Below are 57,671 nucleotides of genomic sequence, written 5' to 3'. Positions count from 1 at the left end.
GGGCGAGGCGGCGGTCAAGACCATGCTGGGGATCACGTCGCAGGCATCGCTGCTGACCACCGACCCCATGGCCAATCCCGATATCTATGCCGCCGGTGTGCAATTGGTGGCCACCATCAATGTGCTGAAGAACGGTTTGGGACTGACCCAGCAACAGGTGATGACCGCCATCACCAACACCATGAAGAATGAGACGACGCCCAGTTCCGGCTTTCTGACCGATGTCAGCAAGCTGGGGGCGGTGGTCTCCGCCACCGGGCAAACGCCGTCTTATACCCAAGCCGATTTTCTCAATCACGTCGCCCAGGCCTCCACTTCCGCCCGCAGCAATCCCAGCGATCCGGGAAACATCAATCCGGTGCCGACTTCGGGCGGCATCATCAGCGTCAACACCGCCGATGCCGCCAGCGTCGCCGCCAATATCGGGACATTGAAAAGTGGCGGGCTGACGAGCTTTGCCCTGACTTCGGGCACGGGGGTCGTCAGTGCCGCCGATGCCGATGGTGTCACCTTCACCTATCCCGCCAGCAGCACCGCCAGCATGGGGGTGTCGGACAACGCCGCCGCCATCGGCGCTTATGCCGACGGCTTCACCGGCATCAAATCCATCGCCGTCACCGGCAGCGGCATTGTTTATTATAGCAACGAAAAGTTCATCGCCCTCGAGGCCATCACCACCGGCGCCGACGATATGGGCGTGTACCTGGAAAACGGCGATTCGCTGGCCGGTTGGAGCTCCGCCGATTTCGCCAAGGTGTCGCAGGTCAAGATCGCCGCCGGCGCCACCGTCACCATGACCGCCGATCAGGTTAATCTGTTCGAACAAAATTCCATGTTCGGCTGGAGTATCACCAAGGAAGGTGGAGCCAAGCTTCATATTGCCATATCGGGCAACGTCTCCGGCATGTTGCTGGGCTCTGCCGATGAGTTCGTGCTGACCGGCGACGCCACCATCGCCCGCAACTTCTTTATCAGCAAGCCCATCAATAAGGGCGCCTTCAGCCTGACCGTCGATACTGGGAGCTATTCCCTGGCCGGTGTCGACCTCACCAATGCCGATGCGGTCAAGATCAACAACGTGGTCATCGATTTCCGCGACGGCGACGAGGTTCAGGCCAATTGGGCGGCCCTGACCGGGGCCGAGATTTCCACCTTCGCCTTGACCAGCGGTCGGCTGGAACTGACCGCCGCTCAGGCGTCCGACGTGGCGGTGAGCGTCAGCGGCGATGCCACTTTCTGGTTGGTCGATACGGGTGCCAATCTATCCGGCAAGCTGGGCTTGTATTCCGGCGTCACCGATTACCGGGTGATCTCGGGCGATCTGTCCATCGACGCCGCCGAAGCCTCGCTTCACGGCGCCCACATCACCCGCGCGGCGGGGGCCAATGTGGTGCTGGCGCTGGTGTCCGGGGATAACGCCACCGGGCTGACCGGCTTCAACCAGATCAGTCTGACCAGCGGCTATGCCTTTGTTCCCGGTGCGACGATTCTGGCCTTGGGCGCCAGCAACATCGCGCTGTCGGGCGGCGCCTTCCTCAAGGCGGTGGTGTCGGGCAATGTGGTCGGCAACGATTATTCCCCCGCCACCGTTTTGTACCTGTCCGGCGACGTCACCTTGAGCGTGGCCCAGCGTTTGGTCTATGACGACAACCAGATTTACGCCAACGGCTACAAGATGGCCCTGTCCGGGGTGTCCGGCGACGTCTCGACCGTGGATTTCTACAACATCACCGGTGTTTCGCTGTCGGGCGACGCAAGTTGGACCATGTCGCAGGAACTGGACCTGCAGGGGTTCGTCGCCACCATCACCGATAACGGCCATGGGGTCACCCTGACGGCGGTGCATGGCCTTTTCGAACTTGATCCGGCCAAGCTGTCCCATGTGGACAGCATGGTGCTGTCCGGCGAATTGTCCATCGAACTGGCCGATTATGCCGCTTTGCTGGACGACGGCATCGTTTTCGACGCCGGAACCGGCACCATCAGCCTGACCGCTGTTTCCGACGTGGTGGAACTGAATGCGGCGGAGCTGGGACTGGTCCATGCGCTGACCCTTTCCGGCGACACCACGCTGACCTTGGCCCAGTTCGACGCCCTGATGGACAATGAAGCGACCGTCGATGATGGCACCGGCACCTTTGATCTGACGGTTTCCGGCATTTCCGGCAGCTTGACCCTTTCCGACATCGCCCTGGGGGCCGTCGACGGGCTGGCCCTGTCGGGCAATCTGTCGCTGACCTTTACCCAGTTCCAGGATCTGTTGAGCCGGGGCATCACCTTCGACAAGGACACCTACACCCTGACGGTGACCGGGGTGTCGGGCGACCTGACCGGGCTGGACCTGTCGGCGGTGGACGCCATCGTCACCACCGGCACCGTCACCTTGTCGCCCGACCAGGCCAGCGGTCTGGACATCACCGGCAGCGGCTCGGTGGTCACCCAATACGATAACGCCTCGACCGGCGGCGACGAGACATTCCAGGCGGTGGCGGGAGAGCATCTGCAATTCCATGGCGGCATCGGCGATTATCGCTTCGATATGATCGACGGTGCTCTGGTCATCACCGATTTGCGCGATCAGGCCACCGCCGATTACGACGGCACCGACACGATCGAGGGCTGGGATCAGTTGGGTGGTCCCTTCGTCCTGCATTTTTCCGACGATACCGCCACCTTGACCTGCGACGGTGACCTCTATCTGACCTTTGGCAGCAGCGCCAATACGGTGCGTCTCGGCGGTATCTTCGATACGGTGCGGCTCGGTGACGGCAATGACCTGCTGGTGCTGTCCGAAGACCACCCGCTCACCGCTGTCCTTGATGGCGAAGGCGGTACCGATACCATCGTCGCCGATGGTGCCATCGATCTGACTGGGCGTTCGCTCAGCAGCTTCGAGGCCTTGAAGGGGAGCGGCGATCAGTCGTCGATCACCCTGAATGCCGCGCAATTAAGCAGCAAGACCGTCGACGGCGCCGATTCCGACCTCAGCGTGGTGGTGGCGGTCAGCGGCACCGCCACTTTGTCGTCCGATATCACCGTGACCAATTGGGCCGAGGGTGACAGCCTGATCTTCCGTGGACGCCGGGATCAGGCCGATATCATGGGCGGCACCAATGCCGCCGCCTTTTATGAAGTTTCCGGCGACGATCAGGCCAATGGCGGCACGTCCGGCGACACCTATGTGCTGGACGCGGGCGAGAATTCCGACGCCGCCTTTGGCGGCAACATCGTCATCACCGATGCGGGCGGCACCGATACCATCGACGTGCGCGTGCTGTCGGAGAACACCGGTAAGGATTATGCCTTCGACGGCGCCTTGCGGGTGGGCGACGATCTGGTCATCTATCTCGACCCCGCCGCCGGAATCGGCGGCGGCACCATCACCATCAACGATCATTTCAACGGCAAGGGGGTCGAGCGGCTGCAAACCGAAAGCAGCGGCGACGATATGTACGAGTATCTGGCCACCGGCCTGACCGGCACAGCGCTGGACGAAATGATCTTCGGCACCAACAAGAACGCCACGGTCGAGACGCTGACCGGCGGCGGCGGCCATGACCAGTTCTTCGGCGGCGGCGGCCTCGACAGCTTTGTCGGCGATGGCTTCGATACGGTGCATTACGGCGCCCTGGGCGGCTTCAACGCCGGCACCGGCGGTCTGGTGATGAACGCGGCCCTCGATGCCGCCGGCAACGGTGCCGCCACCCTCAATGACGGGTTGGGCGAATCGTGGACCCAGACCTATCAGGGCATCGGCGAAATCGTCGGCACCGATGGCGCCGATCAGCTTTATGGCTGGACCGCACCGGTGGGCGACCGCAAATTCACCCTGAACGGCGGACGCGGCAGCGATCATCTGATCGGCGGTGCCGGCACCATCGCCGATTACAGCGATGAATACAGGGTCGGCAGCAGCGGCATTCGCATCGACGTCAACAACGTCGCCGGAACCTATACGGGCACGGTGGTTACCAGTGCCGGCACCGATCTGACCGAGGGCATCCTGCATTTCGTCGGTTCCGCCTTCAACGACTGGTTCGAGGGCTCGGACGGCAACGAAACCTTCCAGGGCAATGGCGGTCGGGACACCATCCACGGCAATGACGGCTGGGATACCATCACCTTCTTCGAGACGGAAAACCACGGGGTGACCGTCAACCTGAACAACACCGGCGGCAATGACGGTTTCGGCGATTCCGACGATATCAGCGACATCGAACACGTTATCGGCAGCAAATACGGCGATGAGCTGAACGGTTCCAGCGGCGACGAGCGGTTGGACGGGCGCGACGGCGACGACACCCTCGATGGCGGCACAGGCGCCGACACCATCGTCGGCGGTGCCGGCCTTGACAGTCTGACCGGCGGATCGGGCAACGACATCTTCATCCTGGAAAATGCGTCGCAATCCACCGCGGCGGCCACCGACACCGTCACCGATTTCGGCACCGGTCAGGATCAGGTGTGGTTCACCGGGGCGGCGGGCTATGCCTACAGCACTGCGGTCAACGCCTCGGGCGCGGACAATCTGGCCGCCGCCATCGCCCTGGTCACTGCCGGTGTGGCCAACAACACCATCGCCTTCTTCACCTGGGGCGGCGACGGCTATCTGTACGTCAAGGGCGCGGGGAGCGGGACCAGCTTCGACCAGACCCTGATCCGGCTGCAAGGGGTGAGCGCTGCCCCTGCCCGCGACGGTGACGAGGTTTTCATCTCGACCGCCACCGCCACCATGGGCAACGACGAGATGTATGGCACCGCCGGGGCCGATTCCATTTCCAGCCTCGGCGGCAACGACACCATCTATGGTCTGGGCGGCGACGACACCTTGCATGGCGGGGCCGGCGACGACCTTTTGCATGGCGGTGACGGCAGCGACGTCATCTACTACACCGATTCCTCCCTGTCGGTGGCGGTCAATCTGGGCATGGGCACCGCGTCGGGCGACGAAAGCGGTTTCGACACCTTGACCAGCATCGAGGCGGTGGTCGGCTCGCAAGGCGCCGACACCATCATCGGCAGCAGCGCCAACGAAACCCTGGACGGCTATCACGGTGCCGATGAACTGACGGGCGGCGGCGGTGCCGATCTGTTCGTCATCAGCCACCCGGTGCAATCCAATCTGGCCAGCGGTTACGACCACATCATGGATTTCGGCACCGGCAACGACACTATCCTGTTGAAGGGGGCCGCCGGCTACACCTTGGAAACGGTGGCGGCCACGGGGGTAACCCTGGAACAGGCCGTCGCCAGTGTCGAGGCCCTGATGACGCCCGACAGCATCGCCTATTTCGAGTGGGAGGGCGGCGGCTATCTCTACGTCAGCGGCACCGGCAGCGGTTCGGTTGATTTCGGCGGCACCCTGGTCCAGATTCCGGTGCAGGCGGGGGCGGTCACCCTGAGCGGCGGCAACACCATCCTGGCCGCTACCGGGGCCAGTGTCGTCGCCGACATTCTGGTCGGGTCCGATGGCGTGGATGTCATCGACGCCCTGGCCGGTGACGACGACATCACCGGCGGGGCCGGTGCCGACATCCTGACCGGCGGCGCCGGTGACGACACTTTCCTTTATACGTCGGCCTCCGATGGCGGCGACGTCATCACCGATTTCACCGCCGGCGGCAGCGAGGATGCTCTTTCGCTGCAAAATCTGGTGTTGAACACGGTGTTCCAGCATGTGTCCACCAATGGCGTGGTTCATCCGCAAGCCGGCGTGGTGGTTCTTGACGATGTGGTTGCCAGCAACACCCACCTGCAAGCCGCCACGGTGGCGGCGAAGCTGAACGGTCTGTCCGGCGTGGGTCACGAGGAAACCGCCTTGTTGTTCGCCCTCTCCGATGGCAGTTCCACTGCCATCTGGAAATGGGCCGACAGCAATAGCTCGGCCCAGGCCGACAATGGCGAGCTGACCCTGATCGCCACCCTGACCGGGGTGCAGGCGTCGCAATTGACCTCTCAGGACTTCCTGGGCGCGGACACCTATTCGGATACGCCGACCAGCTCGGCGGATTTCCTGGTCGGCACCAGCGCCAAGGATGTGTTCGACGCCGGTGACGGCGACGACATCATCATCACCAATGGCGGTGAAGACACCGTCTCTTGCGGTGCCGGCAACGACATGGTTTATGCCCCGGCCACCGACCTGCCCGGCATGTCGATCAGCGGCGGCGGCGGTCTGGATACTTTGGTGGTGAGCGGATCGGGCACCGTGGACCTGACCGGACTGAGCTTCACCGGCATCGACGGCATATGGTTCCAGGGCTCGCAGCCCGGAACCAACCATATCAGCGCGGTCATCTTCGACGCGGCGTCCTTCGCCGCCAACATCCAGTCCATCGACCAGAACGGTCGGTCGTTCTTCCAACTGACCACCGGGGACGGCAACGGCGAAAACGAGATCGACGTGACCATCGACGCCACCGTCGGCGGTGACCTGAGCGCCATGTCGCTGGGCTTCATGCCGTGGATGGTTTCCAATCTGGTCATCGACGGCCAATCGGCCACCGAATCGCTGACCGCCTGGGTTCCGGGCGAGGGAATGTGCGCAGCCACGCTCTATGGCGGCAGTGCCGACGACGTGCTGAAAATCGGCGGGATGATCAGTGATTTCAAGGCGGTGGTGCGTGGCGGCGAGGGCGCCGACACCGTTGTCGTGACCGACGCCTATGTCAACCACAACGGCACCATTGATGGCGGCGACGGCATCGATGTTCTGACGCTGCAAGGCGCCAGCACTCTCGGTGGCGCTTTGGTCGAGAATATCGAGCTGATCGACCTGAGCGAGGCCGAGGTTGCCAACGGCGTCATCGATGCCTTGCAGGGCACGCACATCGACGGCGGCGGCGGTGCCAGCGATCTGACCATCCGCATGGCCACCTGCGCTTTCGACCTGTCCGCCATCGAGTTCGTGGATTGGGGCAATGACGACACGCTGACCGTGATCGGATCGGTCGGCAGCGACACCATCACCGGCACCTCCCATGACGAAACCATCAGCGGCGGCGTCGGCGTCGACAGCATCGATATCAGCGGCGGCGGTGCCGACACCATATTGTTCACCTCTTCCTCCCTCAGTGTGGGGGAATTGGGGCGCGACACCGTCACCGGCTTCGCTGCCGACGACAGCTTCATCCTGGATCACCGTATTTTCGCCCTGGGCAGCAGCGGTACGCTGGACCCGACCCGCTTCGCCATCAGCACGGCCTTGACCGGCAATCTGGGCGATGACATCGCCGGCATCGTGGTGGTGGGCGCGGCCAGCGGTTCCGACGGGGTGGACATCTGGTTCACCACCAAGTTGTCCGATGTCTCGGAAGGCAATTCCACCCGCATCGGCACCCTGGCCGGAGTGAACACGTCGCTGATCACCGCGGCCCATTTCGCCCTGGCCGATCTGACCTCCAACACTCCTTCCGTCGGTGCCGACGTGATCAATGGCAGCGCCGGCACCGATATCATCGACGCCCTGGCCGGCGACGACGTGATCAATGGCAATGGCGGCCAGGACACCTTGCGCGGCGGCGGCGGTAACGACAGCATCACCCTGACCGGCTTGGTGACCGGAACCACCGTCGCCGGCGGTCTGGGCACCGACATGCTGACCATCGTCGCTTCGGGGGCGGTGAATTTGCAGGACGTCGGCATCAGCGGCATCGAGACCTTCGATTTCGCCCATGCCGGTGTCGGCGAGGAAATCACCTCGGTGAGTATCGGCGCCAATATCCTGGCCAACAATTTCAGTGCGGTGTGGAGCGAAGGCAACAGCTATGTGGGGCTGTCGAACACGTCCGGAACCGGTCTTGACCTGACCATTGACGCTGGCGTGTACTCGGATTTGGCCGACATGTTGGATTATCTGAGTCTGGACGGCTTTGACCGTTTGGTCATCGACGGATCGGCCAATGCCTCGCCGTTGACGGCCAAGGTCATGAGCGGGCTTGACCAGCAAACCATCCTGGGCGGTACCGGGGCGGACGAAATCGATGCGCTGTCCGTGATCACCTCCAGTCAATCCCTGGAGATCAGCACCGGCGACGGTGCCGACACCATCACGGTGGGGGGCGAAGCCAGCCTCAGCAACACCGTCATCGATGGCGGCGACGGCATCGACACCTTGGCCTTCACCGGATTGTCATCCATGGGGGCACCGGGCTATCTGGGCACCATCAGCAATATCGAAGTGATCGACCTGACCGTGGCCAACGCCACCAATGCCATCGCTTACGCCCGCATCGACGGCAGCGCCGCCAACACCGCCGTCACCATCCGTTATGGTCACCGGTCATCGGATCTGGCGTTCCAGGATTGGGGCGCCGATGACAGCCTGACCCTGGTGGGCAGCGGCGACGACAACACCCTGACCGGCGGTGTCGGTGTCGATACCTTGATCGGCGACGAGGGTAACGACGAGTTGACCGGCGGCGCGGGGGCGGATCTGTTCCTGTTCACCCGCAGCCAAGGCACGTCGTCTTTCGGCACCGACACCATCACCGACTTTTCCAGCGGCGACGGGGACAAGATCGGCCTGGATGTGGGCTACTTCTTTGACCTGGATTTCCTTGCCGGTCAGTTGGACGCGGGCTCCTTCCATTTCGGCACTGATTGGAGCGAAATCTCCGGGAGTGGGGCCGGCATCGTCGTGTTGGGCCAAAATAGCGGAAGCGATGGCGTGGGCGTGTACTACACCAGCGATGTGAATGCCGATGGTGGCCCCGAGGCCTATCAGATCGCCACCATCAGCGGCGCCAACACCTCGACCATCAGCAATGCCAATTTCACCAGTTACCTGGCCCCAGGGTCGGAGTGATCGGGGAATGTGCGCATTTGCCCTTGCTTTCGCAGGTATTCCATAAAATTTCCAGGGGCGGCTGATTTTCCCTTCTCAGGGGCGTGGAATATTGTGACTATCCGGCAACGCTCGCATTTGCAGGAGGGATTGCCGTGCCGGACCAGGGTGTTGACGCCGCCGCTTTCGAGGCGATGATCGATCGCTTGATGGATGGTGCCTATCTGTCCTTGCCGGAAGGCGGCTCGCCGCTGGCGGATAAGTTGCGGGCCTTGGCCGACCGGCTGGAAAGCCGCTCCAAGATGCTGCTGGTCAAGTCGGTGGATATGTCCATCTTCCTGAACGGCACGGTGACCCAGGCGGTGCAGACGTTGCGCTCGATCCGCGAGATGAGCCGGCGCATGGCCTCGATCTCGTCGGCGACCGAGGAAATGGTGTCCACCGTCCAGGCCATCAGCCGCACCTCGGAACTGGCCGCCGCCAACGCCGATTCTGTGCGCGAATTGTCTATCGACGGTGCCCGCAGCACCGAGGCGGTGGTCAGCACCATGCGCACCATCGTCGATACGGTGGAGCAGACCGCCGACCATGTGGGCCATTTGTCCGAGGCGTCGTCCAGCATCGGCGCCATCGTCAAGCAGATCGAACAGATCGCCCGGCAGACCAATATCCTGGCGCTTAACGCCACCATCGAGGCGGCGCGCGCCGGCAATGCCGGCAAGGGCTTCGCCGTGGTCGCCAACGAGGTCAAGAACCTGGCCAACCAGACCGCTCAGGCGACCCACGACATCCGCGCCCGCATCGACACCCTGACCCAGGAAACCGGCAATATCCTGCACGGTATGACCCGCGGGGCCGAGGTGGTGCGCCAGGGCGAGACGGTGGTTCTGGCCTCGGTCGACAAGATGCGCACGGTCAGCACCGAAATTCAGGACGTCACCACCTTGATGCAGGAAATCGCCGAGCATCTGGGCCAGCAGCGCGTCGCCGCCCAGGAGATCGCCAACAACCTGGAAGCCGCCGCCGCCCGTTCGGTCGACGACACCAACGCCATCGACAAGGTCATCGATATTTCGTCCCAGGCCAGCAACACCCTGACCGAGATGCTGACCGAAGTGAATAAGGTGGAGATGCGCAATGCCGTCATCTTGCTGGCCAAGTCCGACCACATGGTCTGGCGTCGCCGGCTGGCGGAAATGCTGGCCGGGCGCGCCAGCCTGAATCCGGACGAGTTGGCCAATCACCATACCTGCCGTCTGGGCAAGTGGTACGACGCCATCACCGATCAGGCCATTCGCCGCCATCCGGCCTTCATCGCCTTGGAAAAGCCGCACGAAAAGGTGCACCACCTGGGGATTCATGCGGCCAAGCTGTTCCGCGACGGCGATTTCGACGCGGCGGTGGCGGCGGTGGCGGCCATCGAGGAACCATCGCAGGAAGTGCAGAACCTGCTGGATCAGTTGGCTGCCGCGTTCTCCTGATCGTCGAATGGTCGGCGGATGTGCAAGAGCGTCAGATCGTCGGGCGGTTCGCCGGGGATATGGGCGCGGAAGCGGTTGAGGATGGTGCCGACCATGCAGGCATCCGGCGCTGTCTCGGTTGCCCAACGCAACAAAGTGGCGTCGTCGCAGACCAGTTTGCCGCCGCTTTCGCTTTCGACCAGGGCGTCGCTATAGACCAGTAGCGAGGTTCCGGGCGGAAAGGGCACACACCATTCGTCGTAATCCGGATCGGTGAAGGCGCCCAAGGGCGGCCCGGCGATGTCGAGGAAGCTGGCCCGGCCCAGCGTATCGATCAGGACCGGCGGCGGGGTGGCGGCGCCGGCATAGGTCAGGGTGCCCTCGTTCAGGTCGATCAAGCCGATGAAAACGGCGGCGAATTCCCCCAGCTTCAGCAGCGTCTTCAACTCGCGATTCAACTGCGCCATCATTAATGCCGGCGGCGGTGGGCGACGCGGCAGGCGGCTGAGCAACACATGCAGGCGGAAGACGTTGAAGGCGGCGGGCAGGCCATGGCCGGAAAAATCGGCGGCCAGCACGCCTAAATGGCGGGGGCCGGCTTCGAACAGGGTCCAGAAGTCTCCGCCCAGTTCCGACGAACTTTCCACCACGCCCTGAATGGACAGGCCGGTGCGCCGACGGATGGCATTGAGGTGTTCATCGGTGGGCACCAGGCTGGCCTGGGTGGCGCGGGCGGCTTCCATCTCGTCGCGGACGCGATTGCGGTAGGCGTTGAGCTTGGCCATCAACAGGGCGTTTTGCAGGTGGACGCGCACCCGCGCTAATACTTCGTCGGTGTCGATGGGTTTGCTGATGACGTCGTTGCCGCCGGCGGCGAAGCAGGCGGTGCGGCTTTTGGCATCTTCCAGGGCGGTGATGAACAGGACCGGCAGATCGGACAGCGCGTGGTCGGTGCGCAGGCGGCGACACATTTCCAGCCCATCCATCCTGGGCATCATCACATCCAGCAGGACCAGATCGGGGCAATGCTCGGTGATGGCCTCCAATCCTTGGATGCCGTCATTGGCCACACGGATGTGCCCGACCCCCAGGGTCTGGATCAGCGCTTCCAGCATGCGGCAATTGAACGGGTTGTCGTCGACGATCAGGATGGACACCTGGGCGAAGGCCTGGCGCGGCAATTGCCGCTGTTCCAGCGTCACGTCCAGCAGCAAGGTACGACCATCGTTTTCGCGCCGCAGGGCGTGGACCGAACCGGCGATCAGGTCCAACCCATGGGGGCGGATATCGGCGTTCCGACCGGCTCGCGGCTGGAATCCGGCGCCTTGATCCTCGACGGCGATTTGCAGATGGCTGCCGATTATGGCCGCCGACAGCCAGACCATGCGTCCGGCGCGGGCGGGGTCGGCCAGCGCGTCCTCGACCAGTTCGCAAAAGCGCAGCATGTCCTCGACCGAGCCACTGGTGGTGGCGTTGACCGCCAGATTGCCGTGGATCAGGGCGTTGGCCAGGGCTTCATGCACCACCAATTGCAGGTCGGTGGACGGGCAGACGAAGCCCGCGTCACGCAAATAATGGGACAGCGCCTGGGCAAAGGGCAGGGCGGCATCCTCGGCATAGGCGCTGGCGGTGGTCAGCGCCAGCCCCAGTCCGCCGCGCTCGAGATGCAGCAAGAAACGCTGTCCGCCCTGATGCCAGGGGGCTGCCCCCTCGATCACGCCCTGGTGTGGCGGTTGCAGGCCCAGGCGCAGGGTCGCCTGATCGGCGCGGGCAATTACGTGAACGGCCCGCCCAGGCTGTTCGGTATTGGTGTTGGTTGTTAAACCCAAAGTTTGGGCCAAGGCGAGGCCGGCTGGAAAATCGGCGGAAATTACCGCGTTTGTCGTCATTGGTGTTTGCTCCGCGCCGGCTTTTTAGCAATTCTACCGAGACGCCACGTGTTTTCCGATACAACCATTGGCCCTAATGTGGAAGAGGCGATTATGGAATATGCATGCGAGTCCAAAGGCAACGAGTTTCATATCCGTGTCAGCGGGCGCATGACCCATGCCGATCACCGTGGTTTTCGCGGCATTCTGGGCAGTATCAACGAAGCCGGTTCCGACCGCATCGTCTTTGATCTGGATCAGGCGGATTTCCTGGATTCATCCGCTTTGGGCATGTTGCTGATCGTGCGTGACGCCGCCGTCCAGCAGCAGCGCGTGGTGGTGCTGAAGGGGGCTTCCGGCCAAGTGGAAAAGCTGATCGCCATCGGCAAGCTGCACAAGTATTTCGAGATCGCCTGATCCTTCCCGCCGGTTGTGCAGTGCGAACCGGCCCTCTTTTCTTTGGTGTCCGCCTGGGGGTAAGCTGGTGTCCTTCGCACCAGATCCGGGGGGAGCGTGACCCCACGTCAGCAGAACAGGGTGACCTTGGCGGTAGCCTCGCTGTCGGCGGTGGTGCTCGTCCTCGCCTGTCTGGCCTTGCTGCCCCATTTCTATCCGCAAGCCCAGGTGCCGGCTTGGGTGATTGGTGCGATGGCGGTGGTGGCCTGGCTGTTCCTGATCATCGTCCATGAGGCGGTGCGCAATCATTTCGCCGATCTGCGGCTATTGCGCGCCGGCCTGGAGGCTGCGGCCTTCGGGCAATTGCCGCCGCAGGCGCTGACCCAGCGCTTTGGCGAGGAAAGCGTCGGATTGGGCCAGATGGCCCGGCTGATCGGCCAATGGTCGGTCGAGCGCCAGCAACAGGCCAACCGTCCCGACCAACGTTTGGCGGCGGTGCTGCGGGCCTTGCACGACGGCGTGGTGGTGGTGACCGAAAGCGGCCTGATCAGCCTGATCAACGGCCCGGCCAAGGCTATGCTGGGGCCGCACAATGCGGTGGTGGGGCGGTCCATCTTCGCCTCGGTCGAGCGCGACAGCCTGCTGGCGGCCATGCAGCGGGCGGCGCGCTCGGGCGGCAAGCCGGTGGAAGCCTGTCTGGTCATGCTGGACGGCAGCGGCCATTCGGTGCGGGTTCTGGATTTCGGCGAACATCGCGGCGCCGTCATCACCATTCCCTCGGTCGAACTGGATGGGATCGGCGAGGTGGAACTGGGGCTGGATTTGCACGATCTGCCGCCCTCGGTGCCGCCGCCCACCGACGACACCTTGTTGTCCCAATTGCCGGTGGTGGTGCTGGATACCGAAACCACCGGCCTGGACGCCGCCCGTGACGCCATCGTTTCCGTCGGTGCCGTGCGCTGTCATGGTTCGCGTATCTATCGCGCCGCCATGCTGGACCTGCTGGTCAATCCGGGGCGGCGCATTCCGGCCCGCGCCACCGCCATCCACGGCATCGACGAGTCCATGGTGGCGGGCAAGCCCGATCTGGCCGCCAGTTTGCCCGAGATCGCCGCGATCATGGACAAGGCGGTGGTGGTCGGCCATCAGATCGGCTTCGATCTGGCCCTGTTGCGGCACGGCACCGAACGGCTGGGCCTGGATTGGACGCCACCGCCGCGCCTGGACATCTTGTTGTTGTCGGCGGCGTTGGCTCCCGACGAAAGCGGGCACGAAATCGACGATCAGGCGGCGCGGATGGGCGTCAACATCAGCGGGCGGCACACCGCCTTGGGTGACGCCTTGGTCACGGCCGAATTATGGGTGCGGCTGATCCCGCAATTGGAACGGGCCGGGGTGTTGACCTTGGGGCAGGCGCGGGCCTTCTCGCGCCGGGCCAAGGGGCCGTTGGGCCGGCAAAAGGAAATGGGCTGGGACGAAGACAGTCAAATGAAATAAGGGGGAAGCCATGACCGACCATTCCTCATTGCGGCGTATCGACGGCTTTGCCTATCGCCATCGGGTCAGCGAGGTGATGGGGGCGCCGCTGGCCACCGCCCGCCAGGGCATCACCATGGCCGAGGCGGCCCGGCGCATGAGCCGAGACGGCATTTCCTCGCTGGTGGTGGTGGATGAAGTCGGGCGCCCGGTCGGCATCATCACCGAGCGCGACATGGTCAAGGCCCTGGGCCATCACGGCAGTGGCGCCGCCGACATCCCCCTGGGGGTGGTGATGTCGCGACCGGTGGCCACCATCCGCGCCGACGCCTTCACCTATCTGGCCATGGGACGCATGGACCGGCTGAAGCTGCGCCATCTGGTGGCGGTGGACGAAACCGGCAAGGGGGTGGGGGTGGTGACCGCGCGCGGCCTGATGCGCATGCGCACGTCTCAGGCCTTGCTGGTGGGCGACGAGATCGAGGCCGCCGATACCGGCGAGGCCATGGCCGCCGCCCGCGCCAGATTACCGCGACTGGCCATGGACCTGTTGGCGGAACGGGTCGAGGCGCTGGGGGTGGCGGCGGTGTTGAGCTCGGTGCTGCGCGATCTCACCGCGCGGGCCGCCCATCTGGCCGAGCGTGAGATGGCGGCGCGGGGGTGGGGCGAAGCGCCGGCGCGTTGGACCCTGCTGCTGTTGGGCTCGGGCGGGCGGCGGGAAAGCCTGTTCGGCGCCGATCAGGACAATGCCATCATTCATGCGGGCTCCGCTGGCGATGATGCCTGGTTCGCCGAGATGGGCAAACGGATATGCGATACCCTGAACGCCGCCGGGGTGCCGTTCTGCCAAGGCGGGGTGATGGCCTGTAATGCAGAATGGCGTCATAACCTGAGCGGCTGGGAACAGCGCATCCAACATTGGATCCGTGAAGCCGACGGCAAGGAACTGCTGAACGTCCATATCTTTGTCGATTTCCGCCCCGTCCATGGCGACCGTGAACTGGCCCTGCAATTGCGCACCTTCCTGCGCGAGCAGGCGGCCAAATCGCCCCGCTTCCTGCACGCCATGGCCCAGGCGGCCGGCGGCAATCGCACGCCGCTGGGGGTGTTGGGGCAGTTCATCACCAAGGATGGCCGGCTGGACCTGAAGATGACTGGCCTGTTGCCGCTGACCGGGGCGGTGCGGCTGCTGGCGTTGAAACATCGCATTGACGCCACCGGCACCGGTGAGCGGTTGGATCGTCTGGCTGAGGGCGGCTGGATGCCGGCAGCAGAGGCGGCGGCCTTCCGCGACAGTCACGAACTGATGGTACGGGTGTTGCTGGAGCAACAGCAATCCGATCTGGAGGCGGGCATCCCGCTTTCCAACAAGATCGACCCCAAGCGGCTGAAGCCGCTGGACCGTGATCGTCTGAAACAGGCGTTCAAATCCATCAATGCCTTGAATTCCGTTCTGGAATCGGCGCTGTCCTCGGTTTGAGGCACTATCCTTTAGCATGGTTATTCTGGAATATTAATACCAATGGAATGGCGTTAAGTCAGCCATCCTTACATTTATGTAAGCACTAAAAAATTTATGCCTATTTGGCCGACCATTGCAAACAATGGTCGGATGGATACTTATGCCTGTTGTGCAGTCTTGCGAATCGCATACATGTCGTATACGCTTTGCTGAATTCCGTAGTGTTTATTGAAAATACAAAAAACAATCCTGTTCTTTTGCGCTGCAATATTCGTGTTGGCACATAGAGTGCCGATGGTGAATGGACGGTTCGGGAAAAGGAGGATGTTGGCGGATGCAATTTACCTTGATGCTTGTCCATGAGCTGGTGAAGTTCGCCGGCCTGCTATTGATGGGCCAATTACTGGTCTATGTGCTTAGCTTCGGTCGGCATGAAAGCAATGCCGTGTACCGGGCTTTTCGTTTCATGACGTCGCCGGTGGTCGGGTTTGTGCGCCGCATCACCCCGGCCAAGGTGGCTGACCGGCATGTGCCGGTGGTGTCGTTTCTACTGCTGTTCTGGGTATGGGCGGCGCTGATCTTCATTCGTCTTGATCTTGGACAGGGGGCCGCATGAAAAGCCTTGAACTATGGTTTCTACGCACCACCGCCATTGTCTGTCTGTTGCTGAAACGCGACGCCCAGGCCATTTCCCACTGGTACCGCATGTTGGCGCTCAATCCCGGCGACACGCCGGAAAATGCCAAGATCGTCGCCTCGATCGCTCATTCCCAGGCTGCCTTGGGCCGGCCAAGCGAGGCCATCGCCTTGTTGTACCGGTCGCTCGAGATGGATTCTGACCAGCCCGCCAACTGGTTCAATCTGGGCTATCTGTTGCAGCAGGACGGTGCCGACGAGGACGCGGCCATGGCTCTGTTGCGGGCGACCCGCCTGGATCCCAAGCTGGATCGCGCCTGGTATGGCCTCGCCTTGTCCCTGATCAAGCTGGGGCGGGTGGAAGATGCCGTGGATGCGCTCAAGCGCAACACCGAATTGCAGCCGCTCAGTCCCTATGGCTGGTACCAACTGGCCCACGCCCATCTGCGGCTGGGCCAGCGGGACGAGGCCGAAACGGTCATTCGCCGGATCGCCAAATTTGAACCCAAGGTCGCACAGCAATTGGAGCGCGAGACCGGGATCGCATCTGGCGTAAATCTGCCCTTCTGAATGGGGCCAAAAATAATAAATCCCTACAACAAAACAGGAAAATATCGGCATGGGGAGGTATCATGCAGCTTACACAGAAACACCAGGAGTACTGGAATAAAAACCTGAAGATTACGGCGATATTGCTGAGTCTTTGGTTTGTCGTCACTTTCGTGGTCGCTTGGTTCGCCCGCGAACTCAGCTTCAGCTTCTTCGGCTGGCCTTTCAGCTTCTATATGGGGGCGCAAGGTGCTTTGATCGTCTATGTCTGGATTATCTGGTATTACGCCAGGTACATGAACAATCTGGACAATGAATACGGCGTCGAGGAGGGCGAAGAATAATGTTCGGCCAAGACAAATCCATCAAATCCTTCACCTCGCAACTGGCAAAGGTCTATGGTTTTTATACCGGTGGCTTTCTTACTGTGGTCATCTTGCTGGCTATCGCCGAGCAGATGGGGCTGTCGCGGGCCTGGATCGGCTATATCTTCCTGATCCTGACCGTGGCGCTTTATGCCGGTATCGGCATCATGAGCCGCACCAACGACGCTGATGAATATTATGTTGCCGGTCGTCGCGTGCCGGCAGTGTTCAACGGCATGGCGACCGGTGCCGACTGGATGAGCGCCGCCTCGTTCATCGGTATGGCCGGGACGCTGTACCTGACCGGGTATTCCGGCCTAGCCTTCATCATGGGTTGGACCGGCGGTTATTGCTTGGTGGCGCTGTTCCTGGCGCCTTACCTGCGCAAGTTCGGCGCCTTCACCATTCCCGACTTCCTCGGCGCCCGCTATGGCGGTCATGCGCCCCGCTTCGTCGGCATCGTCATCGCCATTCTGTGTTCCTTCACTTACGTGGTGGCGCAGATTTACGGTGTCGGTCTGATCACCACCCGGTTGTCGGGTGTCGATTTCACCTTGGGCATCTTCGTCGGTCTGGGCGGTATCCTGGTCTGCTCGTTCCTGGGCGGCATGCGTGCCGTCACCTGGACCCAGGTGGCTCAGTACATCATCCTGATCATCGCCTACATGACCCCGGTGGTGTGGTTGTCGGTCAAGCAGACCGGTATCCCGCTGCCGCAGATCGTCTATGGTTTCCAGTTGCAGAAGGTGTCCGAGCTTGAGGTCAAGCTGAACGCCGATCCCAAGGAACTGGAAGTGCGCGGCATCTTCAAGCAGCGCGCTGACGACGCCAAGGCCAAGCTGGCCGACCTGCCCAAGGCGATGACCGAAGGCAAGGCCAAGCTGGAGGCCGATCTGGCCGCTGCCCGTGCCGCCAATGATGCCGCCGCCACCAAGAAGGCGGAAGACGGTCTGGCCAAGTTCCCCAAGGACGAAACCGCCGCCAAGGCCGCCTGGGCCAAGGAAGCCGCTCTGGCTGCCCGTGCGGCGCCCATCGCCGCCCACGGCGAGGCGTTTGCCGCCAAGGACGAGGCGGCCCGCAACATCGCCAAGAAGAATTTCCTGGCGTTGATCCTGTGCCTGATGGTCGGTACGGCGGCGTTGCCGCACATCCTGATGCGCTATTATACCACGCCCTCGGTTCGGGCGGCGCGTGCCTCGGTGACGTGGTCTTTGTTCTTCATCTTCCTGCTTTACTTCACCGCCCCGGCCCTGGCCGTGCTGGTGAAATACGTGGTCTATCATGACGTGGTGGGGACGGCCTTCTCGGCCTTGCCTGCCTGGGTTGCCAATTGGCAGGCGGTGGATCCGTCATTGCTATCGCTTTCCGACATCAATGGTGACGGTATCGTCCAGCGGGCGGAAATCGCCATCGGTGGTGATATCGTCGTGCTGGCGACGCCGGAAATCGCCGGTCTGCCCTATGTGATCTCCGGTCTGGTCGCCGCTGGCGGTCTGGCGGCGGCGCTATCCACCGCCGATGGTCTGTTGCTGACCATCGCCAACGCCTTGTCGCACGACCTGTATTACAAAATGATCGACCCCAATGCCCCGGTGGGCCGTCGCGTCATGCTGTCCAAGACCCTGCTGTTGGTGGTCGCCGTGCTGGCAGCGCTGGTGGCGGCGCAGAAACCCGCCGACATCCTGTTTCTGGTGTCGGCGGCGTTCTCGTTGGCGGCGGCTGGGTTCTTCCCGGCGCTGACCTTGGGCATTTTCTGGAAGCGTGCCACCGGCATCGCCGCCACCTTGGGTATGGCGGCGGGTGTGGCGATCACCTTCTATTACATGGCCACCACCCAGCCGTGGCTGCGCGAGATGTTCTTCGGCATCCCTCGCGCCGTTCCGGCTGATCTGTGGTGGGACATCAACCCGATCTCGGCGGGTATCTTCGGTATTCCGCTGGGCTTTATCGTGATCATCGCGGTCAGCATGGTGACCAGGGCTCCGTCCGTGGAAATCCAGCATCTGGTCGAGGATGTGCGTTACCCGAATCTGAAGCGGGCCTGACTTCAGGGAAGAAGCCCCGGCGCCCAGTTGGCGTCGGGATTTTCCGGTTGACCGGCGCGCGGCCGCCGGGGCATGGCGTTGATAGGCCGTGCCAAGCGCCGCTTTGACCCCGCATGTTTACTTCAGCCCCGGCTTCGGCCGGGGTTTTTGTGTGACGGGGTGTCATATCGGTGACGGAAAATGGTGCCGGCGGAGGGACTCGAACCCCCGACCTTGGCTTTACGAAAGCCCTGCTCTACCAACTGAGCTACGCCGGCACGGTCTCGCCTGAAGGCAAGGGCGCGAAATTAGCTTCAGGCGCCGACTTTTGCAAGTACCTCAATGTGTTTCCAGCGGGCGGACGAAGCGGGCGATGGCGCCGCGTTCAATGGCTGCCGCGATCAGGCGGTCGATATCCAGGCGATGGCGCAGCATTTCCATCAGCCGCCTTGTCTCGGGATGGCCTTCGCCATCCGACGCGGCGACGTCGCAGGCCAGGGCATAGGCGGTCTCTCGCAGGCTGAGCGGCAGTGACGCCTTGATGAAATCCAAAGCCCGGTTCATACCGTCGTCGGCATCCAGCAATTCGGCACAGGCGGCGGTGCTTTTCAGCAGCAAGCTTGGGTCGTAATCACTGAAAATGGGCAGAAATTCGACGATCTCGCCGATGGTTTTCAACTCGGCGTCGGTCATGTCGCCATCAGCGGCGGAAACCAGCACCATGACATAGACCAAGCCGGCATGATGACTGAGCATGTTTTCGCTCTTCCCGAGTGTTGGCGTTCCTGGACTTTAGGCTTGCGGCAAGGCCATGCGTCAAGCATAGATTTCCCATGGACTTTTTCGGGACGGGTAAGGAGCGGGCGGTGGCGGTGAAGAAAACGGTTCTACTGGTCGATGACAGCCGGGTGGCGCGCATGATGACGCGCAAGATGATCGAAACCGACCGCCCCGGCTGGCAGGTGGTCGAGGCCGCCACCGGAGAAGAGGCGCTGGAAGTGTATTCCCGCGTGTTGCCGGATTTCGTCATCATGGACGTCAACATGCCGGGCATGGGCGGCCTGGAGGCGACCAAGCGGCTGAAATCCGTCTATCCGCAGGCGGTGGTCACGCTGTTGACCGCCAACATCCAAGACCCGGTGCGCGAGCAAGCCGAGGAAATGGGGGTGGGCTTCATGTCCAAGCCGGTGCGCGGCGACGTCTTGATGGCCTTTCTCAGCGTGGATGAAGCATGACCGATTTCCTTAACGAGGTTCAACGCGACGCGGTCACCGAAATCATCAACATCGCCATCGGTCAGGCGGCCAGCGCCCTGTCGCAACTGGTCGAGGACGAGGTGCGCCTGTCGGTGCCCCTGGTGCATTTCCTCACCCCCGATCAGGCCGCCATCCGCTTGGACGAGGAAACCGGCGGCGGTGAATCGGTGGCGGTGCGGCAAACCTTCCAGGGCCGCTTCAACGGCGACATCATGCTGATCTTCCCCGAACGGCGCAGCCTGCATCTGGTCCGTCAGATGCTGGGGGACGATTTGCCGCTCGACCAGTTGACCGAACTGGAGCAGGAAGCCCTGATGGAGGTGGGCAACATCATCCTCAATGCCTGCCTAGGGTCTTTGGCCAATCAGTTGGGCATGGGGGTGGAAAGTTCGTTGCCGTGCTATATTCGCGGTCGCGGCGGGCGTATTCTCGACACTGGTGACCGCTCCGGCACGGGTGGTGATTCCGAGATGGTGATGTTCCTGCACGTGGATTTCGCGGTCAAATCCAAGGATGTGCACGGTTATCTGGCATTTGTCATGGACATCACTTCGGCCCATCATTTCGTCGATGCCGTGCACGCCTATGTCATGGCTCAGATCGGGGAATAAGACCAGCCCATGACCGGTATCGTTCCCGACCATATCCTGCGGACTTTGACCGATGCCGGCGAGATCGGCATCATCCTGATTGGTCAGGACGGGCTGGTGAAATTGTGGAACGCCTGGATGACCAAGGCGTCCGGAATCACCGCCGAGGCCGCCTTGGGCACTCGCTTGCAGGATCTGTATCCGCAATTGCAAGGCGCCCGAGTGGTCGGCGCCGTGGATGAGGCGTTGCACGGCGGCTTATCGGCCATCTTGTCGTCGTCCATCAACAAGCGCCTGTTTCCGCTCAATCATGAAGGACGGACGCCGGGCAAGCCCGAGCCCATGCAGCAGATCGTCGCCGTCAAGCCGGTGGTGGTGGCCGAAGATCAGCGCGACTGCCTGATCCAGGTCTTCGACGTCACCACCATGAGCCACCGCGAGGCGTTGCTGCGTCAGCAGGCCCGCACCATGCAGGCCTTGGCCGAGAACTATCGGTTGTCGGAATTGCACAACCGCGCCATCGTCGACAATACCGCCGACGCCATCGTCACCTTCGGCGAGGATGGTGCCATCGGCACCTACAACCCGGCGGCCATCCGGATTTTCGGCTATGACCCTTACGAGATCGTCGGCAAGTCGGTGGGGCTGCTGATCCCTGGGGTGCTGAGCAAAAGCGGCCAGTTGGAAACCGAGCGGTTTTTGGATATCCGGGCCGAAGTGGTCGGGCGGCGCAAGATCGGCGCCAGTTTCCCACTGGAATTATCGCTCAACGCCATGGAGTTGGGCGGCCAGCGCCTGTTCGTCGCCATCGCCCACGACATCACCGAGCGCAAGGCGGCGGAAGAGGAACTGCGCAAGCAGAAGGAATGGCTGTCCACCCTGATCAACGCCATGCCCGATCTGGTCTGTTTCAAGGACGGCAAGGGCAAGTGGCTGGTGGCCAACAAGTTCTATCTGGATATCGCCGGCCTTGACCACGTGGATTATCACGGGCGCACCTCGGCCGATCTGGCCCATATGTCGCGCGGCTTCGGCGAGTTCATGCTGACCGGGTCGCTGTCGGACGAGCGGGCCTGGCAGGAAAAGAAACCGGTCGCCTATGAAAAGGAACTGCCCACCCCCGATGGCGGCGCCAAGGTGTTCGACGTCATCAAGATCCCGCTTTACGAGGAAGACGGCGCCCGCCGCGGTCTGGTCATGGTCGGGCGCGACGTCACCGAGCGCAAGCTGGCGGCGGCCCGCATCCATCATCTGGCCCATCACGATTCGCTGACCGGCCTGCCCAACCGGGTATTGTTCCAGGAACGCCTGCGCACCGCTCTGGCCCAGGCCAAGCGTCTGGGCCACAAGGTGGCGCTGATGTTCCTGGACCTGGACAAGTTCAAGGACATCAACGACACCCTGGGCCATCACCTGGGCGATCTGTTGTTGAAGGCGGTGGCCAAGCGGCTGTTGCGCTGCGTGCGTGAAACCGACACGGTGGCGCGGCTGGGCGGCGATGAGTTCGCCGTGGTGCTGACCAATCTGGACGACCCCGAAGGTGCCAGCAACGTGGCCGAAAGCATCATCGCCTCGATCAGCGAGCCGTTCGGGCTGGATGAACACGAGGTCAACACCTCGACCTCCATCGGCATCACTATTTTCCCCGATGATGCGGTTGATTCCGAGGTCTTGCTGAAGAATGCCGATCTGGCCATGTTCCGCTCGAAGGCCGAGGGGCGGAACAATTACCATTTCTACGTCGCCGAGATGGACGCCGAAATCCAGGCGCGCAAGGTGGTGGAACACGATCTGCGTGTCGCCTTGGGCACCGATCAGTTGGAAATGCACTACCAGCCGCTGATCGAGATGAAGACCGGCGAGGTGGTCGGCTGCGAGGCCCTGATCCGCTGGAAACACCCGACGCGCGGTTGGGTCAGCCCGGTGGAGTTCATCCCCATCGCTGAACGCACCGATCTGATCGTCCCCTTGGGCCGCTGGATTTTGCACCGCTCGTGCCTGCAAGGGCGCGATTGGGCGCGGGCCGGGTTGCCGCCCCAGAAAATCGCCGTCAACCTGTCGCCGGTGCAGTTCAAGAACCACACCGCGCTGTTGGCCATGATCGCCGACATCCTGGATCAGACCGGCTTCCCCCCCGATCAGTTGCAGTTGGAAATCACCGAAGGCATCGCCATGCAGAATGTCGAGGCGACGGTGGACGTGCTCAGGCAATTGCGCGACATGGGGGTGCTGATTTCCATCGACGATTTCGGCACCGGCTATTCGTCGCTCAATTACCTGAAGCGGTTCCCGGTGGACAAGCTGAAGATCGACCGGTCCTTCGTCGTCGATATCGGCCTGCACCCGGACAACGCGGCGGTGGTCAACGCCATCGTCACCTTGGGCCATTCGCTGGGCACCCGCGTCAACGTCGAGGGCGTGGAAACCATCGAACAGCTGGATTTCCTGAAAGCCCATGGCGTCGACGAGGCGCAGGGGTTCTATTTCGCCAAGGCGCTGCCGCCCGACGAATTCGCCCGCTTCGTCCGGGAAAAAAGCCCCTGGCCGCTGTAGAGTTATCCGGGGAAAAGTCCTTCGCTTCGCTCAGTGTACTTTTCCCCGACGACGAGCCATCAGGCCAGGCTTTCGCCCTTGGCCGCCTTGCCCAGCAAGGTGATGGTGTTGTCGATACCGTAAAGCTTGATGAAGCTGCCCATGCGCGGCCCCTGGTCCTGGCCCAGCAGCACCTCGTAACAGGCCTTGAACCACGCCTTCAACTCGCCGAAGCAATCGCGCTTGCCGATATCGTAGACCGCCGATTGGATCTCCTCGGCGCTGGCATCGGCGGGCAGGGCACGCAAGGCCGCTTCCAGGTCGGCGAAGGCCTGGGCCTCGTCGATGGTGGCGGTGCGATACTGCTTCGCCGGCTTGACGAAATCGCGGTAATAGGCGACCGCGCCATCGACCAGCTTGTCGAGGATGGGGGCGGTCTCGGGGCTGGCGCCGGGGGCGTAGCGCTGGATGAAGCCCCACAGCACGGCCTTGTCTTCGGAATTACAGACGCTGGCCAAATTCAGCAGGATGCTGAAGGTCAGGTGCGAATCCTCGCGCGGCGGCTGGCCGTTGTGGATGTGCCACACCGGGCTATCCAGGCGCTTTTGCGTCTCGTCGGTGTCGAACTTGCCCAAGAAAGTCAGATAATCATCGACCGAACGCGGGATCACGTCGAAATACAGCCGCTTGGCCGCCTTGGGCTTTTGATACATGAACAGCGCCAGCGATTCGGGCGGCGCGTATTTCAGCCAGTCTTCCACCGCCAGACCGTTGCCCTTGGACTTGCTGATCTTCTGGCCCTGGTCGTCCAGGAACAATTCGTAGGTCAGGTTCAAGGGCGGGGTGCCGCCGATATTGCGGCAGATGCGGCCCGACAATTCCACTGACGGAATCAAATCCTTGCCGCTCATTTCATAATCGACGCCCAGCGCGTACCAGCGCATGGCCCAATCGGCCTTCCACTGCATCTTGCAATGGGCGCCGGTCACCGGGGTTTCCACCAGCCTGCCGTCGTCGCGGCGATAGACGATGGTGCCGGCGGCGACGTTGCGTTCCACCACCGGCACCTGCAACACCACGCCCGTCTCCGGGCACACCGGCAGGAAGGGGGAATAGGTCTGGCGCCGTTCCTCGCCGAGCGTCGGCAGGATGACGTTGATCACCTGATCATAGCATTCCAGGATGCGCAGCTTGGCGGCGTCGAACTTGCCGGTCTCGTACCATTCGGTCGCCGACTGGAACTCGTATTCAAAGCCGAAGCTGTCCAAAAACGCCCGCAGTCGGGCGTTGTTGTGATGGCCGAAGCTTTCGTGGGTGCCGAACGGGTCAGGGATGCGGGTGAGCGGCTTGCCCAGATGGGGGGCGACGATGTCCTTGTTGGGGATGTTGTCGGGCACCTTGCGCAGGCCGTCCATGTCGTCGGAAAAGGCGAACAGACGGGTGGGGATTTCGGGGGCCAGAATCTTGAAGGCGTTCCTGACCATGGTGGTGCGCACCACCTCGCCGAAGGTGCCGATATGGGGCAGGCCGGACGGGCCGTAGCCGGTCTCGAACAGCACATAGCCCTTGTCCGGACATTTGCCGCCCAGTCGCTCGTCCAGCAGGGTCTTGGCCTCTTGGAAGGGCCAGGCCGAGGAGGTGCGGGCGAGAGCGGCAAGATCGGACATGGTTTTCGGTCCCAACTGATAAAGTGAAGAGCGGAAACCTAAGCCCGCCGGCTGGCGGCGTCAATCAATTGCCGGTTTCCGCCGCTGTGGTTATGGTGTTGCCGCTGTTTCGTAAGGACTGAATCATGAGCAAGTGCGCCTGCGGCTCCGGCCTGGATTTCGATCAATGCTGTGCCCCCATCATCGGCGGCAGCCCAGCCCCCTCGGCCGAGGCGTTGTTGCGCGCCCGCTATGTGGCTTTTTGCGACGGCGACATGGATTTCCTTGCCGCCACCTTGGCGCCGGAAAAGATGGACGAGTTCGAGCGCGCCGAGGTGGAGGCCTCGGCCAAGCAGGCCAAGGCTCAATTCGTCGAGGTGCGCCGGGTCAACGACCAAGGCGACGTGGCGGAAATCGAATACGTCGCCTATTTCCGCATCAACAATCAGCCGCATGCCCATCATGAAGTGGGGCACTTCCGCCGCGACGACGGCAAATGGCTGTACGTGGACGGTCAGGTAAATCCCAAGACCGCGCCCCGGCAGGTGGAAAAGGTTGGGCGCAACGATCCGTGCCCGTGCGGGTCGGGCAACAAGTACAAGAAGTGCTGCGGCGCCTGACGCATGGCTGCCCACTTCGCCTGTACCGCCTGCGGCAAGTGCTGTCACGGCGTGTTGCCCTTGACCGTGGATGAAGCCTTGGCCCAGGCCGGGCGTTTTCCGCTGGCGGTGGCCTTCACTCCGGTGCGGGCGAAAAGCAAATCCTTCGACGTTGCCGCCCGGTTGGGGGTGATGCTGGACAAGAAGCTGGCCCTGCGGGTGATGCCGGTGGCCTATCTGCCGCGTGACGCCGCCTGTCCGGCCCTGGACGGTGAAGGCCTGTGTTCCATCCATGACCACAAGCCGCTGCGTTGCCGAGCCATGCCGTTCTTCGGCTGGCGGGCCGAGGCGGATCAGGCCGATTTGCTGCGGCCGCGGCCCGGTTGGGCTTGCGACGTCTCGGAGCGGGCGCCGGCGGTGTATGAAAACGGCAAAATCCTGGATCGGCAGGATTATCTGTGTGAGCGGCAAGCGCTCGAGGATCAGGCCCCGCTATTACGCGCCTATGCCGAGCGCCTGCTGCCCATGGCCGCCGGTCTGACGCAAAGCCTGACGGCCTTGGCCGCCAAGCCCATGGGCGGCGATGTCTATGTGGGGTTTTCCACCTTGCTGCGGCGGCTGGGGGACGTGGATAAAGCCGCCATCGCCCGGGCCCAAATCCCGGTGCTGAGGGATTGGGGCAGTCGCGGTGATGGCGGTTATCAACGCAATCTGGTCGGTTTTCTGGCCGAGATGGAGCGGTTGGCGCAAGCCTGATTAAAGGATGCTTTGCCCGGTCTTGGCCCAATCGGCGCAGAACGCCGCCAGACCCTTGTCGGTCAGCACATGGCCGTACATCTGCTTCAGGATGGACGGCGGCATGGTCACCACGTGGGCGCCCAGGCGGGCGGCGTCGGTGACATGCATGGGATTGCGCACGCTGGCCACCAGCACGTCGGTGGTGAAATCGGGGTATTGGCCATAGATTTCGACGATGTCGGAAATCAGCTGCATGCCGTCCTGGCCGATATCGTCCAGCCGCCCGACGAAGGGCGAGACGAAGGCGGCGCCGGCCTTGGCCGCCAGGATGGCCTGATTGGCCGAGAAGCACAGGGTGACGTTGACCAGGGTGCCTTCATCCGACAGCACCTTGCATACCTTGAGGCCGTCCACGGTCAGGGGCACCTTGACGGTGACGTTGGGGCGCAGGTCGCGCAGCTTGCGGCCTTCGGCCAGCATGGTGGCGAAATCGGTGGCGCCCACTTCGGCGGAAACCGGGCCGGGGATGATGTCGCAAATCTCGCAGATGACATCCAGGATGTTGCGGCCCGACTTGGCGATCAGCGACGGGTTGGTGGTGACGCCGTCCACCAGACCGGTATCGGCCAGGGCTTCGATTTCGGCGACCTCGGCGGTGTCGATGAAGAATTTCATGGTGTTTGGATTTCCTGGGAGTGAACGGAAACTCAGTCGGCGGCGCGCTTCAACACCTCGGTGACGGTGACGGCGAGATGGTCTTCCACCACCACCACTTCCGCCCGGGCGATGTGCTTGCGGTTGACGTACAAATCGACGGGGTCGTTGACCTTGCGGTCAAGTTCGACGACCGCGCCGCGGCCCAGCTTCAGCAACTGGGCGATGGGCAGATTGGCGGTCCCCAGCACGGCGATACACTCGACGTTGACGCCGTAAACCGCTTCCTGGTGCTTGGCACCGACCATGGTGTCGTCATTGGCCATTTGTTGCCGCCTTACTGCCTGTTGGAGTGACTCCAACAGGCAGTAGAACACGGCAATGGTTAATGTTTCCTATCAGGGCATCAAGACGTAAAGGCCGGGGGCGTCGGCGATGGGCGGATAGCCGGCCTCGGGTGCGCCCATCTTGGGCGGGGTGATCTGGCCGGACGAGTTGGCGACCAGCCATTGCTGCCACGGCTCCCACCACGATCCCTGCTGCTTGGGGGTGACCATGGCCCAGGTGTCAGGATCGACGTATTTGTCGGCGTCGGCGCGGGTGGCGATCTGGTACGAGCGGCCCTTGTGGCCGGGCTCCGAGACGATGCCGGCATTGTGGCCGCCGCTGGCCAGGATGAAGGTGACGTCGGTGTCGGACAGGATGCCGATCTTGTAGACCGACTTCCACGGCGCCACGTGGTCCTTGGTGGTGCCCACCGCGCAGATGGGGGCGCGGATGTCGGTCAGGGCGATCGGCCGGCCCTCGACCGTGTAGCGCCCCTTGGACAGCATGTTGTTGAGGAACAGGCGGCGCAGATATTCGGTGTGCATCTTGTAAGGCAGGCGGGTGGCGTCGGAATTCCAGGCCATCAGGTCGTTGGCGGTGTCGGTTTCACCCAAAAGGTATTGGCGGATCATGCGCGACCACACCAGATCGTTGGACCGCAGCATCTGGAAGGCGCCGGCCATCTGCTTGGTGTCCAGATAGCCCTGATCCCACATGACGTCTTCCAGGTAGGTGACCTGGCTTTCGTCGATGAACAGCATGATCTCGCCGGCATCCTCGAAATCGGTCTGCGCCGCCAGCAGGGTGACCGACGCCAACCGCTCATCACCTTCACGCGCCATGGCGGCGGCGGCGATGGACAACAGCGTGCCGCCCAGGCAATAGCCGGCGCCGTGGACCTTTTGTCCCGGCACGACGGCGTTGATGGCGTCCAGCGCCGCCATCACCCCCAGACGGCGGTAATCGGCCATGCCCATGTCGCGATCCTCGGCGCCCGGGTTCTTCCACGAGATGACGAACACCGTGTGACCCTGGGACACCAGCCACTTGACCATGGAATTGGCCGGCGACAGGTCGAGGATGTAATATTTCATGATCCAGGCCGGGACGATCAGGATGGGCTCGGCGTGGACACTGTCGGTGGTGGGGGTGTACTGGATCAGTTCGATCAGCTTGTTGCGGAAGACAACCTTGCCCGGCGTGCAGGCGACGCCCTTGCCCACCTGGAACTTCTCGTCCTTGACGTAATCACGCCCGGTCAGGTTGCGCATGATGTCGTCGGACAGGTTTTGCAGGCCGCGCACCAGATTTTGGCCGTTCTGCTCGGTGGTCACCTTGATGACGTCGGGATTGGTCAGGAAGAAATTGGCCGGCGACACCATGTCGAGCAATTGCCGGGCAGTGAATTCCACCACGTTCTGGCGGTGCTTGCCGACGCCACGCACATTGGTGGTGGCGTAGTGCCACCATTGCTCGGTGTACAGAAAAGCTTGGCTCATGACGTTGTAGGGGAATTTCTGCCAGCCCTCGCTGGCGAAGCGCGAATCCTGGGCCAAGGGCGCGAAGGGGTCGGGATCGGTGCGGCCCATCAACGAATCGACGGTGAAGCGGGCCAGGGGCAGTGCCTTGGACATGGCGTTTTGCGCCATTTCCCCCACCTTGCCGGGCGAGTTGGCCAGATGCACCAGCCAGTCCAGATACGCCAGCAGCAACGAGGCCGGCGACAAGGCGTTGGTGTAGCGTCCCTGCACCGCATGCATCAGTCGGTCGGTGCTTTCGGTGAAGATGGGGAACGGGGTGCGGAACTGCTCGGCGCCCATGGGCAGGGCCAGCATCTGATGGACCGGGTTGACGTGGATGGGCGCAGCCACCGGGGGGGCGACGGGCACCGGGTGGGTGATGCCGTCCGGCTGCGGCTCGGCGGCGGACTGGCGGCGCGAAGTGCGGATCTCGTTCATGGTCCCTGGCCCCTTTGGCGACGAAAACTGACCCCGTCACTATACGTCCGCCCGTCCAGGCCCATGTATGAAGATTCTGCAACTGCGAAATGGGGTGGGAACAGGGCAGGGATCCCCTTGCCGTGCACGAATCCATTGGATTTCGTCCCCACCTTAAAGGTATATTCAGGATTGGATTATTTTAGGCTTCGTCCACGTATATTCAGTGGGACGAAACGGGAACAAAAGTTATGGCACTCGGTACCAACAAAGTCTCGGCGTTAGCGGCGCCCGGCATGGCGGCGGCGGCAACAGCCCGCCCCGCGTCGGGTGGTCGCAATGTCGCGTCGGTATCGGGCGGCCCGGCGGAAGCAGCCGGATTTTCCACCCAGATCGGCGTCAGCGACAATCGTTTGCTGCGTTACGACGAGGAACTGGATTTCGGTTTTTCCGAGCATCGCGACCCGGATCGTCAGGGCACGCCGTTCATGGCCAAGGCGGCGTCGAGTTTCCGCGCCGAATTGGCGGACGAGGCCACCGGCGGTGAATCCGCCAATATGTTCATGGATTACGTCATGCGTGGCGTCGGCACCTATGAACACAATATGCGGGTCACCACGCCCGGTTCGGTGCGACCCGGCAGCGTGCTTAACTATCTGTACTGAGACACGGTCACCGCGGGCATGAAAAAGCCGCCGATCCAAGGGATGGCGGCTTTGTTTTTGGCTGGTGCCGATGCGGTCACGACCAGCGCGGCTCGGTCTGCCGGCGCAGCACTTCCAGCGCCCGCTCGGCCCGCCAGAAGCTGCCGTCCTCGCCACTTTGGTAGCGGCGGATGAAGTCCACGTGGCTTTCCATCGCCGCCAGCATGTCGCGCGGGCGGTCGGGGTCGGCCCGTTCCCCGGTCAGGGCGCCGATGGTGGTGTCGTAATCGGGGTGTAATTCGCTGGGGAAGCCGATCCACTGGTATTCTTCCCAGCGCAGCGACCCTTCCAAATACAGTTCGTGCGCGATTTCCGCGTATTGGCGCGGACTGACGTTGCGCAGGTCATAGCGGGCGCGCACCTGGGCGCGCGGCGCCGGCAGAGCCAGGATGGGGGCGGTGTCGTGACGGGCGGTCTGCATCATGGGGGCCATGGCGAAATCTCTGTCGGTGGGGGCGGGGGCGCGTCTGAACAGGCTGCTGATCAGGCTCATCGCCGCAAGCCGGCAATGCGGCGGATGGTGGGAACGCCGGCGATGGCCGGTTCCAGCATGGGCTTCAACTCGGCGACGCGGGACAGCGATTGCAACTGGTCCCAGGTCAGGGTGCCCTCGGTGAACAGTTCGTGCACCAATTCGGCCAGTTCGCTGTTGCTGGGATGGGGTGGGGCCTTGGGCTTGGCCGGGGCGGACAGGGGGCGCAACGAAACCATGGCGCCTTCGTCGGTGCTTTGGGTGGCAAGGCTGTCCTGCCAGTCGGGGGTAAAGTCGAAGGTCATTCCCATCCTCCGTGTCGTGTTCGCAACACTTCGACAGAGTGCTTTGCATGCTTCGTGCCAAGGCCAAGGCGGACAAAGCCGCCAAAACGGCGGGGATAACGGGCATTTTTTGCCGGTCTCTGGGCAGAAAGTGCCGGATGGGCGGCAGAAATAAACCGGCACATACTTTGCTGGTGGTTGTTGCAGTGCCATGTATAATGCGGCCAGTTTGTCTTGGAGGTTCCTGATGGTGCGTGGCGTGCGGATGGCTGTGGCCGCGATGGTCGTGACGGCGGCGGGGCAAGCCCTGGCCGGTCCGGCCGATCTGGCGCCACATCGGGCCGTCTATTCCATGGGGCTGTCGACCACCAAGCCCGGTTCCGGCATCGCCGCCGCCAGCGGCACCATGAGCTATCAGTTCGAGGATACCTGTGACGGCTGGGTGGTGGAAAACCGCATCGCCATCACCTATGCCTATACCGAGGGCGGACAGGCGCTGTCGGCCACCGATTTCATCACCTGGGAATCGAAGGACGGGCTGCACTACCGTTTCCGCATGCGCAATACCCGCGATGGTCAGGTGACCGAGGACGTCGAGGGCCATGCCGACCTCAAGGGCAAGGGCCAGGGCGGCACCGCCCGTTTCTCCCGTCCCGAGCCCATGACCCTGGCCTTGCCCAAGGGCACTTTGTTCCCGACCGAGCACACCTTGCGGCTGATCGATCATGCACAAAGCGGCGGACGGTCGTTCTGGCGGGTGGTGTTCGACGGCTCCGGTCTGGATGGCCCCTACGAGGTCAACGCCCTGATCGGCAAGCAAAGTCAGGCGTTGCCGGCCAAGCCGGTGTCGGCCTTGCTGGGCACGCCCCATTGGCCCATGCATCTGGCCTTCTTCCCGGTGTCCAGCCCCGAGGAAGTCCCCAATTTCGAGATGTCGCTGGCCTATCACCCCAACGGGGTGGCTCAGGAAATCGTCCAGACCTTCAAAAGCTTCAGCCTGAAGGGCCGGCTTGATTCGGTCGAGGCATTGCCCAAGCGCGGCTGCTGACCTTCCCTTTTGATATCGTCGCTCCTGATGGCCGTGGTCGTGGGGATGTGAACACCTGTGACAGGAGTGCCCAGATGACCGATTTCACCAGCATGGACGTGGCCGAGTTGCGCGACGTCATCGCCAGCCACCGCGCCGAGGTCGAGGCCGATCCGCCGGCCCTGGTTCCCGCCTTCGCCGAGGCGCAACTGGCCCTGGCCGCCAAATTGTCGGAAGCCGGCGAGATGGAACGCGCCCTGGCCGCCTCCATCGAGGGCGTCGATCATCTGCGGCTGCTGACCGACAGCGATGTCGGCACCTTTGCCGTCCATCTGGCCTCGGCGCTCAACAACATGTCCAATCGCCTGTCCGATTTGGGCCGCGACGATGAAGCCCGGCTGGCCGGCGACGAGGCCTTGGCCCTGGGCAAGCGGGCGATCGACACCGCCCCGGCCGAGGCTCGTTTCGTCCTGGTCTCGACCCTGATGAATCAGTCGGGACGGTCGTGGCGGGCGGGGCAAAGCTTGCGCGCCATCGACGAATTAGGTCAGGCGGTGGAAATCTTCCGCGACGGCGGCGAGGCGCTTTATTCCTTCCTCGGCATCATGGTCGACGCCCTGCACCGCAACGCCATGGCCCTGGCCGAAGGCGGATTGTGGGAAGAAGCCATTGCCGTGCGCCGCATGACCGCCGAAGTCTTCCCTGAAGATCAGGTGCCCATGGCGGTGCATCACCTGTTGGCTCTGACCCTGCAACAGGGCGCTTTCGCCAAAAGCCGCGACGGTTTCTATGGCGAATCGTTGCCGCTGGTGGAGGAAGCCGCCGAACTGGCCCGAGCCCTGGCCGAAGCCGCGCCCGACCAGTATCGTCTGTTCCTGGCCCAGTCCCTGGCCAATCTGGCCAGTCGCCAGCACGAGGCCCATGCCGATGCCGAGGCCTTGGACGCGGCGGTGGAAGCGGTGGGCGTGTTCCAGGAACAGGCCAAGATCGATCCGGCCAGCGCCCTTGGGCCGCTGGTGCCGACCCTGGAAACCTTCGCCTCGATCCTCAACACCTTGGGTCACACCGAGCAGGCGCAGAACATCCTGGGCCAGCGCGATCACCTGCTTGGGGTGTTGGAGCAGGCCAAGGGCCAGGCGTAAGACCTTGCCGGGTGGTCAGGCGTGCTGCCCGGCCACCCAGCCCGACGACCATGCCCATTGGAAGTTATAGCCGCCCAGCCAGCCGGTGACGTCCACCGCCTCGCCGACGAAGAACAGGCCGGGATGGGCCTTGGCCTCCATGGTCTTGGACGATAGCGCCTCGGTGTCGACGCCGCCCAAGGTGACTTCCGCCGTGCGCCAGCCCTCGGTGCCGGCGGGCAGCAATTTCCAGGCATTGACCATTTGTCCCAACTGGGTTAGCGCCTTGTTGGACAATTCGGCCATGGGCTTCTTGCCGATGCCGGCGCGCTCGCACATGCCGTCGGCCAGCCGTGACGGCAGCATTTCCGCCAGGATGGTCTTGGCCTCGGCCTTGGGCCTTTGGTCCTTGCGCTCGATCAGCTTGGCCGCCACGTCCAGGTCGGGGGCGAGGTTGACGGTGATGTCCTGGCCCTCGCGCCAATAGGACGATATTTGCAAAATGGCCGGCCCCGACAGGCCGCGATGGGTGAACAGCACCGCCTCGCGGAAGCTGGTCTTGCCGCAACTGACCACGCCATCCACGGCGATGCCGGTCAGCACCCGGACGAAATCCAGATCGGCATCGGTGAAGGTCAAGGGCACCAGGGCCGGGCGGATCGCCGTCACCCCCAGGCCGTAATCGCGGGCGGCGAAATGGGCATAGCTGGTGGCGCCCAGCTTGGGAATGGACAAGCCGCCGGTGGCGACGATGACCGAACCGGCGGTGATCGGCCCGTCCTCGGTATTGATCGTATAGGGGCCGGAGCCGGTGATGCCGCCGACTTTGGCGCCCAGGCGCAGTTCGACCGAGCCGGCGCCGGCTTCGTCCAGCAGCATATTGAGGATCAGGGCCGAGGACTGGTCGCAGAACAATTGCCCGAGATCGCGTTCGTGATAGGCGATGCGGTATTTGCCGACCAAGGCGATGAAGTCGTTCTGGCTATAGCGCTTCAACGCCGATTTGGCGAAATGCGGATTGGCCGACAGATAGCGTTCCGGCGCGATGTTGCGATTGGTGAAATTGCACCGCCCGCCGCCGGAAATCAGAATCTTGGCCCCGGGCTTTTCGCCGTGATCGAGGACCACGACCTTGCGGCCGCGCTGGCCGGCACTGGCGGCGGCCATCAGGCCGGCGGCGCCGGCGCCGATGATGATGATGTCGTATTGCATGGGCGGCTTATAGCCGATTATCCCTGTCCTGTCGTCGGCCAAACCGGGTGGATATATCCGCTGGAATGAAGCTGGAAATTCAGCCCGCGTTTGCCTCTGGCGGCTGGTTGGGCAGTTCGAAGGTGAAAGTGGCGCCCTGGCCCTCGATGCTGTCGACCCAGATGCGCCCGCCCAGATGCTCGACGATGGTCCTTGAAATGGCCAGTCCCAGGCCGGTGCCCTTGGGCTTGTTGGTCAGGGTGTCGCCGACCTGATGGAACTTGTCGAATACCGCCTCCAGGGCATTGGCGGGCAGGCCGGGGCCGTTATCGGCCACCTCGACGCGGATGCCGAGGGCGGTCGCGGCCAGGGTCAGCCGCACCCGGCCCTGGCCGGCTTCGACGAATTTGACGGCGTTGGACAGCAGGTTGATCACCACCTGCATGAACTTGTCGGCATCGGTGCGCAAGGGCGGCAAGTCGTCGGCCAAGCGGGTTTCCAGCGTAACCCTGCGATCCTCGAACAGGGCGCCGGTGGCGGCGATGCTGTCCTGGATCAACTGGCGCGGCTCGACCATGACGAAGTGCCAGGTCATCCGCCCCGATTCCATCTTGGCCATGTCGAGGACTTGGTTGATCAACCGGGTCAGCCGTTCGCTTTCCTTGATGATGATGGCCAGGAATTCCAGCCGTTGCGCCTCGTCGATGCCAGGGTTGTCGAACAGGATTTCCGAAAACGAGCGGATCGAAGTCAATGGCGTACGTAATTCATGGGTCACCGTCGAGATGAAGTCGTCCTTCATCCGGTCCAGTTCCGTCAGCCGTTCGTTGGCGGCTTTCAACTCGGCGGTGGCCGCTTCCAGGCGTTGCGAATAGGCGATGACCTGACTGGCTTCGTCCAGGATTTCCATCACCTCGTCCAGGCCGACCACCTCGCCTTTCGACACCGATGCCACCATGACCCGGGCGGAGGCGGCGCCGATGGCCCCGGCCAGCAGGGTTTCAGCCATGTCCACCAGTTCGGAATCGGCCTCGGTCAGCTTATCCAGGTCGATACCGCGATGCTCGGCCCATTGGGTGAAGGCGCGCTCGGCGTTGTCGGGGCCGACGAAGCGCACGCACAACGCCTTCAATTCGCTGATGGCGGCGGTGCCGCGCCAAAAGCGCGAGCGCCCGCGATGGGGGGCGCTGGGGCGCAGCGCATCGACGAACAGTGACGCCTGAATGCGCTCCATGGCGGTGTGGCCGGTCAGCAGCGACACCGACACATAGGCGCCCACATTGGCCAGCATGCTCCACACCAGGGCATGGGTCACCGGCTCCAGCCCGCTCAGGCCGAACAGGGCATAGGGCTTCAGCAATTCGATGCCGGCCAGCCCTTGTTCAGCGAAGGCCACCGGCAGCCAGCCGGAGCGGGCGAAGCTGGGCAGCAGCAGGGTATAGGTCCACACGGCGAAACCGGACAAGAGCCCGGCCAGGGCGCCTTTCTCGGTGGCGCCTTTCCACAGGATGCCGCCGATCAAGGCGGGGGCGAACTGGGCGGCGGCGCAGAAACTGACCAGACCGATGGTCACCAGGGCGTAAGAATCACCGATCAGCCGCACATAGGCATAGCCCAGCAGGACGACGGCGGCGATGGTGCCGCGGCGGATGGTCAGCAGCAGCCCCGACAGGTCGGACCGCTGGGCCAGCCCCAGCCAGCGCAGGCGCAGCAACAGCGGCATGACCAGATCGTTGCAGACCATAGTGGACAGGGCGATGGTCTCGACGATGACCATGCTGGCCGCCGCCGACAGCCCGCCCAGGAACACCAGCACCGCCAGCCCGGTGGCGCCGTGGGTCAGGGGCAGGGCAAGGACGTAGAGATCGGGGATGATGTCCTGGCCGGCAAAGGTCATGCGTCCGGCCAGGGCCACCGGCAGGACGAAGATGTTGATGGCCAGCAGGTAAAGCGGGAACAGCCACACCGCCTTGTCCACGTGACGGCGGTCGACGTTTTCCACCACGGTGACCTGAAACTGGCGCGGCAGGCAGGTGAAGGCCAGCATGGACAGGATGACCAGGGCGACCCAATCGCCATAACCGCCGCCGCTGATGGTGAACAAGGCGCGCAGGTCAGGGTTGTCGGCGGCCTTCAGGAAGATGTCGGCGAAGCCGTCATAGAGGCCATAGGTGACGAATATCCCCACCGCCAGAAAAGCCACCAGCTTGACCACCGATTCGAAGGCGATGGCCAGCACCATGCCTTCGTGGTGCTCGGCGGCGTCGATGTGGCGGGTGCCGAACAAGATGGCGAAGGCGGCGAGGAAGATGGCTACCAGCAAGACGGTGTCGCCCAGGACCGGGATATTGGACATGGGCAGATTGGTGTGCGGCCATTCCAGCAGCGCCGTCAGGGTGGTGGACACCGCCTTAAGCTGCAACGAGATATAAGGCATGATGCCGAGCACGGCGATGATGGTGACGACGCCGCCCAGCACCGGACTTTTACCGTAGCGGGCGGAAATGAAATCGGCGATGGAGGTGATGCGGTGGGTGCGGCCGATATGGACCATCTTGCCGATGATGACGCCCGACAACGCCACCACCAGGGTCGGCCCCAGATAGATGGGCAGGAAGGCCAACCCGCCCGAGGCGGCGCGCCCGACACTGCCGTAAAAGGTCCAAGAGGTGCAGAACACGGCGATGGACAGGGCATAGGTGGTGGGGTTGGCGATCAGCGAGCGGCCTTGCGCGGCGCGGCGGTCGCCGTACCAGGCGATGGCGAACAGCACCAGCAGATAGGCGATGGAGATGGCGACGACGACGGGGCCGGAAACCATGTCAGTCCCCGTCGCCGGAACGTTCCACCACTAGGGCCATGATGACGATCAGCGCCAGCCAGCCGCCGAACAGCCACAGCACCAGGAACGGGATGCCGGCGACCATGTAATCGCGCGACGCCACGTTCAGGAGCGGCGGCGAGAACAGCGCCAGCCCCAGCAGGAAGGCGGCGATCAGCCGCTCGCGCTTGCCCGCCGGGCGGGTCAGGCGCAGGCGCGGCGACGGGCCCGGCCTCACGACCGGTGCCCCTGGGTCAGCCAATCCAGGCTGGCCTGACAGGCTTGGCCCAGGGTGCGGATGCCGCGGGCTTCCAAAGGCGCGATCAATCGGGCCAGGATTTCCGCCGTCACCAGGGCGTCGGACAGGGCCGAGCGATGGGGCAGGGGCGGCACCCCCAACCGTCCGGCCACCGCTTCCAGCGACAGGTCATAGCCGGGGTCCAACAGCGCCGCCAGGATCATGGTGTCGAGCACCGGCTGGCGCAGGGCGATGCCGGTTTCGCCTTGGGCGGCATGCAGGAACTTGAGATCGAAGGCGACGTTGTGGCCGGCCAGGGCGGAGGTGCCGGCGAAGGCGGCGAATTGCGGCAGCACCACCGCCAGGGGTGGTTTGCCCTTGACCATGTCGTTGCTGATGCCGTGATAGGCCATGGATTGCGCCGGAATGGGGATGCCGGGATCGATCAGACGCTCGAAACTTTCCCCCGACAATACCCGGCCCTGGCCGATGCGGACGGCGCCCACCTGGATCAGCCGGTCACCCTGGTCGGGGCGCAGGCCGGTGGTTTCGCAATCGAAGGCGACGAAGGTCAGGTCGCTCAATTTTTCATTGGTCAGGCCGCCCGCGTGCAGGTGGCGCTGCATCAAATCCAGGTCGTGCACCTCGGGGCGCGGCGGGCGCGGTCGGTCGCTAGGGGAAAATTGCGGACGATGCGGTGGCGGCAACGGGATGCGCAACACCGACAAGGGGCCGCCGCCGCTTTGGCTCCACGGTTCGGATTGGTGACGGTCGAGCAACTCGCGGACGCTGTCGCCGCCATCGCCGGCGGGCAGGTCCAGCCACACTTCCACCATGGCCGCCGGCACGGCGGTGCCGTTCCAGGCCAAATCCACATAGACGCGGCGATCGGCCAGCAAGGCCTCGAAATCGAATTCGCTGTGGCCGGTGGCCTGGGCCAGGTGCCGGGCCAGGACGGTCAGCGCATCCAGCAAGCCACGGCTGTCGCCGTGCAGCCACAGGGGGATGCCCACCATGTTGAGGCGGATGCGATGGGCGGTCAGCCGTCGGGCCAGACAGTTGAACAGATCCTGCGAATAAAGATCGGTGCTGGCGGCGCTGGGGATCTGGGTGGCGATGTCGGCTTCCAGCCGTTCGACGGCGCGGGAGAGGGCGGCGCTTTCCTCGGTGATCACCTCGTCGAAGGCGGTTCGTTCCCGCGGGGTCATGTCGGGATAAAGGGCGATGGTTTCCGCCGCCGCCCGCAAATTGGCCAAAGGTCGACGCAGATCACGCACCGAGGCGCGGCGCAGGCTCAGTTCTCGCAGGGCTCGTGTCGGTTCGGCGTCCTCGGGCGTCAGGGTCAGCAGGTAGAAACCGTCGTGAAGGCGCAGTCTGGCCCGCAAAAGTGCCGCGCCGTCGGCACTGGCGCAGGTGAAGGCGGTGTGGCCGCCGGCTTCAAGACCTTCCAAGGCCCGCAACAGCGGTTCCATGGGCAGGATCATGGCGATGTCGCCGCCCATGGGCAGGGCCGAGCGCCCGAACAGAGCGGCGGCGGCAGTGTTGGCGCAGGCGATGCGGTGGCTGGGCCATTCACACAAGATGGCGGCGTCGGGCAGTTCGGCCAGCGCGCCGGCGACCCAGGCCCGAGCCGGTTCGCGCCGCGTGGGCGGGGGCGGTGCCTCGGCGTGAGGCGGCGGGGCGACCTGCGGTTGCGGGGCGCAGCGGCGCCACAGCATCAACAGCAGGGCCAGGGGGATCACTCCGATCCCGGCCACCAGCGGTGCCGGTGCCGGCATGCGCGAGGCCAGGCCGACCAGCAGCACCGAAAGCGCGGTGGCGCCGATCAGGAGGGTGACCCGCTTGCGCTCGGTCATGGTGCCCTCCTTCGTCGGATCAGGGATTACCCAGGAACGACCGCACCTTTTCCACCACGTCGCGGGTGGAAAACGGTTTGGTCACGTATTCGTCGGCGCCGAGCGCCATGCCCTTTTCGCGCTCGACCTCGCGGCCCTTGGCGGTCAGCATGATGATGCGGATATCGGCCCAGTCGGGATTGGCGCGCACCGTCTGGCACACGTCATAGCCGTCGCGCTTGGGCATCATCACGTCGAGGAGCACCAGACCGGGCTTGTGCTCGGCGATGGCGGCCAGGGCGGCGTCACCGTCGCGGGCCACGTGCACGTCATAGCCCACCTGTTTCAACAGGAACTCCAGCGACAGGACGATATTGGGTTCGTCGTCGACCACCAGGACCGATCGCGCCATGGCTTGCCTCCTAGCCTCGTTACCTTCTCTACGGGAAGGTTTAAGGACTCACCGTATCATGCCCGCCCAGGTTTGCACATGGGGGCCGTGCCGGGGTTAAAGCAAGCCGACTTCTTCCATTTTTTCCTTGAGGCGGCCTTCTTTTTTGCGCAAGGCCTCTTCCATGCGTTTGATGCGGCGGTCCAGATCCTCGATATTGGCGAGACGTTCCTGTCGCTTGCGCTTGCTCCAGCCGGCGCTGGCCCGTTTGATGCCCCAATCGGCGGCGATGAAGAACAGGCAGGCGCCGGCCAGCACCGACACCAGGGCGGCCCAGCCGCCGAAGGTGCGGTCCACCGCCACTACCGCCCCCCAAAAGCCGATGCTGACCAGGGATGCGGCACCGATCAGCATGACCCGGTTGACGGTGCGGTCGTGTTGGGTGTGGCGGCGTTCGGCGGCGCGCAGGGTGTTGACGATCTCCTCGCGGGCGATGGCCTGCCAGGTGCGGAACGACATGCCCTTAACCGTACGGTTGTCGCGGATGGTTTGTTCCAACTTACGGACCAGATAATCCGCCTGCTGTTCTGGACTTGGCCCGTCGGCCATGTTCGCCTGCTCCCCGATCACCACATGGGTGGCGATCCTATCACCGCTCTACGTCGGTGCAAACTCACCCTCCTCCGCCGTGCCGGGGGAGATGACGGCAGATCCCGGCACGGACGGAGGAAGGCGATACCCGGCGGGCTCGGTCAGACCCGCGGGGCATCGCGGCGTTCAAGCGGCTGGAAACCACGGTGGCCCTGGCGGCGTTCGGGGCCGTCCCACACGGCGCCTATGGGGTCGCGGCGGTCGGCGCTGCGCCAGTTTTCGTGGCGGCGGCGGTCGTGGTCCTGGAAATCCAGTCGGCGGCGCCTGCGATCGGGGCCAAAAAAACCGCCGCCTTGGATGTAAAGACGCGGATGTTCGACGATGGAGCGCAGGCGGCTGGCGAGAACCTGTTGCGACCACGGGCGCAGCATGAACTCGTTACTGCCGGCGTCGCGGGCGGCGGCGATGTGGTTGAGGCCGGCATAAGCGGTCATCACCACCACCGGCAAGAACCGATGCTGGTTGGCGGGTGCGCGCAGGCGATGCAGGAAGTCGATGGCATCCACCTGCTCGGACCAGTCCAGAAACAGGACATTGGGTTGTTCGGTCTCGATGGTCAGGATGGTGTCGCGCAGGCGACCGCAATCCATCACCCGTTCACAGCCCATGCCGGACAGCATGTCGCGCAACAGGCGCCGGTTGGTCAGATAAGGGTCGAAGACCAGTGGCCGGCAGCGGCTGAAATCGGCCCCGAAGGTGGTTTGCGGTGCGATGACATAGGCCATGGCGAGCACTCCCGTACTCCGTGTCCCTCTTGGCGTCACAGCCCTGGGGGAGACGACTTTTCCACTTGGTCATTGTCTCTCTCGCCGACAAGGGGTTCAAGTGGATTGTTTGTAGGGACCAAGCTCCGCCTGTTCGGTCATGTCCTCGGCTAAAAGCGCGCGTTCATGAGCGACGAATTTCTCGACGGCGCGGCGTAAACCCTCGTCCTTGATCCAATGGGCGGAATGGGTGGCATTGGGCAGATAGCCGCGCGCCACCTTATGTTCGCCTTGGGCCCCGGCCTCGACCCGCTTGATCTTGTGGGCGATGGCGAAATCGATGGCGCGGTAGTAACAGGCCTCGAAATGCAGGAAGGGCGCCTGAAGCCCGGGGGCGCAGCCCCAGTTGCGCCCGAACAAGGTGTCGTCGCCCAGCATGTTGAAGGCGGCGGCCACCGGCTGGCCGTCTTGTTCCACCCACACCAGCACCACCTTGTCGGCCACTTCCGATCCCGACAGATGGTCGAAGAAGGCGCGGGTGAGATAGGCCGATCCCCATTTCCGGTCGATGACGTTTTCGTAGAAGCGATGGAAGGCATCCCAGTGCCGGGCTTTGATGTCGGCCCCGACCAAGGTGGTGATATGGAACCCCTGGGCCGCCACCGCCTGGCGTTCCTTGCGCACCTGCTTGCGCTTGCGCGACGACAAGTGCCCAAGGAAATCATCGAAACAGCCGTAATCGGCGTTCTCCCAATGATATTGGCAGCCCAGGCGGCGGATGAAGCCGGCGCTTTCCAGCAGATCCGCCTCGGCCTCGGTGGGAAAGGTGATGTGCAGCGACGACATCCCCGCCTGCGATGCCAGCCGCACCATGGTTTCGGCCAGGGCCAGCCGGTGGGCCGGGTCGTCGTGGCGCGACAGCAGGCGTGGCCCGGTGGCCGGGGTGAAGGGCACGGCGCATTGCAGTTTGGGATAGTATCGACCGCCCGCCCTGGCATAGGTTTCCGCCCAGCCCCAATCGAACACGTATTCGCCATAGGAGTGGCTTTTGACGTACATGGGCGCCACCGCCACGATTTCGCCATGCCCGTCGCGTATCAGTACATGACGGGGCAGCCAGCCGGTTTCGCCGGCGACCGCACGCGACTGTTCCAAGGCCGCCAGGAAGCCATGGCGGATAAAGGGATTGCCGGCCCCGGCGCAGGCGTTCCAGTCGGAGGCGGGGATGGCATGGATGGACCCGACGATTTCGGCTTGCAAGGTGTCGGTCATCTTCGCCCAATTCTCGCTTCATGGTTTCCCTCCAGCATGACATGGCGGCAATGATGGGAAAATCCAAGCTTATCCCGCCGCATTTGCTGGCCGGCGGCTTGTTGCTGGTCATGGCGGTGCTGTTCGGCGTGGCCTGGTATTTCCACATTCCGGCGCTGAAAGCCTTTGCCGAGGCGGCCCTGGCCGGCGGCATCGCCGATTGGTTCGCCGTCACCGCCTTGTTCCGGCGCCCGCTCGGCCTGCCCATTCCCCATACCGGCCTGATCCCGGCCAATCAAAAGCGGCTGGGGCGGGCCTTGGGTGATTTCGTCCGCGACAATTTCCTCGCCCCCGATCTGGTGGCGGCGCGGCTGCGTCAGGGTTCGCCCGCCGCGTGGCTGGCCGACCGGCTGGCGCAGCCGGAAGTCGCCCGCGTCCTCGCCCGCCGCCTGTTGCGTCTGGCCGATGATGCCGACAGCCGTACCGCCTTGTTGGCGTTGGTCCAGCCGGGGCCGTCGCTGGCGCGGGCCTTGCGTATGATCATGCGCCAACACGGCCATCAGCGTGCCTTCGACCGGCTGCTCGATGGCGTGGCCGGGGCCCTGGCCGCCGATAATTCCTTCATCGTCGCCAAGGTCGCCGATGGTTCGGGCCGCTGGGTACCCGCCTGGGTCGACCGCAAACTGGCGGAAAAGCTGAGTGCCGCCCTGGCCGCCGGTCTCGATGATCTGCGCCGCGCCGACCATCCGTGGCGGCAAGGGTTTGAACACTGGCTGCACACTCTGACCCAGCGTCTGGGCGAGGATCGCGACCTGGATGCGCGCCTGACTGCGGCGGGCGAAAAAGCCCTGGCCGATTGGCTGGCGGAGGACCGCCTGTTGCCGGGGCTGAGTGCGGCCATTGCCGGCTGGGGCCGCGCCCTGGCCGCCGACCAGGCCGCCCGCGCCCGGTTGGACCGCCGGCTGATCCGGGTGGTCGAGCGCGCCTTGGTGCCCAGCCGCCATCAGATCGGTGATTTCATCGCCCAGGTGGTGGAACGCTGGGACGGCGCCACCTTGGTGGCCAAGCTGGAGGCCCAGGTGGGCGGCGATCTGCAGTACATCCGGGTCAACGGCACCCTTGTCGGCGGTTTGGCCGGACTGGCCCTTTACGGGCTATCCCACCTGTTGGGGTAGTGATGTGCGGTCCCGGCATGGCCGCCTCCGTTAAACTGGACATAGAATGGCTTCTTCCAGGGCAATGTTGATGCTATTGTCCGCGCCTCCGCTGCCGGAAAGCCGCTTGTATCCTGCGATCATGACCATGGAATCCGCCGCCATCGATTTCGCCAGCCTCAGCCGCGCCCAGCTTGTGGATGACGGCGGCAAGAAGCTGGAAGCCCTGTTGCTGGTCACCGGCGACGTGGCCGATGCTGTCACCCAGGCGGTGGGGCAGGGCTATGCCGTCATGCCCACCGGCGGCCTGACCAGCGCCATCGGCTCGTACGATTACCAGGCCGACGGCATCAGCGGTTTCACCGGCGTCATCGCCATCCGGCCTAAGGGCGCGCTTACCCCCGAACTGGTCGATGCCCATACTGCACCCGTGGATTTGAAGACCCATCAGCTGTGCATCCGCCGTGAGCAAGGTACCATTATCGTCGGTGCCGGCTTGACCTTCACCCAGGTCAACGCCGCCCTGGCCGAACATGTGGGCGGCAATGCCCGGGTGCTGGTGGATCTGACCAGCGTCGGCTCGGCCTATGTGGGCGGTGTCGTCGCCACCGGGGCCATGGGGCCGTTGCGTATGCGTCCCAGCTCCACCTTGGAAGCGGTGGTGGTGGCCGATGGTTGCGGGGCGCGGCTGCTGGCCGGTGACGATCTGGATCTGGTCGAGGGGATGCAGGGCTGGACCGGCATGGTGGTGGCGGCGGTGTTCCGCTTCTACGAGGTGCCGCCGGCGGAATTCGGTCTGGTACTGCCGGTGCAGGGCACCGATATCGACGCGGTGGCCGGTCTGCTGGCCTATCTGGAGCCGTGGACGCGGGTTAATTTGCCGGGGGCCGGCGGTCGGCTGGGCAATGGTGACACCGTCTTGAACGGCGTCGAACTGGTCAGCCGCGATTCACTGGAATCCTTTATCGAGCACGCCCAGGATCCGGCCCGCAGCAAGGCGCAAGGGCTTCTGCAATCGTGCGAATACGCCAATGCCGACATGCTGGCCTGCATCACCGGCTGGTCGGAACAATCGGTGGACGACGTTCTGTTCAGCCTGATGGACCCGGAGACGGAGACCATCGGCGGCGTGATGATCGAATTCGGCGTCGGCTTTTCGTCCGGGGCCGAGATGGAAACCTTTCGCGCCATCCGTGAAGGCGCCCCCGATATGGCCCGCACCAAGGCCCGGGTCATCCCCGACGGGCGGATGAAACCGTGGAGCACGTCCACCGACGTCAATGTCTCGGTTCCTGCCGATGCCGGCACCATCGCCGCCATCCTGACCGCCTATGCCGATTACCGCGCTTTGGTGCGTGACTTGGCCGGGCAGGTGGCCCAGGGCGTCGACGTGGAATTGTCGGCCTATGGCCATCTGTCGCCGCACGGCATCGACCCCCACCACCGGGTGACGGTGTTCGCCGATCTGGGCCGCGACGACGATCTGGAAGGCGTGCGCAAGGCGGTGCTGGATGGCAAACGCACCCTGATCCGCGATCTGGTGCGCGCCACCATTGCCGGCGGCGGCAAGGTGACCGGCGGTGAGAAGGGCATGCCGTCGCTGGTGGAGATCGCCCGCGCCATCGGCGGCGAGGAGCATCTGCCCGACGATCTGCGCGCCCGTCTGGACCGCGCCCGTCAGGCCATCGCCGCCGCGCCGGCTAATTTCAGCTTCCGCGCCCCGGCGGAATTGCGGGCCTAGCCCGTGCTCCACGCCCGCGGGCGCTTCATGCCGGCGATCTTGCAGGCCTGCTGCACATAGCCATAGGGAAACAGCTCGAACAAACGGTTGCGTCCGGCCCCGGTGGCTTGCGTCAGGTGCTTCATCACGTGGCGGGCGTCGGGGGCGACCTGATGCTCGTCCAGCCATTGGCGCATGAAGCGGATGACCCGCCAATGGTCATCGGTCAAGCTGATGCCCTCGGCCAGCGCCGCCTGTTGGGCGAAATCCTCGTCCCAGGCGCTGGGATCGATCAGATAGCCTTCCGTATCCACCTCGGTCATGGTCTGCCGCCCCGCTGATGTTTGCTCCATGGTGCTCTGTTTATTAGCATTATGTGATTGACTGTGGTCAAGTGCCGGATTTGACTGATGTCAATAACGCTGCGATGGGTATTTCGGCTGTCCTGTTGACGGAAGTCAAAGAGCAATAACGCTGAAATGCAGATGATGCTCCATACCCAATGACGCTCATGCCGAACGTGCCGGGTAGACCGGGTCCGAACTCCCCCTCACTTCGGACCCGGTCTTATTTTTTCTTGACCGGGATCAAACCAATTTCGTCGCCGTTCAGGTGCAGTGGTCGAAACTCGCCGATCTGGGGGCCGTGATGACGACGATGATCCAAATGGCCGAAGGGTTGCGGGGCGAGGATGTGGACATCCTGGCCCGGGTGCCCATGTTCGCCGGTATCGACGCCCCCACCTTGACCCGCATGGCCCAAGTGGCGCGAGTGGTCCGGCTGCCCCGGGGGACGGTGCTGTTTTCTCAAGGCGATGAAGCCAAGGCACTTTATGTGTTGCTGGAAGGTCAGATCGGCCTGTCGGGCAAGGTCGAAGATCTGGGCGACGACACGGTGGTGGAAATCCTGGATGCGGGCGAAGCCTTCGTCGCCGCCGCCGTGTTGACCGGCAAGCCTTATCTGATCGCGGCCACCGCGCTTGCTCCGGCACGGGTATTGGAACTGCCGCGTCAGGCGCTGTTGGACGATTTGCGCGCCAGCCCCGATCTGGCCTTGGCCATGTTGGGGTCGCTGGCCCGGCATTTCCGTCTGCTGGTGCGCGAAATCAAGGATTTGAAGCTGAAATCCGCCAGCCAGCGTTTGGCGCTTTACCTGCTGGGGTTGACGGCAAGGCGGCGCGGCGCGGTGATCGTGCGGCTGCCCCACAACAAAGGCCTGATCGCCGCCCGTGTCGGCGTGCGCCCGGAAACCCTGTCGCGGGCTTTCGCCCAGTTGAAAGGGCGTGGCGTAGTGGTGGACGGCCAGAATGTGGCCATCGCCGATCTGGCGGTGCTGGTGGATTATTGCCATGAAGGATGGGAGAACGTTTAAGCGCGGCGGTGCCATTTTTGGTGTTGGACATTTGCAAGTTTACAGAAGGCCTTTATAGTGCTGTTGTTATTGCCCAAACCGGCACCTTGAAGGAGCCTTTGCGTGAGCCTGCGTACCGCCCCCGACACCTTTGACATCCTCCTGGTCGAGGACAATCCCGGTGACGCCCGTCTGGCGCAGGAGGCCTTGAAGGAAGGCCGCATGTCCAGCCGACTCAAGGTCGTGGTCGACGGTGTCGAGGCGATGACCTATCTGCGCCGCGAAGGTCCGTTCGCCGAGGCTCCGGTGCCCAATCTGGTGCTGCTTGACCTCAACCTGCCGCGCAAGGATGGCCGGCAGGTTCTGGCCGAGATGAAGGCCGATCCCAACCTGCGCCGCATTCCGGTGGTGGTGCTGACCACCTCGCAGGCGGAACAGGACATCATGCGCACCTACGATCTGCACGCCAATTGCTACATCACCAAGCCGGTCGATCTGGACCGCTTCATCTCGGTGGTGCGCTCCATTGAGGAGTATTGGTGTTCGGTCGTCACCCTGCCGCCGCGCTGAGCCGTCATGGAGCCGGGAGGCCAACGCTCCGGCTGTACCGTCCTGGTGGTCGAGGATAATCCAGGCGACGCCCGGCTGGTCGAGCTTTATCTGCTTGAAGACATTACCTCGCCCTTTCGCGTCCTGAAGGCGGAATTGCTGTCGGCGGCGCTTGGTCTTCTTGATACCAACATCATCGACGTGGTGCTGCTGGACCTGTCCTTGCCCGACTCCTTCGGCATGGATACCCTGGACCGCCTGCGCGCCGCCCATCCTTTGGTGCCGGTGGTGGTGCTGACCGGCACCAACGATGAGGCTCTGGCGCTTCAGGCCCTGCGCCAAGGCGCCCAGGATTATCTGGTCAAGGGTCAAGGCGACGGCAATCTGGTGCGCCGGGCCATTTTCTATGCCATCGAGCGGTCCCATGCGGCCAGCGCGCTGAAGCGGTCGGAAGGGCGATTCCGCGCGCTTTTCGCCAATGCGGGCCTGGGCGTGGTGCTGGCCGACGCCCATGGCCGTATGGTCGAGGCCAATCCCGCCTTTTTGTCCATGGTCGGCTATGGCGATGCTGAGTTGCGCGGGGAAAAGTTCCGCGCCATCACCTATCCCGACGATATCGGCTTGAATGACACGCTGCGGGCCGAGGTGCTGGACGGCAGCCGCGATGGCTTTCAACTGACCAAGCGCTATGTCGCCAAGGACGGACGCATCATCTGGGCCAAGCTGACCTGCACGGTGATGCGCGAGGCCGATGGCCAGCAGCCCTTTACCGTTACCGTGGTCGAGGACATCACCGAGAGAAAGCGCCTGGAAGACAATATGCGTCTGGCGGCGACGGTGTTCGAGAATTCCGGCGACGGCCTGTTCGTCACCGACGCCGAAAATCGGATCATTCATGTCAATCCGGCCTTCACCCGCATCACCGGTTATGCCGCCGATGAAGTGCTGGGCCGTAATCCCAGCTTGTTGGCCTCGGGACGGCACGACCACGATTTTTTTATCCAGTTGTGGGCCGTCTTGCTGCGCGACGGCAAGTGGCAAGGCGAAATCTGGGATCGCCGCAAGGACGGCGAAATGTTCGCCGGCTGGCAAAATATCGCCGTGGTCCGCGATACCGACGGCAAGGTGCAGAATTTCGTCGCCGTCATCAGCGACATCACCTCGCGCAAGCAGGTGGAGGAACGGCTGTCCTATGCCGCCAACCACGATCCGCTGACCCGGCTGCCCAATCGCACCTTGTTCCAGGAACGTCTGACCCGAGCCATCGCCCGAGCTTCGCGCAATCATAATCTGGTGGCGCTGCTGTTCATCGACCTGGACCGGTTCAAGCAGGTCAACGACACCATGGGCCATCTGGCCGGCGACATGCTGTTGCAGCAGGTGGCCGAGCGGCTGTCGTCGTGCATCCGCCAGGGTGACACGGTGGCGCGGCTGTCGGGCGACGAATTCACCATCATCTTGGAAGACGTCCAAGACCCCCGTGACGCGGCGGTGGTCGGGCACAAGGTGTTGCGCCTGCTGCAAGAGCCGGTCGCCTTGACCGGCGGCGAGGCGCATATCAGTTCCTCCATCGGCGTATCGCTTTACCCGACAGATGCCGGCGATCCGCAGACCTTGCTGAAGCTGGCCGATGCCGCCATGTATCGGGCCAAGCATCTGGGCCGCAATTCCTGCCAGTTCCATTCCGAGGCGGTCAACGCCGAGGCGTTCGAGCGTTTGGCGCTGGAAAACGCCCTGCGCGGTGCCGTCGATCAGGGCCAGTTCCTGTTGCATTACCAGCCTATCTTCGACGTCAAGAGCGGTCGTGCGGTGGCGGTCGAGGCCTTGCTGCGCTGGCGTCATCCGGAAGTGGGGGTGGTTGCCCCCAACCAATTCCTGGCCTTGGCCGAGGAAACCGGCATGATCGTTCCCATCGGACGCTGGGTGTTCGACCAGGCCTGCCGTCAGGCCAAGCTTTGGCGTGATGCCGGCCACGTGGATTTGCGCCTGCACATCAACCTGTCGCCACGCCAGTTGCGCCAGCCCGATCTGATCGAAATGGTCGCCGCCGCCTTGGAGGTGTCGCAATTGCCGCCCCAGGCCCTGGTTCTCGAGGTGATGGAAACCTGTGTCATCGACAAGGCTTTTGACCCCTCGGCGCTGTTCGCCCGCTTCGCCGCCCTGGGGGTGGGGTTGGCCATCGACGAATTCGGCTCGGGCTATTCGTCCTTCGCCTTCCTGCGCCGCTTGCCGGTGACCATCTTGAAGGTGGCGCAAAGCTTCGTCCGCAACCTGTCCAGTTCCGAGGACGAATCCGAGATCGTCACCGCCATCGTCGCCCTGGCCCGTGGCCTGCACATGACCGTGGTGGCTCCGGGGATCGAGAACAAGGCGCAACTGGATTTCCTCACCGGCTTCGGCTGCGACAAGGTCCAGGGCTTCTTGCTGTCCAAACCCTTGCCGGGGACTGAAATGACCGAGTTTCTCGACCTTAAGCGTTCGCCCGCCGCCTTGGGTCCATGGGGCAATCCATGAGACTGGTGCGCTGGGGCGACAAGGGGGCGGAAAAGCCCGGTCTGGTGGATGCGGACGGTGTCGTCCGCGATCTGTCCGGCCACTGTGCCGATATCTGTGCCGACGTGGATTTCGCCGCCCTGGCCGGTGTGGACGCGGCGGCCTTGCCGGTGGTGCCCGGTCGCCCGCGCCTGGGCGTGCCGGTGGCCGGTATCGGCAATATCCTGTGCATCGGTCTCAATTATCACGACCACGCCGCCGAGATCGGTCTGGCCCCGCCGGCGGAACCGGTGGTGTTTTCCAAGCATACCGGGGCGTTGGCCGGTCCGTTCGACGATCTGGCCTTTCCCGCCGGGACGCAAAAGCTGGATTGGGAAGTGGAACTGGCGGTGCTGATCGGGCGCCCGGTCTGGCAGGTGGGGGTGGATCAGGCGCTGTCCCATGTGGCCGGCTACATGACCGCCAACGACGTTTCCGCCCGCGACTGGCAGATGGATCGGGGCGGCCAGTGGATCAAGGGCAAGTCGGGGCCGGGATTCTGCCCGCTGGGGCCGTATCTGGTGCCCGCCGCCCAGGTGCCCGACCCGCAAGCCTTGGGGCTGTGGACCGAAATCAACGGCATCCGTCAGCAAGATGGCCGCACCGCTGACATGGTGTTCGGCGTCGCCGAGATCATCGCCCATCTGTCGCACTTCATGGCGTTGGCGGCGGGCGACGTCATCCTGACCGGCACCCCCGCCGGGGTCGGAATGGGCCGTGGCCTGTTCCTGCAACCGGGCGACGTCATGGCGGCGGGCGTCGACGGATTGGGCAGCCAGCGGGTCGTGGTGAGGTGATCGCCGGCAATGGCCGCCGCGGTCTGGCGGCATTGATCCTGGGGGCGGTGGCCATCGGCTTCGCCCCCATTTTCGTGCGGTTGTCGGACGTGGGGCCGGTGGCTACCGGCTTTCATCGCCTGTTCTGGTCGGTGCCGGTGTTTCTGCTGCTGATGTATCGGGCGCCGGCCTGCCGGCCCAGTCCCGGCCAATGGCGGGTGATGGCGCTGTCGGGATTGTTCTTCGCTGGCGACATGATCGTCTGGCATCTGGGCATCATGCTGACCAGCGTCGCCAATGCCTCTTTGTTCACCAACATGGCGCCCATCTTCGTCGCTTTGGCCCTGTGGCTGATCTGGCGCCAGCGCCCGTCGGCCCGCTTCACCCTGGCCTTGCTGGTCGCCTTCACCGGCGCCCTGGCCCTGGTCGGCGGTGCCCCGGATTTGTCCCTGGACCGGCTGGCTGGTGATGGCTTGTCGCTGTTGTCGGGGCTGTTCTATGCCGGCTATATCCTGGCGGTGGGCCGCGCCCGCGCAGATTTGCCGACCCCCTTGTTGATGGCGGTGGGTGGGGCGGTGGCCGCCCTGGTCATCCTGGCTGCCGCCCTGGCCTTGGGCGAAACCGTGTGGCCGACCACCTTGCGCGGCTGGGCGGTGGTGCTGGGCCTCGCCCTGGTGTCGCAATGCGCCGGCCAGGGGTTGATCGCCTGGGGGCTGGCCCATGTGTCGGCGTCGTTCGGGGCGGTGGTGCTGTTGTTGCAGCCGGTGGTGGCGGTGCTGATGGCCTGGGTACTGTTCGCCGAGACGCTGGGGATGGTGCAGGTGGTCGGGGCCATGGTGGTTTTGGCAGGCATTCATCTTGCCCGCAAGGCGAACCCCACTTGACGATGGCGGGTGGTTATGCTCACCATCCGGCATGACCAATGACACTTCAGATACGGTCCCGGCCGATCCCCGCACCCGCGTTTCCGACCGCGTCGCCGACCGCATTCTTGCCCGTATCGCCAGCGGCGAATGGGCGGTGGGGCAGCGTCTCCCCGGTGAACGTCAACTGGCCGAGGACATGGGCGTGTCACGCGTGTCGGTGCGGGCGGCGCTGCAAACCCTGAAGACCCAAGGCCTGTTGGACGCGGTCCAAGGCGGCGGCACCCGTGTGGTATCCAATGCCGCCTGCATGGATGCGTCCTTGGCCCAACTGGTCAAGGCCAACCATGAGACCCTGGCCGATCTGGCGGAGATCCGCGGACAGATCGAAGTGTGGGCAGCTCGGCGGGCGGCACAAAACGCCACCCCCGCCAATCTGGCCGAGTTGTCCGAGGTGATGGCCGCGACCGAGGCCGACATCAATGCCGGCAAGCACAAGACCGAAAACGACATCCGCTTTCATCTGGCGGTGGCCAAAGCGTCGGGTTCCACCGTCTACATGCATGTGATGGGGGTGTTTCGCGGCATCTTGCAGCAGATGCTGGATTATCACCGCTATGAAATGTTCCCGACGCCCGAGGATGATCAGACCATCCTGGGCCATCATCGGGCCATCGCCGATGCCATCGCCGCCGGCGATGCCGATGCCGCCGCCGTCGCCATGCAGGCCCATCTGGGCTGGGTGGTGGCGCGCTATCGCGTGGTGCAAAGCCAGCGCGGCAGCTGACCCCACACCTTCGGGCAGTGGAAAACCGTCATCCAGGCGCGGTAGGCGGCGGCGCGCCCGTCTGCTATGGTGCGCACCACAAAATATCCCGCCTTCGGTTGCTAAGGACCCAAGATGCGTAGAACAAGAAAAGCCAAGATCATCGCCACCCTGGGCCCGGCGTCGTCGACGCCGCAGGCCATTGAAAGCCTGTTCCGGGCCGGGGCTGACGTTTTCCGCCTGAATTTCAGCCACGGCAGCCATGCCGACCATCAGGCCCGCTACGACACCATCCGCGCGCTGGAACAAAAGATCGGACGTCCCATCGGCGTGCTGGCCGATCTGCAAGGCCCCAAGCTGCGGGTCGGCAAGTTCGCCGATGGCAAGATCAAGCTGGAGACCGGCGCCACCTTCCGCCTGGATCTGTCACCGGAACTGGGCACTAGCGTGCGCGCGCCGCTCTTGCACCCGGAAGTGTTCGCCGCCATGAACGTGGGCACCGAGTTGCTGCTGGATGACGGCAAGCTGCGGCTGCGGGTCGAGCAGCACGGCGGTGATTTCGCCGAGACGCGGGTGATCGTCGGCGGTGAATTGTCCAACCACAAGGGCGTCAACGTCCCCAACGTGGTGCTGCCCATCTCGCCCTTGACCGACAAGGACAAGGCCGATCTGGATTTCGCCGTCGACATGGGGGCGGACTGGATCGCGCTGTCCTTCGTCCAGCGTCCCGGCGACGTCCTGGAAGCGCGCAAGCTGATCGCCCGCAAGGTGGGCAGCCGCGTGCGCCTGTTGTCCAAGCTGGAAAAGCCCTCGGCCATCGATTACCTGGAAGAAATCGTCGAATTGTCCGACGCGGTGATGGTGGCACGCGGCGATCTGGGGGTGGAATGCCCGCCGGAATCGGTGCCGATCCTACAAAAACGCATCATCAAGTGCTGCCGCTCCGCCGGCAAGCCGGTGGTGGTGGCGACCCAGATGCTGGATTCCATGGTCCATTCGCCATCGCCGACCCGAGCCGAGGCCTCGGACGTGGCCACCGCCATCTATGACGGCGCCGACGCGGTGATGCTGTCGGCGGAAACCGCCTCGGGCGATTATCCGGTGGACGCGGTGACCATGATGGACCGCATCATCAATCGGGTGGAAGAAGACGACCAGTATACGGTGATCACCGACGCCTCGCGCTCGCAGCCGGAAAACACCACCCGCGACGCCATTTCCGCCGCCGCCCGGCAGGTCGCCCATACGCTGAAGGCCGCCGCCGTGGTCACCTTCACCTCGTCGGGCTCGACCACCTTGCGCGCCGCCCGCGAACGACCGCAGCAGCCGATCATCTCGCTCACTTCGGGCATCGAGGTGGCGCGCCAGCTGGCCCTGGTGTGGGGGGCGCATTGCGTGCCGACCCAGGAAGTGCGCAGCTTCGCCGAAATGGTGCAGACGGCGGCCAAGGCGGCGCAGGATGAATCCTTCGCCCATCCCGGCGACCGCATCGTCATCACCGCCGGCGTGCCGTTTGGCTGTTCCGGCACCACCAACATCCTGCGGGTGGCGGAAATCGAGGAAAGCGGCGAAGTCCTGTAATCCATGAAAGTCAACGCCCGGACCTTGCCCAAGATTCTGGGCGCTGGCCTGATCGTCGCCGCCCTGGTGGCGCTGATCATGCAGCCGGCAGGCGGCGGCGCGGCGGGCTGGGGCTTGCCCATTTTGCTGGTGACCATCGGTCTGTGGTCGGGTGGTTTTCTGCCCGACCACGTCACCGCGCTGGGCTTTTTCGCCGTCCTGCTGTTGTTCAAGCTGGCCCCGCCGGAAGTGGTGCTGTCCGGCTTCACGTCATCGGCCTTGTGGCTGGTTCTGGCCGGACTGGTCCTGGGCCTGGCCATGGATGAAACCGGTCTGGGCAAGCGCATGGCCGGGTTGGCGCGCGGATTGGAAGGATTGTCTTACCCCCGACTGGTGGCGGTGGTGGTCGGTCTGGGGCTGGCGGCCATCTTTTTCATGCCGTCGGCGACCGGTCGCATCATCATGCTGTTGGGCATCGTCGCCCCCCTGGCGGTGCATCTGGGCTATCATCCCGGCTCGCGCGGCTATTCCGGCCTGATGCTGGCCGCTGCCTTCGGCACCTTTCTGCCGGCCTTCTCGGTGCTGCCGTCCAATGTTCCCAACATGGTGTTGGCCGGCACGCTGGAAAAGCTGACCGGCCACAGCTTCACCTTCGTCGAGTTCTTCATCGTCCATTTCCCGGTGCTGGGGGTGGGGCGGGCGCTGGCGGTGTGGGCGCTGGTCAGCCTGCTTTATGCCGAACCGCCGGGGCCGCTGGTCGGAGCCGGAGCCGCCGCGCCGGGACCATTGAGCAAGGGAGAGCGCCGTCTTGCCGCAGTGCTACTGCTGGCGGTGAGCCTGTGGGTGACCGATTCCTGGCATCATATATCGCCGGCCTGGGTCGCCCTGGCCGGGGCGGTATTGTGCCTGTATCCGCGTTTCGGCGTGCTGGGCGCCGATGCCATGCGCAAACTCAACATGTCCATGATCTTCCATGTGGGCGCGGTCATCGGCCTGGGGGCGGTGGCCAACCATCTGGGCCTGGGGGCGTGGATGGCGGAAGCCATCCTGGGCTGGATGCCGTTGTCGGGCGACGGCCATCTGCACGACTGGGCGGTGCTGGTGATCCTGCCCATGCTGTTGGGCGTGTTGACCACGGCCCCCGGCGTGCCGGCGGTGCTGGTGCCCATGGCCGGCACCCTGGCGGCGCGCTCGGGCTTTTCCATCGACAGCGTCGCCATGTTGCAGGTGCCGGGCCTGTCCACCATCTTGTTGCCGCATCAGGTGCCGCCGTTGATGGCGGCGGTTCCGGTCTCGGGCGTGCCCTATCACGAATTCGTCCGCATGTGCCTGCTGACGGCGGGCGTTTCGGTGGTGATTCTGCTGCCGTTGGATGCGCTGTGGTGGATGGTGCTGGGACGGCTGTAGGCGTGCTTTGTTGTGGCTGGTTTTGTCCGCCCGCGATGGCTCTGGAGCAGACAATAAAAAAGCCGGAGGGCCTGTGCCGCTCCGGCTTTTTTTCAGCTCAACCGTGTCAGACCAGCTCGATGCTGTAATTCTCGATCACGGTATTGGCCAGAAGCTGCTTGCACATCTGCTCGGCCGCTTCGCGCGCCTTGGCCGGATCGGTTTCGGCCAGATCCAGTTCGATGTACTTGCCCTGACGGACGTCGTTGACGCCGCCGAAGCCCAGCGAGCCCAGCGCGTGCTGCACTGCCTTGCCCTGGGGGTCGAGAACGCCGTTCTTCAAAGTGATATGAACCTTAGCTTTCACGGGAATATTCCTTGTGTAGGCTTATTGCATGGTTTCCGGGCCCTTCAGGTCGCGCGGGCCACCCTCGGGCAGAATGCCCAAGCGGCGCGCCACTTCCTGATAGGCGTCTTCGACGTTGCCGAGATCGCGGCGGAAACGGTCCTTGTCCATCTTTTCGCCGGTCTTCAGATCCCACAGACGGCAATTGTCGGGGCTGATCTCGTCGGCCAGGACGATCTGCATGTCGTCGCCATTGTAAAGGCGACCGAACTCCAGCTTGAAATCGACCAGACGAATGCCAACGCCCAGGAACAGGCCGGTGAGGAAGTCGTTGACGCGCAGCGACATGGACATCAGTTCATCGATGTCCTGGGTGGTGGCCCAGCCGAAGGCGGTGATGTGTTCCTCGGCGACCATGGGGTCGCCCAGGGCGTCGGACTTGAAGTAGTACTCGACGATGGAACGCGGCAGCGGCGTGCCTTCCGACAGGCCGAAGCGCTGAGCCAGCGAACCGGCGGAGATGTTGCGGACCACCACTTCCAGCGGGATGATCTCGACTTCGCGCACCAATTGCTCGCGCATGTTAAGGCGACGAACGAAGTGGGTCGGGATGCCGATCTCGCCCAGCTTGATCATCAGGTATTCGCTGATCCGGTTGTTCAGCACGCCCTTGCCGGTGATGGTGCCCTTCTTCTTGTTATTGAAGGCGGTGGCATCATCCTTGAAGTACTGAACCAGGGTGCCCGGTTCCGGTCCTTCGAAAAGAACCTTAGCCTTGCCTTCATAAATCTGTCTGCGTCGAGCCATGGGAAACTTCCGGATCGATGAGGCGCGGCCTGGTGCGGCTGGCGCCGGGGAAACAACAAGCGCGGGGCCGTTTCGGCCCCGTGCTCACGGGTTTGGTATAGCAGGGATGAGGGGGCGAAACAATTGGCCCGTCATGCCGCGTTACGATTGCTCCGGTGCCGCTCGGCGATGAAGTGGGCAAGCTGTGCCGCTTCCGGGCTGGAATCGTCGAAGCTGATGCGCATGCCGGACGTGCCGTGTTCGATGATGTGGAAGTTGAGAGTGCCCGGAAGACCGGAAATCCGCAGGCTGCCGTCATTGCCGCCGGGCAGGTCGGGAACGTCCAGCATACGACCGCCGCACAGCGACAGATCGGCCATGCGCACGGCCATGGTGGTGTCGCCGACCCTGATTTCCGCTGTTTCACCATAGGCGATGCGCGGTGTCTGGCGGCGATCCACTTCCGGTGTGGCGGTGCGGACCACTTGATTGAGGCTGCCTTTCAACTCGCGTACCCGCACGGCGATGCTTTCCAACTGGTGCTGGACCAGTTCGGCGGATTGCCCGGTGGTTTGCGCTTCCGAGGCGACGGTGGCGATGCGTTCGGCCACTTCTTCGGCGGCGTGGCTGGTCTGCACCACGTTGCGGACGATTTCCTGGGTGGCGGCGTCCTGCTGTTCCACCGCCGCGGCGATGGAATTGGCGATGGCGCTGATTTCCTCGATGGTGGTGGTGATGTTGCCGATGGCCTGGGTGACCTGACGGCCGATGGCTTGCAGGGCGCCAACCTCGCGGCTGATTTCCTCGGTCGAGCGGGCGGTCTGGGTGGCCAGGCCCTTGATCTCGTGCGCGACCACGGCGAAGCCCTTGCCGGCCTCGCCGGCGCGGGCCGCCTCGATGGTGGCGTTGAGCGACAACAGATTGGTCTGTTCGGCGATGGCATTGATCAGCTTGGCCACGTCGCCGATGCGGGACATGGCGTCGGAAAGCTTGTGCACGGTGTCGGCGCTTTCCCGCGCCGATTGGACGATGCCGGCCACCACCTGGGTGGACATATTGGCCTGGCTGCCGATCTCGCGGATCGAAGCCGACAATTCCTCGGCGGCACCGGCCACCGCCTGGGCGTTGCGCAAGGCCTGTTCGGCGGCGGCGGCGACACCTTGGCTGTTTTCTCCCACCTGATGGGCGGAATGGGCCATATCGGTGGCCAGATCGCGCATCTGCACAGTTTCGCGGGCGACGTTTTCCACCGCCTGGGCGGTTTCCACCTCGACTGTATCGGCCATGTCCAGCAGCGATTGGCGGCGGGTTTGCTCGGCCAATTCAGCCTGCTTCGCCTGCTCGGCCTGCATGGCCAGCAATTTCAACGCGTTGGAGCGGAACTGGGCCAGGGCGCGGGCGATGGGGCCGAATTCGTCGCGGCGGCTTTCTTGCAAGTTCAGGTGCTGGTCGTGGCGTTCCTCGACCACCGCCTGCACGTCATGGCTGAGCAGATTGAACAATCGCGCCAATTGCCAAGCCAGGGTGCCGCCGATCAGGATGGCCAGGGTCAGGCCGATGCCGCCGGCGATGGCCAGGGTGTTGGCAACCTTGTCGTTGCCCTGTTCGACCCGCTCCGCCGCCAGGGTCAGCCCGGTTAGGGAATTGTTGGTTTCCTGCTCGACCAGTTCGGCCACGTTGTCCAGGCGCTGATGCATCCTCTCGGCGGCTTCGTCGAAATCGCCCATCAGCTTGTTGCCGGCTTCGGCGCCGCCGCGGATGTATTCCTTGGCCATGATCTGGCCGGTTTGATAATAGGGGTCGAAGGCTTGGTCCGCCTTGTCCAGCGATTCCAGGATGTCGTCCAGTTTCAGGCTTTGCGCGGCGGCTCGGGCTTGGCTCATGGCTTCGGCG

The 57,671-nt window shown here is 63.8% G+C and carries 47 protein-coding genes and 1 tRNA gene (2 of these 48 cut by a window edge); 27 read left to right on the top strand and 21 right to left on the bottom strand.

Annotation, left to right across the window (positions count from 1 at the left end):
• Both MGMSRV2_RS22170 and MGMSRV2_RS10360 read left to right on the top strand, forming a co-directional pair.
• On the top strand, positions 1-8,806 hold the 3' portion of the coding sequence (locus tag MGMSRV2_RS22170; RefSeq protein ID WP_024080307.1) for a M10 family metallopeptidase C-terminal domain-containing protein. The gene continues 2,138 nt to the left of window position 1, outside the view; 8,806 of the gene's 10,944 nt are visible here — the last part of the coding sequence; the start codon falls outside the window, past its left edge; the stop codon is at positions 8,804-8,806.
• A 134-nt stretch (positions 8,807-8,940) separates the two neighbouring features.
• Positions 8,941-10,266 carry a methyl-accepting chemotaxis protein gene (locus tag MGMSRV2_RS10360; protein WP_024080306.1) on the top strand — a complete coding sequence of 442 codons (1,326 nt, stop codon included), beginning with the start codon at positions 8,941-8,943 and terminating at the stop codon, positions 10,264-10,266.
• Here MGMSRV2_RS10360 and MGMSRV2_RS10355 read toward each other — a convergent pair.
• Positions 10,242-12,134: a fused response regulator/phosphatase gene (locus MGMSRV2_RS10355; RefSeq protein ID WP_024080305.1), complete on the bottom strand. Its 1,893-nt coding sequence runs from the start codon at positions 12,132-12,134 to the stop codon at positions 10,242-10,244. The genes MGMSRV2_RS10360 and MGMSRV2_RS10355 overlap by 25 nt on opposite strands.
• A gap of 93 nt (positions 12,135-12,227) precedes the next feature.
• Here MGMSRV2_RS10355 and MGMSRV2_RS10350 point away from each other — a divergent pair, with 93 nt between their 5' ends.
• From MGMSRV2_RS10350 to MGMSRV2_RS10320, 7 genes are all read left to right on the top strand, one after another.
• Positions 12,228-12,530 carry an STAS domain-containing protein gene (locus MGMSRV2_RS10350; RefSeq protein ID WP_024080304.1) on the top strand — a complete coding sequence of 101 codons (303 nt, stop codon included), beginning with the start codon at positions 12,228-12,230 and terminating at the stop codon, positions 12,528-12,530.
• A gap of 96 nt (positions 12,531-12,626) precedes the next feature.
• Positions 12,627-14,006, top strand: coding sequence for an exonuclease domain-containing protein (locus MGMSRV2_RS10345; RefSeq protein WP_024080303.1), 1,380 nt, complete (start codon positions 12,627-12,629; stop codon positions 14,004-14,006).
• A gap of 10 nt (positions 14,007-14,016) precedes the next feature.
• Positions 14,017-15,465 (top strand): DUF294 nucleotidyltransferase-like domain-containing protein, encoded by a 1,449-nt coding sequence (locus MGMSRV2_RS10340; RefSeq protein ID WP_024080302.1) that lies wholly within the window; start codon positions 14,017-14,019, stop codon positions 15,463-15,465.
• Between the two features lie 316 nt (positions 15,466-15,781).
• Positions 15,782-16,063 (top strand): hypothetical protein, encoded by a 282-nt coding sequence (locus tag MGMSRV2_RS10335; protein ID WP_024080301.1) that lies wholly within the window; start codon positions 15,782-15,784, stop codon positions 16,061-16,063.
• Positions 16,060-16,653: a tetratricopeptide repeat protein gene (locus MGMSRV2_RS10330; RefSeq protein ID WP_024080300.1), complete on the top strand. Its 594-nt coding sequence runs from the start codon at positions 16,060-16,062 to the stop codon at positions 16,651-16,653. Before MGMSRV2_RS10335 ends, MGMSRV2_RS10330 begins: the two co-directional genes overlap by 4 nt.
• Positions 16,654-16,715: 62 nt before the next feature.
• On the top strand, positions 16,716-16,976 hold the full coding sequence (locus MGMSRV2_RS10325) for a DUF4212 domain-containing protein (RefSeq protein WP_024080299.1): 261 nt from the start codon (positions 16,716-16,718) through the stop codon (positions 16,974-16,976).
• The gene (locus MGMSRV2_RS10320; protein ID WP_024080298.1) at positions 16,976-19,042 is read left to right on the top strand and encodes a sodium:solute symporter family protein; all 2,067 of its coding nucleotides are present in this window, start codon (positions 16,976-16,978) and stop codon (positions 19,040-19,042) included. The genes MGMSRV2_RS10325 and MGMSRV2_RS10320 overlap by 1 nt, the downstream gene beginning before the upstream one ends.
• Before the next feature lie 181 nt (positions 19,043-19,223).
• Here the strand turns inward: MGMSRV2_RS10320 and MGMSRV2_RS10315 are convergent.
• Together MGMSRV2_RS10315 and MGMSRV2_RS10310 are read right to left on the bottom strand one after the other, a co-directional pair.
• Positions 19,224-19,299: transfer RNA gene (locus MGMSRV2_RS10315), tRNA-Thr, on the bottom strand.
• A gap of 61 nt (positions 19,300-19,360) precedes the next feature.
• Complete coding sequence (locus tag MGMSRV2_RS10310) at positions 19,361-19,777, bottom strand: tellurite resistance TerB family protein (RefSeq protein WP_024080297.1); 417 nt, start codon at positions 19,775-19,777, stop codon at positions 19,361-19,363.
• Between the two features lie 77 nt (positions 19,778-19,854).
• Between MGMSRV2_RS10310 and MGMSRV2_RS10305 the strand changes: the two genes are divergently transcribed.
• Genes MGMSRV2_RS10305 through MGMSRV2_RS10295 form a run of 3 tightly spaced genes read left to right on the top strand, consistent with a single transcriptional unit; the run spans position 19,855 to position 23,420 of the window.
• Positions 19,855-20,256 (top strand): response regulator transcription factor, encoded by a 402-nt coding sequence (locus MGMSRV2_RS10305; protein WP_052588946.1) that lies wholly within the window; start codon positions 19,855-19,857, stop codon positions 20,254-20,256.
• Positions 20,253-20,888 carry a chemotaxis protein CheX gene (locus MGMSRV2_RS10300; RefSeq protein ID WP_024080295.1) on the top strand — a complete coding sequence of 212 codons (636 nt, stop codon included), beginning with the start codon at positions 20,253-20,255 and terminating at the stop codon, positions 20,886-20,888. The genes MGMSRV2_RS10305 and MGMSRV2_RS10300 overlap by 4 nt, the downstream gene beginning before the upstream one ends.
• Positions 20,889-20,897: 9 nt before the next feature.
• On the top strand, positions 20,898-23,420 hold the full coding sequence (locus MGMSRV2_RS10295; RefSeq protein WP_024080294.1) for a sensor domain-containing protein: 2,523 nt from the start codon (positions 20,898-20,900) through the stop codon (positions 23,418-23,420).
• A gap of 59 nt (positions 23,421-23,479) precedes the next feature.
• Here the strand turns inward: MGMSRV2_RS10295 and MGMSRV2_RS10290 are convergent, their stop codons facing one another.
• On the bottom strand, positions 23,480-25,066 hold the full coding sequence (locus MGMSRV2_RS10290; protein WP_024080293.1) for a lysine--tRNA ligase: 1,587 nt from the start codon (positions 25,064-25,066) through the stop codon (positions 23,480-23,482).
• 125 nt (positions 25,067-25,191) lie between these two features.
• Here MGMSRV2_RS10290 and MGMSRV2_RS10285 point away from each other — a divergent pair, with 125 nt between their 5' ends.
• The gene (locus MGMSRV2_RS10285) at positions 25,192-25,665 is read left to right on the top strand and encodes a YchJ family protein (protein ID WP_024080292.1); all 474 of its coding nucleotides are present in this window, start codon (positions 25,192-25,194) and stop codon (positions 25,663-25,665) included.
• Positions 25,666-25,668: 3 nt separating this feature from the next.
• Complete coding sequence (locus MGMSRV2_RS10280) at positions 25,669-26,400, top strand: YkgJ family cysteine cluster protein (RefSeq protein WP_024080291.1); 732 nt, start codon at positions 25,669-25,671, stop codon at positions 26,398-26,400.
• Here the strand turns inward: MGMSRV2_RS10280 and fsa are convergent, their stop codons facing one another.
• The 3 genes from fsa to MGMSRV2_RS10265 form a co-directional block, all read right to left on the bottom strand.
• Positions 26,401-27,057, bottom strand: coding sequence for a fructose-6-phosphate aldolase (gene fsa, locus MGMSRV2_RS10275; RefSeq protein ID WP_024080290.1), 657 nt, complete (start codon positions 27,055-27,057; stop codon positions 26,401-26,403).
• 32 nt (positions 27,058-27,089) lie between these two features.
• On the bottom strand, positions 27,090-27,362 hold the full coding sequence (locus MGMSRV2_RS10270) for a FliM/FliN family flagellar motor switch protein (RefSeq protein WP_024080289.1): 273 nt from the start codon (positions 27,360-27,362) through the stop codon (positions 27,090-27,092).
• A 72-nt stretch (positions 27,363-27,434) separates the two neighbouring features.
• A complete protein-coding gene (locus MGMSRV2_RS10265; protein ID WP_024080288.1) occupies positions 27,435-29,321 on the bottom strand; it encodes a PHA/PHB synthase family protein in 1,887 nt (628 codons plus the stop codon).
• Between the two features lie 230 nt (positions 29,322-29,551).
• On the opposite strand from MGMSRV2_RS10265, the gene MGMSRV2_RS10260 reads away from it, so the two are divergent.
• Complete coding sequence (locus tag MGMSRV2_RS10260) at positions 29,552-29,965, top strand: hypothetical protein (RefSeq protein ID WP_024080287.1); 414 nt, start codon at positions 29,552-29,554, stop codon at positions 29,963-29,965.
• 76 nt (positions 29,966-30,041) lie between these two features.
• Here MGMSRV2_RS10260 and MGMSRV2_RS10255 read toward each other — a convergent pair whose 3' ends face one another.
• Both MGMSRV2_RS10255 and MGMSRV2_RS10250 read right to left on the bottom strand, forming a co-directional pair.
• Positions 30,042-30,497, bottom strand: coding sequence for a hypothetical protein (locus tag MGMSRV2_RS10255; protein WP_024080286.1), 456 nt, complete (start codon positions 30,495-30,497; stop codon positions 30,042-30,044).
• The gene (locus MGMSRV2_RS10250) at positions 30,494-30,781 is read right to left on the bottom strand and encodes a hypothetical protein (RefSeq protein ID WP_024080285.1); all 288 of its coding nucleotides are present in this window, start codon (positions 30,779-30,781) and stop codon (positions 30,494-30,496) included. The genes MGMSRV2_RS10255 and MGMSRV2_RS10250 overlap by 4 nt, the downstream gene beginning before the upstream one ends.
• 244 nt (positions 30,782-31,025) lie before the next feature.
• Between MGMSRV2_RS10250 and MGMSRV2_RS10245 the strand changes: the two genes are divergently transcribed.
• Entirely contained in the window at positions 31,026-31,808 is a 783-nt protein-coding gene (locus MGMSRV2_RS10245) for a cell envelope integrity EipB family protein (RefSeq protein WP_242410737.1), read from the top strand.
• Between the two features lie 74 nt (positions 31,809-31,882).
• A complete protein-coding gene (locus MGMSRV2_RS10240; protein WP_024080283.1) occupies positions 31,883-32,929 on the top strand; it encodes a tetratricopeptide repeat protein in 1,047 nt (348 codons plus the stop codon).
• A gap of 15 nt (positions 32,930-32,944) precedes the next feature.
• Here MGMSRV2_RS10240 and MGMSRV2_RS10235 read toward each other — a convergent pair whose 3' ends face one another.
• From MGMSRV2_RS10235 to MGMSRV2_RS10200, 8 genes are all read right to left on the bottom strand, one after another.
• Entirely contained in the window at positions 32,945-34,120 is a 1,176-nt protein-coding gene (locus tag MGMSRV2_RS10235; RefSeq protein ID WP_024080282.1) for a BaiN/RdsA family NAD(P)/FAD-dependent oxidoreductase, read from the bottom strand.
• A 79-nt stretch (positions 34,121-34,199) separates the two neighbouring features.
• Positions 34,200-36,920 (bottom strand): ATP-binding protein, encoded by a 2,721-nt coding sequence (locus tag MGMSRV2_RS10230; protein WP_024080281.1) that lies wholly within the window; start codon positions 36,918-36,920, stop codon positions 34,200-34,202.
• 1 nt (position 36,921) lies between these two features.
• Complete coding sequence (locus tag MGMSRV2_RS10225) at positions 36,922-37,158, bottom strand: hypothetical protein (protein ID WP_024080280.1); 237 nt, start codon at positions 37,156-37,158, stop codon at positions 36,922-36,924.
• Positions 37,155-39,014, bottom strand: a complete 1,860-nt coding sequence (locus MGMSRV2_RS10220) for a 3'-5' exonuclease (RefSeq protein ID WP_024080279.1) — start codon at positions 39,012-39,014, stop codon at positions 37,155-37,157. The genes MGMSRV2_RS10225 and MGMSRV2_RS10220 overlap by 4 nt, the downstream gene beginning before the upstream one ends.
• Positions 39,015-39,033: 19 nt before the next feature.
• Positions 39,034-39,405, bottom strand: coding sequence for a response regulator transcription factor (locus tag MGMSRV2_RS10215; RefSeq protein ID WP_024080278.1), 372 nt, complete (start codon positions 39,403-39,405; stop codon positions 39,034-39,036).
• Between the two features lie 96 nt (positions 39,406-39,501).
• Positions 39,502-39,993, bottom strand: a complete 492-nt coding sequence (locus MGMSRV2_RS10210) for a hypothetical protein (RefSeq protein WP_024080277.1) — start codon at positions 39,991-39,993, stop codon at positions 39,502-39,504.
• 143 nt (positions 39,994-40,136) lie between these two features.
• Positions 40,137-40,760, bottom strand: a complete 624-nt coding sequence (locus tag MGMSRV2_RS10205) for a response regulator (protein WP_024080276.1) — start codon at positions 40,758-40,760, stop codon at positions 40,137-40,139.
• 96 nt (positions 40,761-40,856) lie between these two features.
• Positions 40,857-42,011 carry a GNAT family N-acetyltransferase gene (locus tag MGMSRV2_RS10200; protein ID WP_024080275.1) on the bottom strand — a complete coding sequence of 385 codons (1,155 nt, stop codon included), beginning with the start codon at positions 42,009-42,011 and terminating at the stop codon, positions 40,857-40,859.
• Between the two features lie 50 nt (positions 42,012-42,061).
• Here MGMSRV2_RS10200 and MGMSRV2_RS10195 point away from each other — a divergent pair, with 50 nt between their 5' ends.
• Both MGMSRV2_RS10195 and MGMSRV2_RS10190 read left to right on the top strand, forming a co-directional pair.
• Positions 42,062-43,165 carry a DUF445 domain-containing protein gene (locus MGMSRV2_RS10195; protein ID WP_041633569.1) on the top strand — a complete coding sequence of 368 codons (1,104 nt, stop codon included), beginning with the start codon at positions 42,062-42,064 and terminating at the stop codon, positions 43,163-43,165.
• A 121-nt stretch (positions 43,166-43,286) separates the two neighbouring features.
• A complete protein-coding gene (locus MGMSRV2_RS10190; protein ID WP_242410735.1) occupies positions 43,287-44,885 on the top strand; it encodes an FAD-binding oxidoreductase in 1,599 nt (532 codons plus the stop codon).
• On the opposite strand, the gene MGMSRV2_RS10185 is transcribed toward MGMSRV2_RS10190, so the two are convergent.
• The gene (locus MGMSRV2_RS10185) at positions 44,882-45,187 is read right to left on the bottom strand and encodes a TusE/DsrC/DsvC family sulfur relay protein (protein ID WP_024080272.1); all 306 of its coding nucleotides are present in this window, start codon (positions 45,185-45,187) and stop codon (positions 44,882-44,884) included. The two genes, MGMSRV2_RS10190 and MGMSRV2_RS10185, sit on opposite strands and share 4 nt — an antisense overlap.
• Positions 45,188-45,512: 325 nt before the next feature.
• Between MGMSRV2_RS10185 and MGMSRV2_RS10180 the strand changes: the two genes are divergently transcribed.
• The 8 genes from MGMSRV2_RS10180 (at position 45,513) to MGMSRV2_RS10145 (ending at position 54,667) form a co-directional block, all read left to right on the top strand.
• Positions 45,513-46,235: a cyclic nucleotide-binding domain-containing protein gene (locus MGMSRV2_RS10180; protein WP_024080271.1), complete on the top strand. Its 723-nt coding sequence runs from the start codon at positions 45,513-45,515 to the stop codon at positions 46,233-46,235.
• Between the two features lie 102 nt (positions 46,236-46,337).
• Positions 46,338-46,784 (top strand): response regulator, encoded by a 447-nt coding sequence (locus tag MGMSRV2_RS10175; RefSeq protein WP_024080270.1) that lies wholly within the window; start codon positions 46,338-46,340, stop codon positions 46,782-46,784.
• Between the two features lie 6 nt (positions 46,785-46,790).
• Complete coding sequence (locus MGMSRV2_RS10170) at positions 46,791-49,277, top strand: two-component system response regulator (protein ID WP_024080269.1); 2,487 nt, start codon at positions 46,791-46,793, stop codon at positions 49,275-49,277.
• On the top strand, positions 49,274-50,092 hold the full coding sequence (locus MGMSRV2_RS10165; protein WP_024080268.1) for a fumarylacetoacetate hydrolase family protein: 819 nt from the start codon (positions 49,274-49,276) through the stop codon (positions 50,090-50,092). The genes MGMSRV2_RS10170 and MGMSRV2_RS10165 overlap by 4 nt, the downstream gene beginning before the upstream one ends.
• Entirely contained in the window at positions 50,089-50,955 is an 867-nt protein-coding gene (locus MGMSRV2_RS10160) for a DMT family transporter (protein WP_024080267.1), read from the top strand. The genes MGMSRV2_RS10165 and MGMSRV2_RS10160 overlap by 4 nt, the downstream gene beginning before the upstream one ends.
• Before the next feature lie 31 nt (positions 50,956-50,986).
• The gene (locus MGMSRV2_RS10155; RefSeq protein WP_024080266.1) at positions 50,987-51,721 is read left to right on the top strand and encodes a FadR/GntR family transcriptional regulator; all 735 of its coding nucleotides are present in this window, start codon (positions 50,987-50,989) and stop codon (positions 51,719-51,721) included.
• A gap of 114 nt (positions 51,722-51,835) precedes the next feature.
• Entirely contained in the window at positions 51,836-53,281 is a 1,446-nt protein-coding gene (pyk, locus tag MGMSRV2_RS10150) for a pyruvate kinase (protein ID WP_024080265.1), read from the top strand.
• A gap of 3 nt (positions 53,282-53,284) precedes the next feature.
• On the top strand, positions 53,285-54,667 hold the full coding sequence (locus tag MGMSRV2_RS10145) for an SLC13 family permease (RefSeq protein ID WP_024080264.1): 1,383 nt from the start codon (positions 53,285-53,287) through the stop codon (positions 54,665-54,667).
• 106 nt (positions 54,668-54,773) lie between these two features.
• Here MGMSRV2_RS10145 and purS read toward each other — a convergent pair whose 3' ends face one another.
• The 3 genes from purS to MGMSRV2_RS10130 form a co-directional block, all read right to left on the bottom strand.
• Entirely contained in the window at positions 54,774-55,013 is a 240-nt protein-coding gene (gene purS / locus MGMSRV2_RS10140) for a phosphoribosylformylglycinamidine synthase subunit PurS (protein ID WP_024080263.1), read from the bottom strand.
• Positions 55,014-55,034: 21 nt separating this feature from the next.
• Entirely contained in the window at positions 55,035-55,799 is a 765-nt protein-coding gene (gene purC, locus MGMSRV2_RS10135; protein WP_024080262.1) for a phosphoribosylaminoimidazolesuccinocarboxamide synthase, read from the bottom strand.
• A gap of 131 nt (positions 55,800-55,930) precedes the next feature.
• Positions 55,931-57,671, bottom strand: partial view of a methyl-accepting chemotaxis protein gene (locus tag MGMSRV2_RS10130; protein WP_052588944.1) — the 3' portion only. The gene runs 290 nt beyond the window's last position; the window shows 1,741 of its 2,031 coding nt (coding positions 291-2,031); its start codon lies beyond the right edge, outside the window; its stop codon occupies positions 55,931-55,933.

It is taken from the genome of Magnetospirillum gryphiswaldense MSR-1 v2 (genome assembly GCF_000513295.1).
Taxonomy (GTDB): domain Bacteria; phylum Pseudomonadota; class Alphaproteobacteria; order Rhodospirillales; family Magnetospirillaceae; genus Magnetospirillum; species Magnetospirillum gryphiswaldense.
Note: the sequence above shows the minus strand (reverse complement) of the source record. Positions and strands in the feature narration are given on the sequence as shown.

What these genes read in the sequence shown, in the direction of transcription:
- MGMSRV2_RS10340 (WP_024080302.1), top strand. Translation starts at nt 14,017, where the DNA reads ATGACCGACCATTCCTCATTGCGGCGTATCGACGGCTTTGCCTATCGC.
- MGMSRV2_RS10230 (WP_024080281.1), bottom strand. Translation starts at nt 36,920, where the DNA reads ATGGTTTCCGGCCCCGTCGTCGTCGCCATCTCCATCGCCTATCTGCTG.
- MGMSRV2_RS10255 (WP_024080286.1), bottom strand. Translation starts at nt 30,497, where the DNA reads ATGAGCCTGATCAGCAGCCTGTTCAGACGCGCCCCCGCCCCCACCGAC.
- MGMSRV2_RS10200 (WP_024080275.1), bottom strand. Translation starts at nt 42,011, where the DNA reads ATGACCGACACCTTGCAAGCCGAAATCGTCGGGTCCATCCATGCCATC.
- MGMSRV2_RS10290 (WP_024080293.1), bottom strand. Translation starts at nt 25,066, where the DNA reads ATGTCCGATCTTGCCGCTCTCGCCCGCACCTCCTCGGCCTGGCCCTTC.
- MGMSRV2_RS10165 (WP_024080268.1), top strand. Translation starts at nt 49,274, where the DNA reads ATGAGACTGGTGCGCTGGGGCGACAAGGGGGCGGAAAAGCCCGGTCTG.
- MGMSRV2_RS10260 (WP_024080287.1), top strand. Translation starts at nt 29,552, where the DNA reads ATGGCACTCGGTACCAACAAAGTCTCGGCGTTAGCGGCGCCCGGCATG.
- MGMSRV2_RS10205 (WP_024080276.1), bottom strand. Translation starts at nt 40,760, where the DNA reads ATGGCCTATGTCATCGCACCGCAAACCACCTTCGGGGCCGATTTCAGC.
- MGMSRV2_RS10215 (WP_024080278.1), bottom strand. Translation starts at nt 39,405, where the DNA reads ATGGCGCGATCGGTCCTGGTGGTCGACGACGAACCCAATATCGTCCTG.
- MGMSRV2_RS10195 (WP_041633569.1), top strand. Translation starts at nt 42,062, where the DNA reads ATGATGGGAAAATCCAAGCTTATCCCGCCGCATTTGCTGGCCGGCGGC.
- MGMSRV2_RS10220 (WP_024080279.1), bottom strand. Translation starts at nt 39,014, where the DNA reads ATGACCGAGCGCAAGCGGGTCACCCTCCTGATCGGCGCCACCGCGCTT.
- MGMSRV2_RS10285 (WP_024080292.1), top strand. Translation starts at nt 25,192, where the DNA reads ATGAGCAAGTGCGCCTGCGGCTCCGGCCTGGATTTCGATCAATGCTGT.
- fsa (WP_024080290.1), bottom strand. Translation starts at nt 27,057, where the DNA reads ATGAAATTCTTCATCGACACCGCCGAGGTCGCCGAAATCGAAGCCCTG.
- MGMSRV2_RS10265 (WP_024080288.1), bottom strand. Translation starts at nt 29,321, where the DNA reads ATGAACGAGATCCGCACTTCGCGCCGCCAGTCCGCCGCCGAGCCGCAG.
- MGMSRV2_RS10295 (WP_024080294.1), top strand. Translation starts at nt 20,898, where the DNA reads ATGACCGGTATCGTTCCCGACCATATCCTGCGGACTTTGACCGATGCC.
- MGMSRV2_RS10320 (WP_024080298.1), top strand. Translation starts at nt 16,976, where the DNA reads ATGTTCGGCCAAGACAAATCCATCAAATCCTTCACCTCGCAACTGGCA.
- MGMSRV2_RS10330 (WP_024080300.1), top strand. Translation starts at nt 16,060, where the DNA reads ATGAAAAGCCTTGAACTATGGTTTCTACGCACCACCGCCATTGTCTGT.
- MGMSRV2_RS10310 (WP_024080297.1), bottom strand. Translation starts at nt 19,777, where the DNA reads ATGCTCAGTCATCATGCCGGCTTGGTCTATGTCATGGTGCTGGTTTCC.
- MGMSRV2_RS10250 (WP_024080285.1), bottom strand. Translation starts at nt 30,781, where the DNA reads ATGACCTTCGACTTTACCCCCGACTGGCAGGACAGCCTTGCCACCCAA.
- MGMSRV2_RS10280 (WP_024080291.1), top strand. Translation starts at nt 25,669, where the DNA reads ATGGCTGCCCACTTCGCCTGTACCGCCTGCGGCAAGTGCTGTCACGGC.
- MGMSRV2_RS10240 (WP_024080283.1), top strand. Translation starts at nt 31,883, where the DNA reads ATGACCGATTTCACCAGCATGGACGTGGCCGAGTTGCGCGACGTCATC.
- MGMSRV2_RS10185 (WP_024080272.1), bottom strand. Translation starts at nt 45,187, where the DNA reads ATGACCGAGGTGGATACGGAAGGCTATCTGATCGATCCCAGCGCCTGG.
- purC (WP_024080262.1), bottom strand. Translation starts at nt 55,799, where the DNA reads ATGGCTCGACGCAGACAGATTTATGAAGGCAAGGCTAAGGTTCTTTTC.
- MGMSRV2_RS10325 (WP_024080299.1), top strand. Translation starts at nt 16,716, where the DNA reads ATGCAGCTTACACAGAAACACCAGGAGTACTGGAATAAAAACCTGAAG.
- MGMSRV2_RS10300 (WP_024080295.1), top strand. Translation starts at nt 20,253, where the DNA reads ATGACCGATTTCCTTAACGAGGTTCAACGCGACGCGGTCACCGAAATC.
- MGMSRV2_RS10145 (WP_024080264.1), top strand. Translation starts at nt 53,285, where the DNA reads ATGAAAGTCAACGCCCGGACCTTGCCCAAGATTCTGGGCGCTGGCCTG.
- MGMSRV2_RS10235 (WP_024080282.1), bottom strand. Translation starts at nt 34,120, where the DNA reads ATGCAATACGACATCATCATCATCGGCGCCGGCGCCGCCGGCCTGATG.
- MGMSRV2_RS10355 (WP_024080305.1), bottom strand. Translation starts at nt 12,134, where the DNA reads ATGACGACAAACGCGGTAATTTCCGCCGATTTTCCAGCCGGCCTCGCC.
- MGMSRV2_RS10155 (WP_024080266.1), top strand. Translation starts at nt 50,987, where the DNA reads ATGACCAATGACACTTCAGATACGGTCCCGGCCGATCCCCGCACCCGC.
- MGMSRV2_RS10305 (WP_052588946.1), top strand. Translation starts at nt 19,855, where the DNA reads ATGGACTTTTTCGGGACGGGTAAGGAGCGGGCGGTGGCGGTGAAGAAA.
- MGMSRV2_RS10350 (WP_024080304.1), top strand. Translation starts at nt 12,228, where the DNA reads ATGGAATATGCATGCGAGTCCAAAGGCAACGAGTTTCATATCCGTGTC.
- MGMSRV2_RS10210 (WP_024080277.1), bottom strand. Translation starts at nt 39,993, where the DNA reads ATGGCCGACGGGCCAAGTCCAGAACAGCAGGCGGATTATCTGGTCCGT.
- MGMSRV2_RS10180 (WP_024080271.1), top strand. Translation starts at nt 45,513, where the DNA reads ATGACGACGATGATCCAAATGGCCGAAGGGTTGCGGGGCGAGGATGTG.
- MGMSRV2_RS10245 (WP_242410737.1), top strand. Translation starts at nt 31,026, where the DNA reads ATGGCTGTGGCCGCGATGGTCGTGACGGCGGCGGGGCAAGCCCTGGCC.
- MGMSRV2_RS10190 (WP_242410735.1), top strand. Translation starts at nt 43,287, where the DNA reads ATGACCATGGAATCCGCCGCCATCGATTTCGCCAGCCTCAGCCGCGCC.
- MGMSRV2_RS10170 (WP_024080269.1), top strand. Translation starts at nt 46,791, where the DNA reads ATGGAGCCGGGAGGCCAACGCTCCGGCTGTACCGTCCTGGTGGTCGAG.
- MGMSRV2_RS10335 (WP_024080301.1), top strand. Translation starts at nt 15,782, where the DNA reads ATGCAATTTACCTTGATGCTTGTCCATGAGCTGGTGAAGTTCGCCGGC.
- MGMSRV2_RS10270 (WP_024080289.1), bottom strand. Translation starts at nt 27,362, where the DNA reads ATGGCCAATGACGACACCATGGTCGGTGCCAAGCACCAGGAAGCGGTT.
- pyk (WP_024080265.1), top strand. Translation starts at nt 51,836, where the DNA reads ATGCGTAGAACAAGAAAAGCCAAGATCATCGCCACCCTGGGCCCGGCG.